General features: G+C 58.2%; 71 protein-coding genes and 1 pseudogene (2 of these 72 running past the window's edge). 41 read left to right on the forward strand and 31 right to left on the reverse strand.

Going from position 1 to position 53831, the window contains the following annotated elements; all coding sequences use genetic code 11:
• The 5 genes from ACM561_RS06820 to cynS form a co-directional block, all read left to right on the forward strand.
• Positions 1-18 carry the 3' portion of a TrmJ/YjtD family RNA methyltransferase gene (locus tag ACM561_RS06820; RefSeq protein ID WP_425908973.1) on the forward strand. 1206 nt of this gene lie to the left of the window's left edge, so the window shows 18 of its 1224 coding nt (coding positions 1207-1224); its start codon lies off the left edge, out of view; the stop codon is at positions 16-18.
• Between the two features lie 198 nt (positions 19-216).
• Positions 217-1119 carry a hypothetical protein gene (locus ACM561_RS06825; protein ID WP_425908975.1) on the forward strand — a complete coding sequence of 301 codons (903 nt, stop codon included), beginning with the start codon at positions 217-219 and terminating at the stop codon, positions 1117-1119.
• A gap of 67 nt (positions 1120-1186) precedes the next feature.
• On the forward strand, positions 1187-1771 hold the full coding sequence (locus tag ACM561_RS06830) for a hypothetical protein (RefSeq protein WP_425908977.1): 585 nt from the start codon (positions 1187-1189) through the stop codon (positions 1769-1771).
• A 134-nt stretch (positions 1772-1905) separates the two neighbouring features.
• The gene (locus ACM561_RS06835; RefSeq protein WP_425908978.1) at positions 1906-2520 is read left to right on the forward strand and encodes a hypothetical protein; all 615 of its coding nucleotides are present in this window, start codon (positions 1906-1908) and stop codon (positions 2518-2520) included.
• Between the two features lie 194 nt (positions 2521-2714).
• Positions 2715-3215, forward strand: a complete 501-nt coding sequence (gene cynS / locus ACM561_RS06840; protein ID WP_425908980.1) for a cyanase — start codon at positions 2715-2717, stop codon at positions 3213-3215.
• A 150-nt stretch (positions 3216-3365) separates the two neighbouring features.
• Here the strand turns inward: cynS and ACM561_RS06845 are convergent, their stop codons facing one another.
• Positions 3366-3689: a DUF1476 domain-containing protein gene (locus ACM561_RS06845; protein ID WP_425908982.1), complete on the reverse strand. Its 324-nt coding sequence runs from the start codon at positions 3687-3689 to the stop codon at positions 3366-3368.
• 332 nt (positions 3690-4021) lie between these two features.
• Between ACM561_RS06845 and purC the strand changes: the two genes are divergently transcribed.
• The 5 genes from purC (at position 4022) to purL (ending at position 9630) form a co-directional block, all read left to right on the forward strand.
• Entirely contained in the window at positions 4022-4789 is a 768-nt protein-coding gene (gene purC / locus ACM561_RS06850) for a phosphoribosylaminoimidazolesuccinocarboxamide synthase (protein WP_173815946.1), read from the forward strand.
• 42 nt (positions 4790-4831) lie between these two features.
• On the forward strand, positions 4832-5071 hold the full coding sequence (gene purS / locus ACM561_RS06855) for a phosphoribosylformylglycinamidine synthase subunit PurS (protein WP_425908984.1): 240 nt from the start codon (positions 4832-4834) through the stop codon (positions 5069-5071).
• 12 nt (positions 5072-5083) lie between these two features.
• Entirely contained in the window at positions 5084-5785 is a 702-nt protein-coding gene (gene purQ, locus ACM561_RS06860) for a phosphoribosylformylglycinamidine synthase subunit PurQ (RefSeq protein WP_425908986.1), read from the forward strand.
• A gap of 242 nt (positions 5786-6027) precedes the next feature.
• On the forward strand, positions 6028-7248 hold the full coding sequence (locus ACM561_RS06865; RefSeq protein WP_425908988.1) for a cytochrome P450 family protein: 1221 nt from the start codon (positions 6028-6030) through the stop codon (positions 7246-7248).
• Between the two features lie 171 nt (positions 7249-7419).
• A complete protein-coding gene (gene purL, locus ACM561_RS06870) occupies positions 7420-9630 on the forward strand; it encodes a phosphoribosylformylglycinamidine synthase subunit PurL (protein ID WP_425908990.1) in 2211 nt (736 codons plus the stop codon).
• A 245-nt stretch (positions 9631-9875) separates the two neighbouring features.
• Here the strand turns inward: purL and ACM561_RS06875 are convergent, their stop codons facing one another.
• Complete coding sequence (locus ACM561_RS06875; RefSeq protein ID WP_425908991.1) at positions 9876-10253, reverse strand: hypothetical protein; 378 nt, start codon at positions 10251-10253, stop codon at positions 9876-9878.
• Between the two features lie 567 nt (positions 10254-10820).
• Here ACM561_RS06875 and ACM561_RS06880 point away from each other — a divergent pair.
• Positions 10821-11054 (forward strand): BolA family protein, encoded by a 234-nt coding sequence (locus ACM561_RS06880; RefSeq protein WP_425908993.1) that lies wholly within the window; start codon positions 10821-10823, stop codon positions 11052-11054.
• A gap of 7 nt (positions 11055-11061) precedes the next feature.
• On the opposite strand, the gene egtD is transcribed toward ACM561_RS06880, so the two are convergent.
• Entirely contained in the window at positions 11062-12027 is a 966-nt protein-coding gene (gene egtD / locus ACM561_RS06885; RefSeq protein ID WP_425908995.1) for an L-histidine N(alpha)-methyltransferase, read from the reverse strand.
• A 43-nt stretch (positions 12028-12070) separates the two neighbouring features.
• Entirely contained in the window at positions 12071-13324 is a 1254-nt protein-coding gene (gene egtB, locus ACM561_RS06890; RefSeq protein WP_425908996.1) for an ergothioneine biosynthesis protein EgtB, read from the reverse strand.
• A gap of 297 nt (positions 13325-13621) precedes the next feature.
• Between egtB and grxD the strand changes: the two genes are divergently transcribed.
• Complete coding sequence (gene grxD / locus ACM561_RS06895; protein ID WP_079446450.1) at positions 13622-13960, forward strand: Grx4 family monothiol glutaredoxin; 339 nt, start codon at positions 13622-13624, stop codon at positions 13958-13960.
• 8 nt (positions 13961-13968) lie between these two features.
• On the opposite strand, the gene ACM561_RS06900 is transcribed toward grxD, so the two are convergent.
• Complete coding sequence (locus tag ACM561_RS06900; RefSeq protein ID WP_425908997.1) at positions 13969-14124, reverse strand: hypothetical protein; 156 nt, start codon at positions 14122-14124, stop codon at positions 13969-13971.
• A gap of 186 nt (positions 14125-14310) precedes the next feature.
• On the opposite strand from ACM561_RS06900, the gene ACM561_RS06905 reads away from it, so the two are divergent.
• Positions 14311-14577, forward strand: a complete 267-nt coding sequence (locus ACM561_RS06905) for a PepSY domain-containing protein (RefSeq protein WP_425908999.1) — start codon at positions 14311-14313, stop codon at positions 14575-14577.
• A gap of 67 nt (positions 14578-14644) precedes the next feature.
• On the opposite strand, the gene rpsD is transcribed toward ACM561_RS06905, so the two are convergent.
• The 17 genes and pseudogenes from rpsD to ACM561_RS06990 all read right to left on the reverse strand — a co-directional run.
• Entirely contained in the window at positions 14645-15262 is a 618-nt protein-coding gene (gene rpsD / locus ACM561_RS06910; protein ID WP_425909000.1) for a 30S ribosomal protein S4, read from the reverse strand.
• Between the two features lie 348 nt (positions 15263-15610).
• The gene (murI, locus tag ACM561_RS06915) at positions 15611-16462 is read right to left on the reverse strand and encodes a glutamate racemase (RefSeq protein ID WP_425909002.1); all 852 of its coding nucleotides are present in this window, start codon (positions 16460-16462) and stop codon (positions 15611-15613) included.
• A 343-nt stretch (positions 16463-16805) separates the two neighbouring features.
• Positions 16806-17363 (reverse strand): PAS domain-containing protein, encoded by a 558-nt coding sequence (locus ACM561_RS06920; RefSeq protein ID WP_425909672.1) that lies wholly within the window; start codon positions 17361-17363, stop codon positions 16806-16808.
• A gap of 373 nt (positions 17364-17736) precedes the next feature.
• Positions 17737-18705, reverse strand: coding sequence for a tyrosine-type recombinase/integrase (locus tag ACM561_RS06925; protein ID WP_425909004.1), 969 nt, complete (start codon positions 18703-18705; stop codon positions 17737-17739).
• Between the two features lie 375 nt (positions 18706-19080).
• A complete protein-coding gene (locus ACM561_RS06930; RefSeq protein WP_425909006.1) occupies positions 19081-19422 on the reverse strand; it encodes a hypothetical protein in 342 nt (113 codons plus the stop codon).
• A gap of 94 nt (positions 19423-19516) precedes the next feature.
• A complete protein-coding gene (locus ACM561_RS06935; RefSeq protein WP_425909008.1) occupies positions 19517-20131 on the reverse strand; it encodes a hypothetical protein in 615 nt (204 codons plus the stop codon).
• Between the two features lie 265 nt (positions 20132-20396).
• Positions 20397-20531 carry a hypothetical protein gene (locus ACM561_RS06940; RefSeq protein ID WP_425909010.1) on the reverse strand — a complete coding sequence of 45 codons (135 nt, stop codon included), beginning with the start codon at positions 20529-20531 and terminating at the stop codon, positions 20397-20399.
• Between the two features lies 1 nt (position 20532).
• Positions 20533-20772 (reverse strand): hypothetical protein, encoded by a 240-nt coding sequence (locus tag ACM561_RS06945; RefSeq protein ID WP_425909012.1) that lies wholly within the window; start codon positions 20770-20772, stop codon positions 20533-20535.
• Positions 20773-20973: a hypothetical protein gene (locus tag ACM561_RS06950; RefSeq protein WP_425909013.1), complete on the reverse strand. Its 201-nt coding sequence runs from the start codon at positions 20971-20973 to the stop codon at positions 20773-20775.
• On the reverse strand, positions 20970-21461 hold the full coding sequence (locus ACM561_RS06955) for a hypothetical protein (protein WP_425909015.1): 492 nt from the start codon (positions 21459-21461) through the stop codon (positions 20970-20972). Before ACM561_RS06955 ends, ACM561_RS06950 begins: the two co-directional genes overlap by 4 nt.
• Entirely contained in the window at positions 21458-21622 is a 165-nt protein-coding gene (locus tag ACM561_RS06960) for a hypothetical protein (RefSeq protein ID WP_425909016.1), read from the reverse strand. Before ACM561_RS06960 ends, ACM561_RS06955 begins: the two co-directional genes overlap by 4 nt.
• The gene (locus ACM561_RS06965; protein WP_425909018.1) at positions 21622-23160 is read right to left on the reverse strand and encodes a hypothetical protein; all 1539 of its coding nucleotides are present in this window, start codon (positions 23158-23160) and stop codon (positions 21622-21624) included. Before ACM561_RS06965 ends, ACM561_RS06960 begins: the two co-directional genes overlap by 1 nt.
• Positions 23161-23346: 186 nt before the next feature.
• Entirely contained in the window at positions 23347-23583 is a 237-nt protein-coding gene (locus ACM561_RS06970) for a hypothetical protein (RefSeq protein WP_425909020.1), read from the reverse strand.
• 85 nt (positions 23584-23668) lie between these two features.
• Positions 23669-23887: a hypothetical protein gene (locus ACM561_RS06975; protein ID WP_425909021.1), complete on the reverse strand. Its 219-nt coding sequence runs from the start codon at positions 23885-23887 to the stop codon at positions 23669-23671.
• The gene (locus ACM561_RS06980) at positions 23887-24174 is read right to left on the reverse strand and encodes a hypothetical protein (protein ID WP_425909022.1); all 288 of its coding nucleotides are present in this window, start codon (positions 24172-24174) and stop codon (positions 23887-23889) included. Before ACM561_RS06980 ends, ACM561_RS06975 begins: the two co-directional genes overlap by 1 nt.
• A 15-nt stretch (positions 24175-24189) precedes the next feature.
• A complete protein-coding gene (locus tag ACM561_RS06985; RefSeq protein ID WP_425909887.1) occupies positions 24190-24333 on the reverse strand; it encodes a hypothetical protein in 144 nt (47 codons plus the stop codon).
• 219 nt (positions 24334-24552) lie between these two features.
• Positions 24553-25047, reverse strand: a pseudogene (locus tag ACM561_RS06990) (pentapeptide repeat-containing protein); the annotation flags it as partial.
• A gap of 548 nt (positions 25048-25595) precedes the next feature.
• Here ACM561_RS06990 and ACM561_RS06995 point away from each other — a divergent pair.
• Complete coding sequence (locus tag ACM561_RS06995; protein WP_425909024.1) at positions 25596-26009, forward strand: type II toxin-antitoxin system HicB family antitoxin; 414 nt, start codon at positions 25596-25598, stop codon at positions 26007-26009.
• 58 nt (positions 26010-26067) lie between these two features.
• Here the strand turns inward: ACM561_RS06995 and ACM561_RS07000 are convergent, their stop codons facing one another.
• Together ACM561_RS07000 and ACM561_RS07005 are read right to left on the reverse strand one after the other, a co-directional pair.
• Positions 26068-26763, reverse strand: a complete 696-nt coding sequence (locus tag ACM561_RS07000; protein ID WP_425909026.1) for an FkbM family methyltransferase — start codon at positions 26761-26763, stop codon at positions 26068-26070.
• Positions 26764-27009: 246 nt separating this feature from the next.
• Complete coding sequence (locus ACM561_RS07005) at positions 27010-27381, reverse strand: helix-turn-helix domain-containing protein (RefSeq protein WP_425909028.1); 372 nt, start codon at positions 27379-27381, stop codon at positions 27010-27012.
• Between the two features lie 63 nt (positions 27382-27444).
• Between ACM561_RS07005 and ACM561_RS07010 the strand changes: the two genes are divergently transcribed.
• From ACM561_RS07010 to ACM561_RS07045, 8 genes are all read left to right on the forward strand, one after another.
• Entirely contained in the window at positions 27445-27660 is a 216-nt protein-coding gene (locus ACM561_RS07010; protein ID WP_425909029.1) for a hypothetical protein, read from the forward strand.
• Positions 27661-27733: 73 nt separating this feature from the next.
• The gene (locus ACM561_RS07015) at positions 27734-28051 is read left to right on the forward strand and encodes a hypothetical protein (protein ID WP_425909031.1); all 318 of its coding nucleotides are present in this window, start codon (positions 27734-27736) and stop codon (positions 28049-28051) included.
• Entirely contained in the window at positions 28051-29463 is a 1413-nt protein-coding gene (locus tag ACM561_RS07020; RefSeq protein WP_425909032.1) for a hypothetical protein, read from the forward strand. The genes ACM561_RS07015 and ACM561_RS07020 overlap by 1 nt, the downstream gene beginning before the upstream one ends.
• A gap of 12 nt (positions 29464-29475) precedes the next feature.
• Positions 29476-29907: a hypothetical protein gene (locus ACM561_RS07025; protein ID WP_425909033.1), complete on the forward strand. Its 432-nt coding sequence runs from the start codon at positions 29476-29478 to the stop codon at positions 29905-29907.
• The gene (locus ACM561_RS07030; protein WP_425909034.1) at positions 29904-30101 is read left to right on the forward strand and encodes a hypothetical protein; all 198 of its coding nucleotides are present in this window, start codon (positions 29904-29906) and stop codon (positions 30099-30101) included. The genes ACM561_RS07025 and ACM561_RS07030 overlap by 4 nt, the downstream gene beginning before the upstream one ends.
• A complete protein-coding gene (locus ACM561_RS07035) occupies positions 30101-30823 on the forward strand; it encodes a hypothetical protein (protein ID WP_425909035.1) in 723 nt (240 codons plus the stop codon). The genes ACM561_RS07030 and ACM561_RS07035 overlap by 1 nt, the downstream gene beginning before the upstream one ends.
• A 7-nt stretch (positions 30824-30830) precedes the next feature.
• Positions 30831-32519 (forward strand): hypothetical protein, encoded by a 1689-nt coding sequence (locus ACM561_RS07040; RefSeq protein ID WP_425909037.1) that lies wholly within the window; start codon positions 30831-30833, stop codon positions 32517-32519.
• A gap of 328 nt (positions 32520-32847) precedes the next feature.
• A complete protein-coding gene (locus ACM561_RS07045) occupies positions 32848-35424 on the forward strand; it encodes a hypothetical protein (protein WP_425909039.1) in 2577 nt (858 codons plus the stop codon).
• Between the two features lie 478 nt (positions 35425-35902).
• Here the strand turns inward: ACM561_RS07045 and ACM561_RS07050 are convergent, their stop codons facing one another.
• From ACM561_RS07050 to ACM561_RS07060, 3 genes are all read right to left on the reverse strand, one after another.
• A complete protein-coding gene (locus ACM561_RS07050; protein ID WP_425909040.1) occupies positions 35903-36178 on the reverse strand; it encodes a hypothetical protein in 276 nt (91 codons plus the stop codon).
• A 91-nt stretch (positions 36179-36269) separates the two neighbouring features.
• Complete coding sequence (locus ACM561_RS07055; RefSeq protein WP_425909042.1) at positions 36270-36446, reverse strand: hypothetical protein; 177 nt, start codon at positions 36444-36446, stop codon at positions 36270-36272.
• 409 nt (positions 36447-36855) lie between these two features.
• Entirely contained in the window at positions 36856-37131 is a 276-nt protein-coding gene (locus tag ACM561_RS07060; RefSeq protein WP_425909044.1) for an Arc family DNA-binding protein, read from the reverse strand.
• A gap of 90 nt (positions 37132-37221) precedes the next feature.
• Between ACM561_RS07060 and ACM561_RS07065 the strand changes: the two genes are divergently transcribed.
• The 11 genes from ACM561_RS07065 (at position 37222) to ACM561_RS07115 (ending at position 43838) form a co-directional block, all read left to right on the forward strand.
• On the forward strand, positions 37222-37458 hold the full coding sequence (locus ACM561_RS07065) for an Arc family DNA-binding protein (RefSeq protein WP_425909045.1): 237 nt from the start codon (positions 37222-37224) through the stop codon (positions 37456-37458).
• 1 nt (position 37459) lies between these two features.
• Positions 37460-38269, forward strand: coding sequence for a KilA-N domain-containing protein (locus tag ACM561_RS07070; RefSeq protein WP_425909046.1), 810 nt, complete (start codon positions 37460-37462; stop codon positions 38267-38269).
• A 15-nt stretch (positions 38270-38284) separates the two neighbouring features.
• Complete coding sequence (locus ACM561_RS07075; protein ID WP_425909048.1) at positions 38285-38479, forward strand: hypothetical protein; 195 nt, start codon at positions 38285-38287, stop codon at positions 38477-38479.
• 86 nt (positions 38480-38565) lie between these two features.
• On the forward strand, positions 38566-39549 hold the full coding sequence (locus ACM561_RS07080; protein ID WP_425909049.1) for a hypothetical protein: 984 nt from the start codon (positions 38566-38568) through the stop codon (positions 39547-39549).
• A 2-nt stretch (positions 39550-39551) separates the two neighbouring features.
• Positions 39552-39893: a hypothetical protein gene (locus tag ACM561_RS07085; protein WP_425909050.1), complete on the forward strand. Its 342-nt coding sequence runs from the start codon at positions 39552-39554 to the stop codon at positions 39891-39893.
• On the forward strand, positions 39890-41188 hold the full coding sequence (locus ACM561_RS07090; protein ID WP_425909052.1) for a hypothetical protein: 1299 nt from the start codon (positions 39890-39892) through the stop codon (positions 41186-41188). The genes ACM561_RS07085 and ACM561_RS07090 overlap by 4 nt, the downstream gene beginning before the upstream one ends.
• Before the next feature lie 429 nt (positions 41189-41617).
• On the forward strand, positions 41618-42148 hold the full coding sequence (locus ACM561_RS07095; RefSeq protein WP_425909054.1) for an HNH endonuclease: 531 nt from the start codon (positions 41618-41620) through the stop codon (positions 42146-42148).
• Positions 42149-42160: 12 nt separating this feature from the next.
• Entirely contained in the window at positions 42161-42835 is a 675-nt protein-coding gene (locus ACM561_RS07100; protein ID WP_425909055.1) for a hypothetical protein, read from the forward strand.
• Positions 42832-43209 carry a hypothetical protein gene (locus ACM561_RS07105; protein WP_425909057.1) on the forward strand — a complete coding sequence of 126 codons (378 nt, stop codon included), beginning with the start codon at positions 42832-42834 and terminating at the stop codon, positions 43207-43209. The genes ACM561_RS07100 and ACM561_RS07105 overlap by 4 nt, the downstream gene beginning before the upstream one ends.
• Positions 43206-43598: a hypothetical protein gene (locus ACM561_RS07110; RefSeq protein ID WP_425909058.1), complete on the forward strand. Its 393-nt coding sequence runs from the start codon at positions 43206-43208 to the stop codon at positions 43596-43598. Before ACM561_RS07105 ends, ACM561_RS07110 begins: the two co-directional genes overlap by 4 nt.
• A gap of 9 nt (positions 43599-43607) precedes the next feature.
• Positions 43608-43838: a hypothetical protein gene (locus ACM561_RS07115; protein WP_425909060.1), complete on the forward strand. Its 231-nt coding sequence runs from the start codon at positions 43608-43610 to the stop codon at positions 43836-43838.
• Positions 43839-44241: 403 nt separating this feature from the next.
• Here the strand turns inward: ACM561_RS07115 and ACM561_RS07120 are convergent, their stop codons facing one another.
• Positions 44242-44784: a hypothetical protein gene (locus ACM561_RS07120; protein WP_425909061.1), complete on the reverse strand. Its 543-nt coding sequence runs from the start codon at positions 44782-44784 to the stop codon at positions 44242-44244.
• 398 nt (positions 44785-45182) lie between these two features.
• On the opposite strand from ACM561_RS07120, the gene ACM561_RS07125 reads away from it, so the two are divergent.
• From ACM561_RS07125 to ACM561_RS07135, 3 genes are all read left to right on the forward strand, one after another.
• Entirely contained in the window at positions 45183-45563 is a 381-nt protein-coding gene (locus tag ACM561_RS07125) for a hypothetical protein (RefSeq protein ID WP_425909063.1), read from the forward strand.
• 171 nt (positions 45564-45734) lie between these two features.
• Positions 45735-46517, forward strand: coding sequence for a rhomboid family intramembrane serine protease (locus tag ACM561_RS07130; RefSeq protein WP_425909064.1), 783 nt, complete (start codon positions 45735-45737; stop codon positions 46515-46517).
• Between the two features lie 195 nt (positions 46518-46712).
• Entirely contained in the window at positions 46713-47141 is a 429-nt protein-coding gene (locus tag ACM561_RS07135; RefSeq protein ID WP_425909066.1) for a CBS domain-containing protein, read from the forward strand.
• A 12-nt stretch (positions 47142-47153) separates the two neighbouring features.
• On the opposite strand, the gene ACM561_RS07140 is transcribed toward ACM561_RS07135, so the two are convergent.
• Positions 47154-48212: a patatin-like phospholipase family protein gene (locus ACM561_RS07140; RefSeq protein WP_425909067.1), complete on the reverse strand. Its 1059-nt coding sequence runs from the start codon at positions 48210-48212 to the stop codon at positions 47154-47156.
• 215 nt (positions 48213-48427) lie between these two features.
• Here ACM561_RS07140 and ACM561_RS07145 point away from each other — a divergent pair, with 215 nt between their 5' ends.
• A complete protein-coding gene (locus ACM561_RS07145; RefSeq protein ID WP_425909069.1) occupies positions 48428-49474 on the forward strand; it encodes a hypothetical protein in 1047 nt (348 codons plus the stop codon).
• A gap of 211 nt (positions 49475-49685) precedes the next feature.
• Here ACM561_RS07145 and yidD read toward each other — a convergent pair whose 3' ends face one another.
• On the reverse strand, positions 49686-50030 hold the full coding sequence (gene yidD / locus ACM561_RS07150) for a membrane protein insertion efficiency factor YidD (protein ID WP_425909071.1): 345 nt from the start codon (positions 50028-50030) through the stop codon (positions 49686-49688).
• 276 nt (positions 50031-50306) lie between these two features.
• On the opposite strand from yidD, the gene ACM561_RS07155 reads away from it, so the two are divergent.
• Entirely contained in the window at positions 50307-51224 is a 918-nt protein-coding gene (locus tag ACM561_RS07155) for a hypothetical protein (protein WP_425909072.1), read from the forward strand.
• A 154-nt stretch (positions 51225-51378) separates the two neighbouring features.
• Here ACM561_RS07155 and ACM561_RS07160 read toward each other — a convergent pair whose 3' ends face one another.
• The gene (locus ACM561_RS07160) at positions 51379-51834 is read right to left on the reverse strand and encodes an iron-sulfur cluster assembly scaffold protein (protein WP_425909674.1); all 456 of its coding nucleotides are present in this window, start codon (positions 51832-51834) and stop codon (positions 51379-51381) included.
• Between the two features lie 248 nt (positions 51835-52082).
• Here ACM561_RS07160 and folE point away from each other — a divergent pair, with 248 nt between their 5' ends.
• The 3 genes from folE to ACM561_RS07175 all read left to right on the forward strand — a co-directional run.
• Positions 52083-52781 carry a GTP cyclohydrolase I FolE gene (folE, locus tag ACM561_RS07165; protein ID WP_425909074.1) on the forward strand — a complete coding sequence of 233 codons (699 nt, stop codon included), beginning with the start codon at positions 52083-52085 and terminating at the stop codon, positions 52779-52781.
• 40 nt (positions 52782-52821) lie between these two features.
• Positions 52822-53259 carry a phosphoribosyl-AMP cyclohydrolase gene (gene hisI, locus ACM561_RS07170; RefSeq protein WP_425909076.1) on the forward strand — a complete coding sequence of 146 codons (438 nt, stop codon included), beginning with the start codon at positions 52822-52824 and terminating at the stop codon, positions 53257-53259.
• A gap of 151 nt (positions 53260-53410) precedes the next feature.
• Positions 53411-53831, forward strand: partial view of a transglycosylase SLT domain-containing protein gene (locus tag ACM561_RS07175; protein ID WP_425909077.1) — the start only. The gene runs 524 nt beyond the window's last position; 421 of the gene's 945 nt are visible here — the first part of the coding sequence; the start codon lies at positions 53411-53413; its stop codon lies off the right edge, out of view.

Here is a 53831-nt window from a genome sequence, read left to right on the forward strand (position 1 = left end):
CTGTCAAATGACCGCTAACAATCTGGAGGTGGGTAAACGTCGATTAGGGACGTATCCCTCGATCCAAATTCTCATCCGCAAATTCGGTTGTTTTCAATCTAACAGCCGCTTACAGTTTCTTCGCGTCGCAGCTCAGGTTGAGCACCGCCTTCAATGGGCTCTAAATGCCCCCTTAAAGCGGACGGGCGCGTTCAATTCGCGCGCGATGCACAGCCTATGTATGAGTTAAAGCGCACACACGCTCGGGCGGCATTCAAAGACCTTTTGGGGCAAGCCAACCATTTTCTGATTACGTTGCTTGTTGGTCTCAGCTCCGTCAGGGACGGTATCGCCACGCTCGATGATGAGTTTCGCACCTCATGGAAGCCGCACGACGTTAAGAGGTCAGCCGAGCGAAGCCGTCAATTCGCCCTCGATCTTTCGCTTGTTCGGGCCATTGACTCGCTGGATGCCTACATGATGCAGGCACGAAAGAGTCCGATAGCGCTTCCGACTCCTGAATTTGCGTCGGCAATGGATGGGGCAGGGCAGAAGGTTTCTAAAAGATTGGAGATCTTTTCGAACTATCTCACACCTCTCGAGAGACGGCAGGAGCTGTTTTTGAAACTGGCGATCGATTGGAGAAATCGCCGCGTTCATTCGCTGGCCAGTGAGACCATCGCCGGAACCGAACTGAAAGAGCTTCTAGGGTATTCCATCAAGCTTGCTGAAGAACATCGCGGGCTAAATATAGACGCGCTAGTGTCTAGATATCGAGCAAATGAAGCTCCGTCGTTTAAAGATGCGGCAAGCGTAATTAGCCTGACACATACAGCAGTTAAGCATTTTGATCAGCAACTGTTGGTCGGACTTGAGATCGAGAGCTACTTGCGCGGCTTGATAATGCAGGCACTCAATTCTCCGTGCTATTCTAGCGCAAAGGATGCTCTGCGACACGCTTGTTCAAAAACATGGGCTGACCCGGAAAAGCGTACCAACAAGTCGATCCGCATTTTGAGAATGGTCGGCGTGCATCCAACAGATAAAATTGAGGGCAGGCAAGTTCCAGACGAATTGGTGACAAAAATCGCGACCATGACGCCTGAAACAGCATTCAAATATTTCTCGCAAACTAGCTAGACCCGTGAGTTGGGTTAGCGCCGATGACGGTGCTTGGCACTTAACCGATCTTAGCTAGCAACATCTGATGTCACTTCCCGACTCAACAGAGACACCTCGTACGCTGGCCCTTCGAAAGATTGTCGAGGAGACGGAGGCTGAACAGATCTTCGATTGGCCGAAATTAGGGGATGGTGACTATGCGCTGTTTGCTAGGATCATTCACATCTACAGTGTCTTTGATTTTATCCTGCATCACGTAATGGAGATAATGGATAAGCAGGGCATGTTAGCTCCGTTGGCTGGAAAGACGCAGAGGCTCACAAGTGCTCGGGTAGCCGAGGTCATTCAGTTATCACCAATCTGGATTGGGTCGAATAAGTTCGCATTAGAGGAAATAGAATCGTATCGTAGAGTGCGTAACTTGTTGGCGCATTTCGTGGCGCGGCGTTTTCCCGACGACAACGCTTATATTTTTATGACGAAAAGCGCGATTGATTACAGAAGGGTCTATGGCAAACTTCCCGAGGGCGTTGATACGATGCTGTATGGCGTCCTTGATGCGCAACAGCTGCGCGACGTCGTTCCAGTTCTTGAGGGTCTTTTGAAGTGGGCGGCGCAACTGCCGCGCGATCTCAGCCGACCATTGGATGGGACTGGAGGACGAGTCTGACGTGCTAGGGAAAAGCGGGCTTTATTCCTTTTCATCACGGTCTTTTCCCCCGCTCCCTTAGCGCCGGGTGATCCTCCTCCACCGGCATATTCGCATCGATCACGAGGTCCAGTGCTTCCTGCGGGGCGCGGTCGATGTCGACGCCGCCGCGGTGCAAGTCCTTGAGCGCGGCGCGGATTGGCTTCGTCGCGCGAAAGCCGGTCACGCCCGGTTTCCGCAAGGCCCAGCGATTTGCGTCGCCGGTATCCGCCGATCACCTCGAGCCGCGCCATCTTCAAGACCTGCAACGCCCGCATCATCTCCTCGACGTCGACGTTCGGCGCGTCTTCCAGTTCGCGCACGGCGCGCTCGGCCAGCGCCCTCAGCCGTTCGGCCAGCTTGCGCAGCTTCAGCCGCCGCCCCGCGCGCGCCGTGGGGATCATGTCCTTGTGGCGCGGCGCATGGGGCGGTCGCTGCCAGCCGTGGTCACGCTTCCAGCCGGTAATATTGCTGTGGGGAATGCCGACCTTCTCGCCGATCTCGCGATAGCTGAGGCCGGTGGTTTCGACGAGCCGGCGCACCTTGGCGACGGTCAAGTCGCTGTGCATTCGCCGCAGGCCCGGCGGCCGGTGGCCGTCGATCGCGGGTGGCCCCTCGGCCGGTTCGTCCGGTTTCACGCGAAGGCGGGTGAGGGCAGGAGGCGTGCGAGGCAGGATCATGATGCGGAATATAATCCTACATCGCTGCGCGAGCAAGAGGGTGAGGGGTAACGTTCCCCTCGTGGAACTGCGCGCTCTATGACGGGTGCCTGCATAAGCGGCATTCGTTGCGCAAATTCCGATCAATCGCTCGCCGTCCGCGCCGATTTCTCAAGTCAAACGCTGTCCGGGCCCGTCTGCGCCTTCGTGGCACGGGCATTGCAATGGATTGTCCCAGGCCCTTTCGAGTCAGATGGGAGATGATGATGAAACGATCCGACCTCACGGAAAAGATTCTCGATGTCAAGCGCGAGAAGGAATGGAGCTGGTCATACATCGCAGGCGAGATCGGCGGGTATTCCGAGATCTTGATCGTCAGCTCGCTGCTCGGCCACATGAGGCTGTCCAAGCCGCAAGCGGCGATCGCCGGAAAGCTGTTCGGCCTTTCCAAGGCGGAAACCGCGATGCTCAGCGAGGTGCCTGTGCGCGGCGCGGGCGTGCCGATGCCACCGACCGATCCCTTGATCTACCGCTTGTACGAACTGGTGATGCTCAACGGACCGGCGCTGAAAGTGCTGATCGAGGAACAGTTTGGCGACGGCATCATGTCGGCGATCGACTTCGACCTGGAGCTTTCGCGCGTCGCCAGCCCGAAGGGCGATCGCGTCAAGATCGGCATGTGCGGCAAATTCCTGCCGTTCAAGTATGCCGCCCCTGCCGGGACTGCCACCGGGGGTAATGTAGAGCACCAGCTCGAGAAGGCGTGAGAAAACGGCTCCGCTCGACCGGCGTGGTCATCACGAAGAAAAGCAGGGGCAACGCGTTGCGAATCGCCCCTGTATGATCCGCGCCTGGCGCAAAGCCGGCGCGGGCAAATTTTGTTGCGAATTCGAGAAAATGAGGGAGGCGGGAGAAGTTTACGTCCCCGCCTTCACTTGAGCTACGGCGTCCGCCAATAGCATATCCATTTGCGTGCGGACCTGCTGTTCCGTGAGTGCGACGCCCTTGGCGGTCAGGTCGCGCATCACTTTTTGAAGCACGTCGTCGTCACCCGGCTGTTCGAAGTCGGCGGTGACGACCTCATTGGCATACGCGCTGGCGGCGTCGCCGGTGATTCCGAGCTTCTCCGCGACCCACAGGCCCAACAATTTGTTTCGGCGGGCAAAGGCCTTGAATTTGTGTTCCTCGTCGAGGGCGAACTTCTTCTCAAAACCCTCTTCACGCTTTTCGAATGAGTTCATGGCCTGGTCCGGTTTCCGTTGTTGCAAGAAACTGCCGACCGGCCGCGTTGCTGCGACCGGTTGGAGTTCCTAAGTTAGATACTAGATAGGAAAGGGCCTATCCGGGAACAACAGGCGCAAGGTCGCAGGCAGCGGGTAAAACTTCGCTTCTGACGGCCTGCATTGATTGTGCGGGGTGACTCAATCGGCTACGTTGCAGACAGGCTGGGGTTCTTGTTCTGTTTCCTGTTCTTGTTCAGGACTCCTGGCTTTCGCGGCAGCTCCGCCACGGTCACATCAAGCGCTCGGAGCACACCAGATTCATGGATTTCAACAACACACGGTACATCCCAATGAGCCGTCGGCGTCGCATTTACGAAGGCAAGGCCAAGGTGCTTTACGAAGGACCGGAGCCGGGCACCCTGATTCAACACTTCAAGGACGACGCGACTGCGTTCAATGCCAAGAAGCATCAGGTGATCGAGGGCAAGGGCGTCCTCAACAACCGGATTTCGGAGTACCTGTTCCAGCACCTCAACGACATCGGGGTGCCGACGCATTTCATTCGCCGTCTCAACATGCGCGAACAGTTGATCCGCGAGGTCGAGATCGTGCCGCTGGAAGTCGTGATCCGCAACGTCGCGGCGGGTTCGCTGTCGCAGCGGCTCGGCATCGAGGAAGGCACTCAGCTGCCGCGCTCCATCATCGAGTTCTATTACAAGAACGACCAGCTCAACGACCCCATGGTGTCGGAGGAGCACGTCACGGCGTTCGGCTGGGCGACGCCGCAGGAGATCGACGACATCATGGCGCTGGCGATCCGCGTCAACGATTTCCTCACCGGGCTGTTTCTCGGCATCGGCATCCGGTTGGTCGATTTCAAGATGGAATGCGGCCGGTTGTTCGAAAACGAGATGATGCGAATCGTCGTCGCCGATGAAATATCCCCCGACTCGTGCCGGCTGTGGGACATCAAGTCGAACGAGAAGCTGGACAAGGACCGCTTCCGTCGCGACCTTGGCGGGCTCCTGGAGGCCTACACCGAAGTTGCGAAACGGCTCGGCATTCTGATGGAGAACGACCGGCCGGTCGGCGCCGGCCCGGTGCTGGTAAAGGGATAGTTTTCGCTGCCTCCTGAAGACGGACAAAGATAGAAGCTGGATATGAAGGCACGCGTCACCGTCACGTTGAAAACCGGAGTTCTCGATCCGCAGGGCAAGGCCATCGAGGGCGCGCTGAAATCGCTGGGCATCGAGGGGATCGCCAGCGTGCGTCAGGGCAAGGTGTTCGACATCGAACTCGCCGGCGACAAGACGAAGGCGGAAGCCACGCTCAAGGCTGCCGCCGACAAGCTGCTGGCGAACACCGTCATCGAGAACTATCGCGTCGAGGTTCTGGGCTAGGCGACGCACGACATGAAATCCGCCGTCCTCGTCTTTCCCGGCATCAATCGCGAGCGCGACATGGCGCGCGCGTTGCAACTCGTATCCGGGCGCGAGCCCGCGATGGTGTGGCACGCGGAAACCTCTCTTCCCGAGGGCACCGATCTCGTCGTGGCGCCGGGCGGTTTCTCCTACGGCGATTATCTTCGCTGCGGCGCCATCGCCGCTCGCTCGCCGGTCATGAACGCGGTGCGCGCCTTCGCGTCGGATGGCGGTCTTGTGCTTGGCGTCTGCAATGGGTTTCAGATTCTCTGCGAGTCCGGGCTTTTGCCGGGAATCCTGATGCGCAATGCGCGGCTGAAGTTCATCTGCCATGACGTGCATGTTCGAGTCGAACGCTCGGATACGCCGTTCACGCGCGGCTACAATGCGGGGCAGGTGATCCGCGTCCCCGTCGCCCATGGCGAAGGCAACTACGCCGCCGACGAGGACACCATTCGTCGCCTCGAGGGTGAGGGTCGCGTTCTCTATCGTTATTGCTCGCCGTCAGGCGAGGTCGGCGATACGCATAATATCAACGGTGCTGCGCAGTCGATCGCCGGCATCATCAACGAGCGCGGCAACGTGCTCGGCATGATGCCGCATCCGGAAAATCACGTCGAAGACATTATGGGCTGCACCGATGGGCGCGGGCTGTTTGCAGGGCTCGTCGCACATCTGGAGCGGGCGGCGTAGCATCGTGGATGCAGTCCGCTGACATGCCGCCCCTTGTGTCTCTCCTGAGAGAGCCATGTGTTTGGTGATTGCGGTGCCATTAGCCAGGCATATTCAGAATGGATCGTACAGAGATCGGCTTGAGCGCTGATCCGCTCGTCCTAAAGCGTTTTCGAAGCGGTGGCAGACTCTAGTGGCCATGTGAGTGGCTGGGCTTCTGCCGACGAACAACGTTCGTCTACTCCGGAGAGGATGATGAAATCATGATCAAGGCGCGTGATTTCGATGTTCTTTCGCCTGAATTTCACGCGAATCCTTTTCCGACGCTTGACCGTATGCGAGCCGAAGGGCCGATTGTTCGTATAAAATTTCCGATCATCGGCGATACATATCTGGCTGTTACGCACGACGCCTGCGCCGCACTGTTGAAGGATCACGAGAACTTCGCGCGCGATTCCACCAATGCGGGGAGCAGAACACAAGCGCGAATACTGAGGTTCCTTCCAAGGACGATCGGCCTTCTTGCACAGAACATGCTTGGTCAGGACGACCCTGAACACCGCCGCCTGCGCGGCCTCGTCGACCAAGCTTTCGCGCGCCGCACGATAGAGGCGATGAGGCCGATGATTTCCGACATCGCTGATCGTCTTCTCGATAGATTAATGGGAAGGACCGAGGTCGATCTCATGTCCGAGTTTTGCCGGGACCTGCCGCTTTCAGTCATCTGCGCGATGCTCGGCCTTCCGGATCAAGATCACGATCGATTCAAGAACTGGTTGAGCGGGTTAAAGAACACCGCCAGTATTGGCGCGGTCATCCGCGCCATTCCCGGTGTGATCAGTGTTGTCCGCTACTTGCGCCGTAGTTCGAGATCGGGAGGTGGCGCGCTGTCCGACGGACTGATCGCAGAGCTTCGCGATGCCGAAATCGCTGGCCAGACCCTCAGCGAGGACGAACTGGTATCAATGATTTTTCTGCTGTTCGGTGCCGGCCAGGAAACCACGACCCATTTGATTTCAGGCGGGCTCTTCGCCTTGTTGTCTCACGAGGATCAACTCAATCAGATCCGCCGTGATGCGGGCCTGATGCCGACTTGCGTCGAAGAGTGCCTGCGCTACGTATCGCCGGTCCAGATGACAAAACCGCGCTTCGTGACTCGCGAACTCGCTTGGCAGGGCCGGCAATTCCGTCGCGGCGATATGGTTGCCGGATTCGTCGCGGCCGCGAACTGCGACCCTGCCAGATTCGAGCACCCTCATCGTTTCGACATCACGCGGCACCCGAACCCACACCTTTCCTTTGGCACGGGCGTACATTTTTGCCTGGGCTTCCAACTTGCTCGGGCGGAGGCGGCCATCGCGTTCGAACGCATTTTCGCGCGCTTTCCGGACATGCACCTGGCTACGCAGGCCAGGAGTATCGAGTGGCACAAGCGTCTCGGCATACGGGGGCTGACGCAACTGCCTGTACGGCTGGTAGCGTAATAATGTCAGCATCGCGCGTTATTCACTGCCGTGTCGCTCGGTGCAGGTTAGCCAGACGGCATTCTCGGCCTCGGCTCCACGCAACCCATGGAAAGCGCGGAATCGGCTGGTAAAAGACCTTTTCCCGCGCATCCGATCTCCTTATTAAGGAGGTAAATCGCGTCAGGACCCATGATCAACAACGAACCCCAGATCACTCCCGAGCTTGTAGCTTCGCACGGCCTCAAGCCGGATGAATACGAGCGCATTTTGAAACTGATCGGCCGAACGCCGACCTTCACCGAGCTCGGCATCTTTTCGGCGATGTGGAACGAGCACTGCTCGTACAAATCCTCGCGTATCCATCTGCGCGGACTGCCGACGAAAGCGCCGTGGGTGATCCAGGGGCCGGGCGAGAACGCCGGCGTCATCGACATCGGCGACGGGCAGGCGGTGGTGTTCAAGATGGAGAGCCACAACCATCCGAGCTACATCGAGCCTTATCAAGGTGCGACCACCGGCGTCGGCGGTATCTTGCGCGACGTCTTCACCATGGGCGCGCGACCCATTGCCTGCCTCAACGCGCTGAGCTTTGGCGATCCGTCGCATCCCAAGACGCGGCATCTGGTATCGGGCGTCGTTGCCGGCGTTGGCGGCTATGGCAACTCGTTTGGTGTTCCCACTGTCGGCGGGCAGGTGCGCTTCCACACCCGCTATGACGGCAACATCCTCGTCAACGCCATGGCGGTCGGTCTCGCCGATGCCGACAAGATCTTCTATGCGGCGGCGTCGGGCGTGAACATGCCGATTGTTTATCTCGGTTCCAAGACCGGCCGCGACGGCATCCACGGCGCCACCATGGCGTCGGCCGAATTCGACGACGACAGCGAGGAGAAGCGTCCAACCGTTCAGGTCGGCGATCCCTTCGCCGAAAAGCTGCTGCTGGAAGCCTGTCTCGAAATCATGGATGCCGGGTGCGTCATCGCGATCCAGGACATGGGCGCGGCGGGGTTGACGTGTTCGGCCGTGGAAATGGGAGCCAAGGGCGATCTCGGCGTCGATCTCGATCTCGATAGCGTGCCGACGCGCGAGCAGGGCATGAGCGCCTACGAGATGATGCTCTCGGAATCGCAAGAGCGCATGCTCATGGTTCTGAAGCCCGAGAAGGAAAAGCAGGCGGAGGCAATCTTCAGAAAGTGGGGACTCGACTTCGCTATCGTCGGCTCCACCACGCCAAGCAAGCGCTTCGTCGTCAAGCACGGCGGCGATGTGATGGCCGACCTCCCGATCAAGGAGCTTGAGTCGGAAGCGCCGCTGTACGACCGGCCGCATGTGCCGTCGCCGCAGTTGCCCGTCATTCAGGCGCGCGACGTTACGCCGCCTTTGCCCGTCGTCGATGCGCTGGAAAAACTGATTGCCTCGCCGGAGTTGTGTTCGAAGCGCTGGGTGTGGGAGCAGTACGATCATGTCATCGGTGGTAACACCGTGCAGCGGCCCGGTGGCGATGCGGCGGTGGTGCGCGTCGAGGAAGGACCGAAGGGGCTTGCGCTTACTGTCGATGTGACCCCGCGCTATTGCGAGGCGGATCCATTTGAAGGCGGCAAGCAGGCGGTCGCGGAAGCCTGGCGCAACATCACAGCGGTCGGCGGCCGACCGCTGGCGATCACCGACAACCTCAACTTCGGTAATCCGGAACGGCCTGAGAATATGGGCCAGTTCGTCGGCTGCCTGAAGGGCATCGCCGATGCCTGTCGTATGCTCGACTTTCCCGTCGTGTCCGGCAACGTCTCGCTTTACAACGTGACAAACGGCCGTGGCATTCTACCGACGCCCTCGATCGGCGGCGTCGGTTTGCTGGATGACTTCACCAAGTCAGCCTCGCTTGCCTTCAAGGCGGAGGGACATCCGATCCTGCTGATCGGTGATACACAAGGCTGGCTCGGTCAGTCGGTTTACTTGCGCGATATCTGTGGACGCGAGGAGGGAGCGCCGCCGCCGGTCGACCTCGCCGCGGAAAAGCGCAATGGCGATGTTGTGCGCGGCATGATTCACGCGGGAACGGCGACGGCCGTTCATGACGTTTCCGATGGCGGACTTCTCGTCGCGCTGGCGGAAATGGCGATGGCGAGTGGCATCGGCGCGGCACTCGACGCGGCGGCGGCCGCGATCGTGCCGCACGCGTGGTGGTTCGGCGAAGATCAGGCGCGCTATATCGTGACCGTTCACGAGCGGGACCTCTTGAGCGTTTTCACCAAGCTCAAGGCGGTGGAGGTGCCTTGCATTCAGATCGGGCTGACCGGCGGTCACGAGATCGCGATTGCCGGCGAGCGCGCCGTCCACATCAAGACCTTGCAGCGCGGTTTTGAAAGCTGGCTGCCGGACTATATGGCGGCGAAAAGCTGACGTCCGGCTAGAGGACACGCCTGTGCCGGAAATTTAGTGCAGCGCGGCCATCGTCACCCAACTCAGCACGAATGTACCGACGGCTGCTGAAGCGGGCGTACGGCAGCTTCTGTACTGAGGACGCAATGCAGCGTACGATCGCAACGATGGTGGGTCTAACCATAGTTTCCGGTTAGCGCACAAGTTATCATCCCGATGACTTCACCATCGTTGTCGAACATCTCAAGCCAGCGGCATCGCGCCGCTCAGTACCCATAATTCGGGCAAACCCAGCTGCCGTAGGCGTTGTAGCCGCAGCCGCTGCGGTAGTAGGCTCCCGTCGCAGCTGCGCCGACCGCCGCCGCGCCCACTGCCGCAGCACCGACACCGTAGCCGCGATAGCCGTATCCACGATAGCCGTACCCACGATAGCCGTAGTGCCCGCCGCGCACAGCCGCGCCGCCCCGGTATCCCCGACCTGCAACCGCGCCGCCGCGATGCACGGCACCGCCGCGGTGCATGCCGCCGCCGTGGAAACCGCCGGCGTGCATACCGCCGCCACGACGGGCGAATGCGTCATTGGGGAAGGTCGTGACCAGCAGCATGGCTACGGCTGCCGAAGCGATGAGAAATTGACGCAACATTTGCGTACTCCTTCTTCGAGAGAGGAAAGCCGCGGGCGCCTGCGCATCGCGCCGAACCACGGATTCTCTCCAAAGCCTCGCGCGCGGGAGCTTCGCGCCCTTGACCTACATCAAACCTCGCGGTCCCATCTGCGTGAACGAACTATTCGATCTCCTCCGACGCCGTACGCTTCCGGCTCTTGACTTGATCCAATCGCCCGCGGACGGCCCGATGCGGCCTGGGTTCGGCGTCATCATGATCGGGTGATCGGGACCGGGTATCTTCCGGTCGCTTTCTTGCGGTTGGAAGGTTCATGCAAATATAAGACTGATCTGCGTGTGACGGGGATCGGGCGACCGCGTTAAGTTGAGCAGACGTCACGGCGATTCCGGTGCATGATCCGGGCTAGTGTCCCGATTCCGAAGTTCGCATGTCTCCATGGCAGCTTCCGATGCGAATTTCGAAATCAAAAAGATACTAGTAACTCTATGATTCTAGTGTGTTTTGGTTCATTCGCTTGACTGACTCGCAGGAAAATAAAGCGAACGTTTGAACCACCATACGGGCCGGATTTAGGAGACACTTTGATGTCGATGGAAGCGCGGGAAATCGAATCGATGATCAAGGAGGCGATTCCGGACGCCCAGGTGACGATCCAGGACCTTGCCGGTGACGGCAACCATTACTCGGCAACCGTCATTTCGGAGTCGTTCCGCGGCAAGTCTCGCGTGCAGCAGCATCAGATCGTCTATCAATCGCTAAAGGGCCAGATGGGTGGCGTGCTGCACGCATTGGCTTTGCAGACCGGCGTGCCGGAGTAGTCCCGCCTCAGCTAATCAGCGCGTGAACCGAAAACATCCGCTCCGGGTCGGTCCATGCCGCTATCGGCGTCCAACCAGCGCCCTTCGCCAAAGCGTTGAAACGGTCGGTGCTATACTTGTAGCTGCTTTCGGTGTGGATGCTTTCGCCGGCGCGAAAGGAGAAGCTGCGGCCCTGCAAGCGGGCCGTCTGCGGCTTCTTGCTAACGAGATACATCTCGATCCGGTGTCGATCCCGATTGTAGATCGCGCGATGGGCGAAGGCGGAGAGGTCGAAATTGCCGCCGAGTTCGCGGTTGACTCGCGCCAGGATGTTCAGGTTGAAGCGCGCGGTGACTCCGGCGGCATCGTTATAGGCATCGTACAGCGTCCGTTCGTTCTTCTCGAGATCGACGCCGATCAGCATGTACGCGCCTTCACCCAGGATATTGCGAGCCCCACGCAGGAAGCGGCTGGCTTCGTGAGGCTCGAAGTTGCCAAGGGTCGAGCCGGGGAAGAATCCGACTTTCGGCATGGCCGCGACTTGATCGGGTAGAATGAATGGCGCGGTAAAATCCGCCGTCACCGGATAGATTTTCAGATGTGGAAAGTCTTTTCGCAAGCCGCGAGCCTGCGCGTTGAGAAAGTCACCCGAAATGTCCACCGGCACATAGGCGGCAAATTCACACGCGGCCAGCAGCAGCCGCGCTTTGGTGGGAGCGCCGGCCCCGAACTCCACCAGCGCCGCATGTGTGGGAATGATCGAAGCAATTTCGGCGGACCGATCACGCAGAATACTGAGCTCGGTGCGTGTCGGATAATATTCGGGAAGCCGTGTGATCTGTTCGAACAGTTCGGAGCCCGTTGCATCGTAAAAATACTTTGGTGGGAGCTGTTTCGGATGGTGAGACAATCCTGTGATCGCATCACTCGCGAATGCCCGCGTGCGTTCGTTGGATCCAGGCGCCCCGGCCAAAGCGGCAGCATGCAGATTCATGGCATTCTCCCTGCGCAACGCAACGCATTTGAGTTGGCAGCGATCAAACGCCGTAGTCCGCCAGGCGCAGACCGGTGAATTGCCAACGGTGGTGCGGATAAAAGAAGTTCCGGTAGCTGACACGGCTGTGCCGCTCCGGGGTCGCCAGCGATGAGCCGCGGAGAACGAGCTGGTTGACCATGAACTTGCCGTTGTATTCTCCGAGCGCGTCTTGGCTGGCGCGATATCCGGGATAGGGCGAGTATGCGCTTCGCGTCCACTGCCAGACCATGCCGAACGCATCGTCGAGCTGTTCGGCTCGGGCCGCGATTTCCCATTCCATCTCGGTTGGCAAATGCTTGCCGCTCCAGCGCGCGAAGGCATCGGCCTCGTAATAGCTGACGTGGCAGACCGGAGCATTGGCATCGATCGGCCGCAAGCCGCCAAGCGTCATGACCTGCCAACCATCGGCCGTCTTCCGCCAGTAGCCCGGGGCTTCCCAAGCCTCGCCGGTCGCCGCAGCGAAGCCGTCCATCAACCACAAACTGGCGGTGCGATAGCCGCCGTCGTCCATGAAAGCGAGCCACTCGGCATTAGTGACGAGACCGCGCGCGAGCTTTACCGGGCCGACCAAAACGCGGTGCGCGGGCTTCTCGTTGTCGAAATGAAAGCTATCGCCCTGATGTCCGATGGTGTGGATGCCCTCGATCAGTCTTGTCCACCCGTTGCCGGCGTGTGGAGCAGCGAATGTCCATAACGCGTCGTAAGCCGGCGTCATCGGATTTTGGGCAAATGCGTGCAGGATATCCGTCAACATCAGCTCCTGATGCTGCTGCTCGTGGTTGAGGCCGGCTTCGATCAGCGGAATCAGTCCAGCCAGCATTTTGTCGCTGGTATCGTGAAAGAACTTGACGACCGCGGCGTCGACCTGCCGGCGATAGGCGGTGATTTCTTCCGCGCCGGGACGGGTCAGATGGCCGCGCTGGGCGCGGGCATGACGCGGACCCACTCCGACGTAATATGAATTGAAGAGGAAGGCGTAGTCCGGATGAAATGGAATGTAGCCGGGCCTGTGCTCCCCGAGCAGGAACTGTTCCCAGAACCAGGTCGTATGGGCACGGTGCCATTTCGTCGGACTGGCGTCCGGCATTGATTGCACCATCTGGTCTTCCGGCGTCAGCGGCTCCGCACGCCGCTCCGTTTCGCTCCGGACGGCGAGAAATGCATCCGTCAGGCGGCCGGCCAATGTCCGTGAACCGGAAAATAGCGACGGGTTCGGGGCGGCCATTGCGGCTGCGGCAGACGCAGAGTTCGTCACGGAAATCTCCGGTTTGGGAAAGAACGTTGCTCCGGACATTGGGTTCCGTGGAACGATCCGTTCGCAAGTTATAGAATGGGGTATTGCCGGGAACGAGATCCGAGGCTCCGACCGGGCCTAAAAGCGCGGTCTTGACGGTCTGTTTCACGGGCACCATTCACAACCCAGAAAGCGCTGTGCGGTAGGCTGATGCTCCCGGCAATTTATTTGTTACCCAACGGTTTCGGACTATATATAGCAGCGAGCTGCGACGGGCTGTTCGCGGCGCCGGTAACTCGCGGCTAAAGGGTGTGATGGATGAGCATTAAGGACACTATTGAGAGCGAATTGAAGTCGAGCGACGTTGTGCTGTTCATGAAGGGCACGCCGCAATTCCCCCAGTGTGGTTTTTCGGGGCAGGTGGTTCAGATTCTCGACCACATTGGCGTGGGCTATAAGGGCCTGAACGTGCTCGAAAATCCCGAACTGCGTGACGGCATCAAGACTTACTCGAACTGGCCGACGATCCCGCAGCTGTACGTCAAAGGCGAATTTGTCGGCGGCTGCGATATTGTCCGTGAAATGTTCCAGGCTGGCGAGTTGCAGAAACTACTCGGCGACAAGGGCATCACGCTCAACACACCGGCGTCGGCCTGACGGCGGCCTCACGCGCCGTCGGTCCAGCGCGACTGGACCTTGTCGTCGCGGACATCGCCACGCTGGGCGTTGATGCATCCGTCAACGCAGCTCAAAGAATCTCCGGTCGCGGCGGCATTGACGGCGCGACTCGTAAGGTCGCGTGACCGCAAAACGGATGGCATCGCGACTGCATCGCAAGCAGTACTAGGACCTCGGAGCCCGTGCGGATAAGGCGCTTTCCCGCCACGTCGCCGTGACCAGTCTAACGGTTGCGTTAGCGTGGGACGGCGCGGACGAGCTTCTATGAGGAACCTTCCCGACCAAGGGCAGTTCTTGGCTCAGCCATGTACCTTGCACGGAGAACAAGAATGAGAACGCGTTTTATCGTCCTAGCGCCGATGATGCTTGTTTTGGCGGCGGTTATCAGCTCCGTCCATGCAGGCCAGCCGGGCGCAGACTGGATGAAGTCCGATCAGGTCATCGAGAAGCTAACCGCCCTGGGATACACAAATTTCAGTAAGGTTGAGGCCGATGATGGCCATTGGGAGTTGGAAGCCGATCTTAAGGGCGTCCGTTACGATTTGAGTGTCGATCCCAAGAGTGGTGAGGTCATCAAAAGCGAACCGGACAACTAATCACTTCGACCTTGGACAAAAAAAGCCCCGGAGCGATCCGGGGCTTTTTTAAATCGAGGTGGTGAAGTTAGCGCGAATAGAACTCGACGATCAGATGGGGTTCCATCTGTACCGCGAAAGGCACGTCCGCAAGCTGCGGAATGCGGGTAAATTTCGCGGTTTGCTTGTTGTGATCGGCGTCGATGAAATCGGGTACATCACGTTCGGCAAGCTGGTTGGCTTCCAGGACCAGTGCGAGCTGTTTCGACGCGTCCTTCACCTCGATGGTATCGCCGACCTTCAGCTTATAGCTCGGAATATTGACTCTGCGGCCGTTCACCTTGACGTGGCCGTGGTTGATGAACTGGCGCGCGGCGAACATGGTCTGCACGAACTTCGCACGATAGACCACGGTGTCGAGGCGGCGCTCGAGCAGGCCGATCAGGTTCTCGCCCGAATCGCCTTTCATGCGGGTCGCTTCGACATAGATCGCATAGAACTGGCGTTCGGAAATGTTGCCGTAATAGCCCTTGAGCTTTTGCTTGGCGCGGAGCTGGGTTCCGAAATCCGAGAGCTTGCCCTTGCGGCGCTGGCCGTGCTGGCCGGGGCCGTATTCGCGCTTGTTGACGGGGCTCTTCGGGCGGCCCCAGATGTTCTGGCCCATACGGCGATCGATTTTGTACTTCGCCTCATTGCGCTTAGTCATCGCGTCCTCTTGTTAAACTCTGTGGATCGAGGAAACGCGCCCTCCTGTGCGGATGATCTGAGCACGATGAAAACCGGAAGACCGCTTTTCGGGATCATGACAAATCCGCCGCCGACAGGTCCGGCCCATAAGCTTGACGGGCAGGACCACGGGTCGCGAAACGCAACGCGGGCCAAAACAGGCCCGCGCGCAGGCGTTTTCTAGGGACAAACCGCTTTCCTGTCAAACTATAGCGGAGTCATTTTCGACCGGAAGAACGCTAAACGCGAACGCCGCGCGGAGCTAGTCTTCGATATATCACTTTGCACCGAAGATTAACGGCTTGATCCCGCGTGAAACCGTGAATCTTCAACGGTTTGCCGCAGGTTCTGGTATCAGCTGATGAGATGCAGGTCGGGCTGGGACGCGGCCGCCGAAGAACGGCGCGAGCGCGCCCGTCAGCGCGTCGAAGCGGCCCGAGGTAAAGATCATTTCGGGCGGGAAATCGCGGCCGCCGGTGGCGCTCGGCGCGAGTGATTTCAGCAGGTCGGCGACGCGGCGGGCGATCGCGGGCGCCGGATCGATCCATGACACCGGCCATGGTGCGAGCCTTAGCAACCGATCGAGCAACAGCGGGTAGTGCGTGCAGGCCAGCACGACGACGTCGGTGCGCAGGTCTCCACCATTGCCCGCCGGAACGAAACATGGGGCGACTTCGCTCAGGATGTCGGCGTCGCTGACGGGCTTGCCGCTCAAGGCGTCCTCCGCCAACGAAGCCAGGCGTGCCGCGCCAACAAGCGTTACGGTGCAGGCTTGCGCGTGATCGCGGATCAGCGCCTGAGTGTATTCGCGCTGCACGGTCGCCCGGGTGCCGAGCACCGAGACGCGCTTGGTTTTCGACGCGGCGCAAGCCGGTTTGATTGCCGGAACCGTGCCCACGAACGGCACCGAATAGGCGGCGCGCAAGGGCCCCAGAACCGAGACGGACATCGTGTTGCACGCGACCACCACGATGTCTGGGGCGTGGGTGCCGATCAACTCTCCAACAAGCGGCACCACGCGGGCGATGATTTCGTCTTCGCTGAGACGGCCATAGGGGAAGAAGGCGTCGTCGGCGACATAGACATATCGTGCAGCGGGGAGGACGCCGACGATCTCCCGCAGCACGGTGAGGCCGCCGAGGCCGGAATCGAGGACAAGAATGGTTGGAGTGTGTGACACGCGAGAATATTAGGGACGGTCGGTTACCGTGGAGTTTTTACGGATTGTGTCGATTTGTCCATCTCGGGACAGTGATACCTTAATGCAAAACGATCCCCAACGCTCGCAACATCATGGTGGGTGCAACGGCTCTGTGCCGTGGAGAGCGATGCGTGGAAAGTCCCGGACCAGCCGTCGGGCATGACCCGGGAAAACGTCTATAATATCATATTTTTCAATATGATGCGGTTTAATACTAACAAAGAAATCAGCCAGATTTCGGCGCTGCTCGAACGAAACGCTTCGTTCGGAGAAAGACTCGTAATACCAAGAACGTGGTGCTCCGGCTTCATTTCGGAAGGCTCTAGCGCAATCCTTCGTAGACCATGAATCCGCGTGCGATCTCGAGCTTTTTCAGTGAGCGCGGGACGAAACGTTGCGGCGGATGATTCAGATAGCGCCACGAAGTGAGCGTGAAGTCCATCACGGGCTGCCGGCTGGGCTGCATCGGCGCCAGCAACCCGGTCAGGCTGGTTGGGGTATGTGTGCGATTGTTGAAGGGGAGCAGCAGCAGTTCGAAGTGTGCGAGCGATCCGTTCCGCTCGGTGGCAGTCAAACCAGCGACCGCGACTAATAGTTCGTCGGACACGATGCCGAGCATATCGGTAATTTGGGCGCGGCTTGCGGCCGCGAACAGTGTTGAAAAATTCTCCCCCTTAAGGTCGCGGTCGAGCAGGGCGCAGATCCGGGTTCCGGCAACGCGGAACGGATAACCGCGCTCCGGCTCGTAGGAGAGCACGAAGATGTCCCCGAGCAGCTGGCGAACTGCACTCGGTTCAATGACGCGGCGGTCCGGTGCACGCTCGCCGTCACGTTTCTCATCCCAGTACGCGAAGAATGTGCGGTTCGATGGGTGTTTCATAATGCAACCGTCCTGACCGAGGTCCAACCGGACAAATCTGTCCTATTTCAAGGCACCTCAGCCGTTTGCTGTTGTGCAGGAGCGGTGTTGCAGCGTCCATGCCGGAGGCGGCTTTTGCGTCAGCGACCCCAGGCAATTGTGCTGTTAACGTTAAATTAACCACCGAGCCAGGTTCGCCGAAAAGCAGGCTATGATCCCGCCGCGTCATGCGTTCTCTTCAGGTTTCCGCGGATGTGTCGAGCAGTTGCAACCGTCACGAAGATCGGAGTCGGATTTCTTTTCATCGAAATCCATCCGGCCCCACACGATCAAGGGAGGGTTTCTCAGACCCTCCCTTACCTATTGAAACCGAAATTAAGATATTGATTATACGTTATTTTCTAACGTCCGTCGTATGCCGTTTTCCTTTCCGGCCTTCCCGTTTTCCAAATCTGTTTTTGTTCTGTCCCGCAAAGGCGCGGATCACGCGCGCCTCTTTCTCAACGTGGCGGGTGTAATGCTCGCCCATGCGCGGCGTCCGATCGCCAAGCGCGGCTGCTACGTCGCTCGCGTCCGCCCCTTCTCGACGAAGCCACGCCGCATACGTCACGCGCAGGCCATGCAGCGTCAGTCCTGATCCGACAAGCCCACTGCGCTCCAATCCCTTAAGCCAATTACTGAAGGCAGTTTGAAGCTGCTTCTCGTGTTTCCACGACATGCCATCAGCTCGCGTGGCGATCTTGACCGATGTCCTTTCTAAGCCGTCGAGAAAATCGCTTAACTCGGACACTGCCGGAATCCAGACTTCCTCCCCATTCTTGCGAACGACCATTCTCAGACACTTTCGGTAAGAAGGGTCTGATTGATAATTCCCCCAGGTCATAACCGAGATCGTTTGACCTCTTAGGCCGGCATAGCGGGCGATCATCATTGGTATGGCGAAGTGCAGCGGCGCTCGCTTACGAACAACTTCCCACTCGTCAGCCCGCCATTCCCGGTTTGATGCGGAATCGCTTTTGTGCATCCGCTCGATGCCGAGGGCAGGGTTACTCTCCATCTTCTTGCGCTTCACGGCTTGCGTAAACATCGAGGACAGAGCGGTCATCATCTTGTCGGCAAAGCGCGGCCACTTGGCCTTAGCGCAACCGTCGCGCGTCTCATAAAGAGCCGCCGTCGTGATGGTGCTAAGGGGGGCGTCGAACTCAGGCTGAAGATAAGCGAACGCGTCGCGATATTGCTTCTGCGTCGCGACCGCTAGTTCTTCAAACCCCGGCCACTCGTTTTCGAACCAGTTGACTAGCCATCCGAGCGTCTGCTCTGGATATGGCCTCACTCTGGCGCGCTGCGAGTTGTAGGCGCTCATTATTTCGGCTGAGCTAAGATGGACTATAAGGTCAGACCGGCTCCCGTCGAAGCCGCGAACAATGGCGTCACCCGAAGCGCGGTGATAGACGTACCACTTCCCCCGCGAGCGGACGATTTTAAGCCCTCTCAGCGGCACCTTGACCACCATTGATCTTCTCCCCGAAACGACGCGGAGAGAAAGATTGCTTGTTCGGGTTGAGCGAGGAAAGCCATTCGTCGAGACTGGCGCGTAACCATCGGTTCCCGCGTGTGGATTGCGTGAACTGTATCGGCTTAACAGGGCAAACAGCTTTGAATGTCTCCGGGCATAGACCAGAGTATTCGGCTGCTTGTGCCAAATTCAGAGCAGCCGGCCAAACGGTCAGCCCCCTCGTCATATCTTCTCCTGGGGAGGGGAATAATCCTTCCCGTCATTTGCGGCGGCGACCATGGCGGACCACACATCCTTCATCGCGTCCAAAGTCGTCGTTTTGCGACCATCTCCCCTAAAGAAGATATCGTCGGCTTTCTTGCCGCCGGCCGCCATCATACCCTCGGTCGGCTCCTTCGGTACCAAGCACAGCCCATCCACGGCGAGCGCGGCGGATAATGCCGCTATTGCAGCGTCGTGATCGAAGTTAGCCGATACGGTGTGATCCCGCCTCGTCCAAATGGCTCCGCGCGTCTCTGCGATCGCCCTTGCCGCAGCCTCTACGGCTCTCTGGGAGAAGTTCATGGATCAGTCCTTCCCGCGTGTGACGATGATGCGTGTGACCTTCACGGCAGCTATCGCCCATACAATCGATGAAATGATCAAGACGCTGGCCCAATCAACACTGTTCATTGTTTAACTCGTTCTCAGGACTGGCCGCGAGACGGCGGACAAGATCGCGGGCGGCTTCGCAAGCGTCCTGCAGTGGGTCGCCTTCCCAATCTTGTGGCAGGCCAGCACGGAAATCATCGTTTGCAGATAGGATGGCGTTCAGCGCCGCTATCGCCTCGTCGCGCTCTTGCTGGAGGCGGGTGGCGCGGTCTTGCCACTGCTCTGCGGCGTGTAATGCTTTGCCGCGAAGATCCTCGGATTCCTTGGCCATATCTGTGAGTTTGGCGAAATCCCCCTCCAACTCCTTCACTCTCGCTTGCAGCGCGTCTCGTTCTTGCTCTGCTTGGGAGGCGCGGTCACGGAATTGTCGCAACTCAACTGAAAGCCCATAGGATAGCTTTTGTTCGGACAAAAGCGTGCGTTGAAGTTGTTCGTTCCTGTCAGTTAGCTCCTCTCGTTCTTTGAGGAGCGAGTCGAGTTGGGTGGCGGGAACATACTTGTGCCCGCCGATCGTGATTCTCGCAGCCGGCTGTTCGCCCCTGGCTACGGCAAGCGCCTCTTTAACACCTTCAAGGATGCGGTTGGGTCTAGCAATGTCATCGGCAGAATCCTTCACAGCCATACGAGCCTCGCCAGTAAGAGTCCGATGATGACGCCGATTGTTATGCAGAAAGCGCCATAGATACGGATTGCGTGGTCAGCAATGGCGTCGCGCGGGGTGGTCATCTGCCAGCCCTTTCATAGGAAAGGCAGTGATACTGCGGCGCAGGAAGTGTGTACGTGGCTCGCATTTGGTCGCCGAGCTTGTGACACGCTTCCTCTGAAGATACGCCAGAGATCGCGAATCCTGCCGTCGTGCCCCAAGCCCATAATAAAACCCAAGCCATCTACTCGCCCCTCTTTCTGCTGGCGTCCTCGGATTGGGCGCGGCGCTTCATTTTCATCAGCCTTATCTCGCGCTGTATCAGCACAAGCGTGACTGCTATCGTCAGCGCAAAAGCTGATGCAATTACGTCGCCCATCTCACTTCTCCACGGATTGCACGAGTGCGGAGCGGATATCGGCCTCCAAGGCGTATTTCTCGCCGCAGAACGGGCAGAAGGTGGCGACGAAGAAGCCCGGCTTCGATCGGCGATTTTCGATGATATGTTTGTCGGTGCGGACAAGCGAAATTAACGGGCGGCGCGGTGCGAACATCGTCGCATTCAGCACTTGCCCTTCTGGTTTACGCTCGGCGTTTATTGTGTCGATGCAGCCGCACATTCACTTCTTCTCCACGGATTGCGCGAGTGCGGCGCGGCCAAGGTCGGTCGGCTCAATCCAGTCTGAGTATTTCCCATAATGCTCGGTGGCGTATCCTAGATCGACGAGCTTGCGACGTGGCCGGTAGTTCTCAGGGCACGTTGCTTTCCCAGCGGCCACTGCATGTGTCAGCAGGTCTAGTTGCGCTCTTGTCAGCCTCATATCTCAGAATCCCCGTCGCGGGCGGAGCGGATGGCGGCGGCTCGCATCGTCTTGTAGAGATCGGCCACGTATTGCGACCAACGGTATTCACCTGACAGCGAGACGCTCAACGCAAACGCAACGCCCGCGTCGATCATGGCAGTGGTGGGTTCGCCCGCTTCGTTCTGCACAAAGCCGGATGCGAGGATGGCGTAGGCATCTCGATAGCAATGAATTATGCTACTCCGATGCTCAGCGCTGGCTGTCTTGTCCGTATGGAACCATTCGAAGTGCATTCGAACTGTTTCGTCATCGAACATGCCTCGTGACTTGTAGAGCAACCGCGCAATCGCTTCCCGCCTTTCGCCGTCTGGCTGCAAGGTGGCGAGGGAGGCCTTAGCAGCGTCTATGCGCTTCAAGAACGCATTCGGTAGGCGGTCTAGATCGATTGATGCTTCGACAGCTTCAACCAGATTAAACAACGCCTCTTGGATGCTCGGTGCTATCATGGGCCGGAAGCCTCAACGATCGACATCGTTTCTTCGCTTTCATCTTCCTCATGCTCGATCGGAGCCTCTATGGATTTCTCCTCGGCCTCCTTTTCGTTCGAGGCTTCGACCCATTGACAACGAATTACGGTTGCTCTGGTCATAACGTAGTATCTTGCCATCACCGCTCCCCCTGCTTGTCGCAAGCAACAATCGCGACGATCTTCTTGATCGTCTTTTCGATAGATTCGTCTTGGTACCCGCCAGCGAACGTGCCGTATCCGAGACCGTAAATCCCATTGATGGCTGAACGGACCTTTGCCGTCACATCGGCAGTGCGTTCTGAGGTAGAGCTCCCAACCGTGATCGGTGTGTATTCTCCGTAACCAGACGGGATAGGCCCGTGGGGGTGTGCGGAGAGGGCAACCTTCACTAACTGTTTGCAGTCCTCACGAAAGGTCTTGCGCCATCTCTTAGCGACCCAATCCTTTGCCATCTCCTCGATAAGCTCGGAAACGGAAAGCCTCAACCGCGCCTCTGCGCTGGCATTGGCAATCTGCCTTTTCATTTCCGATATGGCAGACTGAAACACATCGTGCGGCGATCTAGGCTGCGCTGCATCTGACATACCGAGCGCACGGAGCATTTCGCTTAGATCGTTCTGCAATTCTGCGCTGGCACGGGTCGCTAGTATCGCATTCGCCGCATCAATTACGTTCTGCATCGACACCATGCCGCCACCAACATGGGCGCGAATGTCGGCTTCAGTGATTGCCTCTGCGCTGGCATTGGCAGCCGCAGGAGCGGGCTGACGATCCGCTGCGATTTTAGCGTTGATTGCTTCCAGTAGCCATGCGCGGTCCTTGTCCGTCGCGCGGCGGCGGAAATGCAACTTGATGATGTGGTCGCCTTCTGTATCTCCCGACATCGCCAGTAGATCGGTGCCTCCTACCAGGAAGGTGTCTTGCACAGGAGCGGGCGGATCAGTGAGCTTCTCGCGAAGCACCGTCGCGCAGCGAATAGCTCCGTCGTAAACGCCCTCCAAATACTTAGAACCTGATTTCCCCCCGCCTACGTCACCTTCGGTATCGGCAATATTCTCGCATATGGTTGATGCAGCCATGAAACATCGGCCAGAATCGTTTTCTGCGCGCGGTTCAATCTTCTCCACAGGAGCGGGCTGATGGGAGAGGGTGGCGAGTTGCTGGCAAACCCAGAACACCGGGTAATCTCGCTTGACCTCGTCGTCGGTATAATCCGGGTCTATCGACGGGTCGGTGTCTCCAAGAGCGCAATCGAGCACCGAAATCAATGTAAGCAACACATCTCGGGACACGTTCACCCCAGCGTCAGCACCGCCATGATCGGGCAGTGACAGCGGCCGTTCTCGCCCCACAACATAGGTCTCCAAATCACGAAGATCGGAGCCGTCAGAAGCTAAGCCAAATAGCTTCATGCCATTGATAATTGTCAGCGCGTCGCTAGGCGAGACAGTTGACTTCCCTGCGCCGGTATCTGGCGGCGCGGTGTGGCGGAGGGCAGAAGCTACGGCTTCAATCATATCACAAGACGCAGCTTGCGGATTTGCCCACCCCATTGCGTGAAAACCGCGCGCCAGTACGTGACCAATATCAGGGTGAACGGTATCGTCACCTGGATCGATGGTCACCTTGGCGATGATCTGCTCCAACGCCTCTTTGATGCTCGGTGCCTTGGTCATGGGCGGACGGATTCCAGCGATTTGCGGGCAGTCATGACTGCACCAATACAATAATAAATGGAGCAGCGAGCGCGCAGTTTACTATCGTAATGCCGACGAAAAACATCTTGAGGAGAATGTTAGGCCAACCTGAAGCGCTCCAAATGGATGCGACAAAGCCGAATGCGACTGCGTTGACGGTAAATATCATGACTCCAAAACCTCCCGCAGCACGTCGAGATCGCGTTCAAATTCGTCCTTGTTGTCGTTGCAGACACGCGCGAACCGGCTCGTGACGAGCTGCATTCGGTTCATGATCGAATACAGGCGCTCTGCCTGCGCGAAGAACTGCAATGGGTTCTTGTTCGACTCTTCGAGTAACCAATTCGTGTCAAAGTCGAGCGCGTTCAGGATCGTTTCTGCATCTGACGGGTCATCGCTCATGACAGTGCGGCTCCCCACACTGCCAACATTCCGCAAAAGAGGACGATTGCGACAAGCGCAGCCATCTCTTCGAGATAGACGCGGGTCATGGTGCGCACTCCTCAATCTGAGCAAGTAAATCGTCGATAGCCTCTTGCTCGGTTGCGCCGCGTCCAATCGGGCAGGTGCTGAAAAATCCGTCTTGGTCGCAGTCGCAATCGTAAGTGTCGTCATCGACAGCCGACCAGTCCATGTCGCGGATTGGAATCGGCGGATATTCGTGGCAAGTGCTGATCTTGATGCCGTTGATTAGGTGGATGGCCATCACGCAGCCTCATGCTTGCGATAGTCGCGCTCATGATCCCAAATAGATTCCTGCAAGTTCTGGCCTGTGAGAAGGCGCTCTTCGCACTCACCCTCATCATCACAACCAGCCGCTTCGATCGCCTCGTTCAGATCGGCAATGGCTGACCAACGGGTCACACCACGTCCGCAAGTCTCGGGACGCTTCGGCTCATATGCGACGTAGTACCCGAGGGGGGCTTGGCCGCTGACAACTGGACCTTCGTTGAAGTGGCTTGTCTCAATATTGGTTAGGGCGGGTGCGGTCATGGCTAATGCTCCCGGTCAGGCGGCGGGCTTGGCTTCAAGTTCGGCCAACCGCTTCATGTCGGCTAGAGCTTCATCGTTAGTCGCGTAGAAATTTGGGATACGCTCTATCTTCGGATCACTAGCGAGATAAATCATCGCGGCGGCGGCTGGAGTTCCCATGCAGAACTCCATTGCCTTCCCTGCGTCTCCGGCAAGGGTCACAACCCATCCAGCCCTACAATGCGCGGTCCCGCATGAGTTGTGCCAACTGTCCATATCAAGGGCGTTCGGAGCGCTTGCGGCATTGAAGACGGTCTGATGTATGTTTTCGATCTTCGGTACACCGCTCAGGTCGGCACCGCGCAGGTCGGCATCGCTCAGGACGGCACCGCGCAGGTCGGCATCGCTCAGGTCGGCATCGCGCAGGACGGCACCGCGCAGGACGGCACCGCTCAGGTCGGCATCGCTCAGGTCGGCATCGCGCAGGACGGCACCGCGCAGGACGGCACCGCTCAGGTCGGCACCGCGCAGGACGGCACCGCGCAGGACGGCACCGCTCAGGTCGGCACCGCGCAGGTCGGCATCGCGCAGGACGGCATCGCGCAGGACGGCACCGCGCAGGACGGCACCGCTCAGGTCGGCATCGCGCAGGACGGCATCGCGCAGGACGGCACCGCGCAGGACGGCACCGCTCAGGTCGGCACCGCGCAGGTCGGCATCGCTCAGGACGGCACCGCGCAGGTCGGCATCGCGCAGGACGGCACCGGTCTTGAATGCCCACTTCACTGCCAAGCCCATTTTCAGGCGAGGCGAGGCGGTCTCATCGCAATCCAGTTCTGCAGTGAATTGGATGTTGCTGGTCCAGCGGTTTCTGACCCCAAACTTGATTGCCATCTCGTCTTCCCCTCCAATCGCCTTGCCCGGTAGGGCGTGGTGTGTTCGTCTGTGGGGGAGAGCTTGCCATATAGGCAAAAGACGGTCAATAAAAAAGTTGTCTAATAGGCAAAATAGTTTGTTGTGCGGCGCAACAAGTCGTTTGATACAAACAGGCGGGGAGGGGCGGCTGGGTGAGGTTACCTGCCGAGGTAACGGCTGTGTGAGGCACACAAGACTGGAATGAGATGGGTTGACGCCGCGCTTAGACTCCGTCCAAGTTCCGCCCCGTCTGGGGGGTGAATGGCAAAGAAACAGCCACTTTTAGAGCAGATGCGCCGGAACCCACGGGCCGATTGGACAATTGACCATGTTGGGAAACTATGCGCAGAGCACCATATTGAACTCATGCCACCGACGCGGGGAGACCATTTTAAAGCTGTAAGTTCTCTAATAGATGGGCACTTAACTATTCCCGCGAGACGGCCTATTAAGCCTGTATACATCAGGCATCTTGTATCTATGATCGACGCGCATATCCTTCTGACCGCAAAAAGGAGCAAATGAAGATGGATTATCCCATTGTTATTGTTCCTCTTCCTGAGGATGAGGGGGGTGGCTTTCTAGGCTACGTGCCTGATTTGAAGGGCTGCATGTCGGATGGCTCAACCCGTGAAGAGACTGCCAAGAACACCGAAGACGCTATTGCTGAATGGCTGGATGCCGCCCGCCAGCGCGGAATGGATGTCCCTGCGCCGAATTCGGCAGCCGAGCGTGAGCGCGGCAGGAAAGCACGGCTCGCCAACGAACTGAAGCGGTTGGCAGAGGGGGTCGACCAAATCGAGGGGCGGTTACAAGAGCTTGAACGTGTCGCTCGTGAAATCGAAGAACGCCTTGAACATCATGACGCCTGGGATCGTTTCGTAGATCTGACCGGCGATGGCCCCGTTGCCCCAGGCCGACGAGAAGTGATGCCTTGCTAATCCCAAACCCCGCTTCGGCGGGGTTTTCTATGGGGCAAATCCCCCTGGGCCGTGGCGGTTAGTTGGCTGATCCCACAAGCATGGTGTTACTACGAGTCTTGCCCTCGATCTTGTAGCCAAGGCCCATCATTAGGGTGAGGCAATCGGTCTGCCATTCTCCATGCGAGAGATGCTCTATCACAACAGATCGAGGCCATAGAGACGGGGGGGCGTCTCGAAAGAAGGGGGCGAGCGCCTGATCCTCATACCCCTCAACGTCTATCTTAAGAGCATCTATTGTCGAGACCTTTCGCTCAGCCAAAATGGTTGTTAGCGGTTCTCGGGAAACGGTAACCCCCGAATTCCCGACGCGGCTCGCGCCCAGATTGTTTTCATCAGAAACAATCATCAGCCTGCCGGGAGAGGCGGCGACAGCGACCTGAGCCACCTCCAAATTGGTAAGATTTGATGCGGAACAGTTAAATTTCAGCCTTTCGGAGGCCGTGGGGTGCGGTTCGATAGCGATGACTCGGCCATTAGGGCCGACGTGCTTTGAAATCACTATGGCGTAAAGGCCAATGTTCGCACCAATGTCGATGAATGTGCCGCCTTTTGGGATATTACGCCGCAGGAAGTCTATTTCTTCCTGGTTGTAGGAAGGGTTTAAAAGCGCCCCCAACTCGGTTCCGTTATCAAAATAATGAAACCGGAAATCTCCGCCTTGAAACGTCCCGTCGATCGGCCCGGATCTGACCAAGGACAGAAGCTTAGCCATCGCTGGACGAAAAGCTCCTCGCTTCAGCTTCGACCTGTGGGCCGCCTTCAAAATGGTCAACTGAAGGCGGGTAGGGGTCAATGACCCGTAAGGCTCTTTATTCATTTATGAATACACCCGGTTAACTAATCCGAAACAAATAGACTTTGGCCCCTTTTGAATCCGTCTAAATTATGAATAGAGTGAACGGACAGTGAACGATAGCGCGGGGGCGGAATTGTATCATGGAGAATCAAGACTTGGCGTTCATTTCGGCTTGGAGGAACTCTTCCCCCGAGACAAAGAAGGCCGTTTTGGAGCTTCTTCAGGCTCCATCCCAAGCAGAAGCGCCACAGCAGCCTGTCTCCCAGGGTCAGCCCGAAGAAAAGCTTCGATGAGCTTCTTGTCTCCGTCTCCGACCGACTCGATTAGGTCTGTGGGCGTTACCTTCAAGGCCGTAGCAAAGGCGTTGAAGTGCTTCACTGCCAAGTTCCGGTCGCCATTTTCCAGTCGCTGAACATATGAAGGAGACAGGTCGACAAGGTCGGCCAGTGTCTCAAGGGTCATGCCCTGCGCTTCCCGCAGTTCTTTTATGCGATTAGGTGCCACGCGCACATAATTGCCTGTTAGGCAAACCATCGCCACCGCCTAATAGGCAAAAAATGTCTTGCATTAAGTTGCCAAATAGGCAAAATGCAAAACATGACGCTGACACAATATCTCACCGAGACAAACCAAACCGCCACCGCATTAGCGGCGAAAGTCGGTTGCGAGGTTTCCACGATAACGCGCCTCGCTAAGGGTGAGCGCGCGCCTTCGATTGCCCTTGCACACAGTATTGAGCGAGCGACAAGCGGTCTCGTGACAATTGGCGATCTTGCCCTGGCTGCGCTCTCGACTTCGGGAGAAGCGGCATGACCCCCGCATCGCGCCTCATGGTCGAAGAGTTGAACAAGCTCGCAGCGAATGGCCTCGGTTACAAAGAGGCTGCTTGGGCGATCAATGCCAGGCCGCGATACTCGGCATTTCCGTAGCCGGTGAGGCTTTGGGAAGTGTCGAGTACACGACGATCGACGGCAATATTGATCCTGTCTTGGCTGAGATTGAAGGCATCGCCTACATTGGCGATCGGGACGATATCCCCGATCGCTACTTCCAAACGATCGCTCGGATGGTTGCGGTTCATAGCGCAGCCAAGTTCAGCAATTCGCCGGTCGATCTTGCCGTGGTTCAGCAGCACGAAACGCGGCTGCGCTATCTTGCTGCCAATGCCGTGACGCACGAACCGCTGAAGACCGAATATTTCTGATGACAGCGATCCCGCTTCCGATGATTTCAGCACCTGGGCTTAACTCACAGACATCGGGCGGCCGCATCGTTAACGCGTACATGGAGAAGCTGAGCGCAACGGCGGGGCAGAAATATGCCTATTGGCGCGCACCGGGGCTGAAGCTGTTCAAGGCAATAACGGGGACGAACTTTCGCGGCGATTTAGTCGTCGGCTCGCTGCTCTATGTTGTGGTGGACGATAAAGCATATTCGATCACCAGCGGCGGAACGGTCACGCAGATGACCGGCACGGTAAGCGGGTCGGCCGGCGTGTTCATGGCGCGCAACAACGCTTCAACGCCGGACATTGTGGTCGTCTCGCCTGGTGACGGTGCGAAAGTCATCGCGTCGGGTGCGGTGTCGAGCTATCCCGACGCTGATGTGGGGCAGCCTAATTCGGTTGTGTTTCACAAGGGGTATTTCTGCTTCACGTACGGCGACGGGAAGAGCAGAACGTCCGGCATCAATTCCACTTCCGTCGCGACCACTGACGTTGCGACGGCTGAGAGCAAGCCGGACAGTCTGTTACGTGCGATCCCTCTTGGGAATGGCCAAATTGTGCTCTGCGGTGATGCCTCGATGGAGGTATGGGGCGGGCAGAACGATACGGGTTTTCCGTGGAGTTATATCGCGACTATCCCGCGTGGAATCATCGGACCTTATGCCATCGCCGGTCATGAAGATGGGTTCGGCAAGGGGATATTTTTCTGCGGCGACGACTTCGGTGTTCACACGCTGAATGGTTACGCGACCGTGAAGATATCGCCTCCTGATCTTGACAGGGCCATTGAAGCTGAGACGAACAAGGAAGCGATCCGCGTCTCGGTGTTCATCGCTGGGGGTCGTTCGTTCGTAGTGGTGCAGGGCGAAGCATGGTGCTGGTGCTACGACGTTGGAGAACAGACGTGGCACGAGCGCGAGAGCTATCTGGTCAAGTATTGGCGGGCATGTTTTCCAGTGAAGGCATTTGGCAAGTGGCTGTGCGGCGATCTCAAGACTGGCGATCTTCTTGAAATCAGCATGGCAGAACAGACCGAGGTCGGTGATCCGCTCAGAATGCGGATTGAGACAGGTCCGGCTGGTGCGTTTCCACAAAAGGTTCGGATAAACTCGATTGAGCTGTACCTGACGAAAGGCGTTGGTGAAGCGGAGGGGATCGATCCGGTTGAGACCGATCCTGACATTGAAATTTCGATGTCTCGTGACGGCGGCAATAACTGGCTTGACCCTCGCGTGGTGAAGATCGGACGACAAGCCGTCACAAATAGGCGTGTCAGGGCTTCGATCTGGGGGCAGGCAGACGTGCAGGGTACGCGCTGGCGCTTCGATATGTCGTCAAGTGTTCCGTTTGCGTTGATGGGCGCTGATATGGCCGTGGATGTGTTGAGGTAGGGCCCGATTATTATGGCAGATGATCTTAGTCTTGCCTCTCTTGGCTTGAATCCGAACCTCGCCGGTCGCGTCCCAGGTCAGAGCTATAATACGCCACTTGGTATGCTTGGTGAGATGGCCTTTCGGCAGTGGGTTCAGAGCAATAACGTACCATTCAACCCTGACGCGACCACGCCGCAGGATTACGATATGCGCGGCTTTTATCAGGGGTTGCAGCAACAGAACCCGAAGGCAACAACGGCGGTCAACTCGAACGATGGCCGGCTGCATTTCCCTGACTATTGGAAAACCCCACTCCATCAGAGCTTTTCGAACGAAAGCCAATGGGCTGGGCCGAACGCGCCAAGTTGGAATGAGCAGGATCAATTAGTGAGTCCGAATGGGCGCATTGTCTTTGACGAGCGGCGGCCGAAAACATTGGCTGATCTGGTTGGTATGCGGTGAAGATCAAGCCTCCTGGTCAGGATGTACCGATCCAGCTTGCTGACGGGTCGATGGAGCCGCTTTGGTACGCCTTCCTCACGCAGAAACGGAACGTATTGGAAGCTGACGACGTGGACAACAGCACGCCGATCACGAACGGTCAGGCGCTTATCTACAACAGCACCACCAAGAAGCTGACGCCGGGAGCGAATTGATGGGCCTCTTTGACAGCCTGTTCGGCAATCCGAACAAAGGTGCGGCTGACGCTAACCGCGCGCTTTATGGCAATTTGCAGAGCCTTGGCAGCCAATACCTACAGCAGGGCTATGACACGGGCGTCGAAAACATCAACAAGGCCCGCGAGTCGTTTTCGCCACTCTCCGATCTCGGGAAGAAATACGGCGGTGCGACTGACTTGTATTTGGACGCGTTGGGAACAAACGGTTCAGCAGGCAATGCGCGCGCGACCGGCGCGTTTCAGGCTGGGCCGGGATATGAGTTTGCATTGGATCAGGGTCTTAACGCGCTGAACCGTCGCCGCGCTGCGGGTGGGATGTTGGATAGCGGAAACGCCGATCTGGACGCGATTAAGTTCGGCACAGGCCTTGCCGATCAGACATACGGCGACTGGTTGTCGCGCCTTGGCGGGCTTGTGAATCCTGAACTGTCGGCAACGTCTGGCGCTGCGGTTGGTACCGCTGGCTCTTTCAATGATCTCGCGAGCCTCGCTCAGAATAACGCAATGAACAAGGTTGGTTTAGCTAACCAAGCGACGGCCGGCCAGACGAGCGCGAATTCACTTGAGGCTCAAGGCGAAGCGTCGTCTGCCAAGAACCTGTTGGGGTTGGGGGCTGGATTGCTAAGCCTTGGCACAGGCGGCGGAGCCACCATCGGCGGCACGTTGCTAAGCGGCCTCGGCGGCATGTTCAAGAGGTAGGTGACGCATGGCGCTTTCTCTCACGTCTCTGCCGCAGCTTGGCGCTCCGCAGTATGGCGCACCGGATAATGATCTTACGCCGCAGCTCGCGGGCTTGGTCCAAAACCTCAACGAAGGGCAGGAGAGAGCAACCCTCGCTGATCTGGGACGCGATCTTGCGAGCGGAAAGCTGGATTATAAGCAGGCGGCCGGCAAGGTAGCTTCGCTTGGTGACCTATCGAGCACGATGACATTGCTTAAGCTCGGGCAGGCTCAGGATGCGAGCAAGGCGTTTGGCGACTCATTGACCTCGATGTATGGCGGTGCCCCGCAGCAGGCACCCACGGCGAATGCAGGCGATCCCAGGGGCATCCGCAACAACAATCCGTTGAACCTTGAAGCATCGCCCTTCACACAGAAGCAGCCTGGGTTCAGTGGATCGGACGGCCGGTTCGGTCAGTTCGGGTCGATGGAACAAGGTCTAGAGGCTGCTGGCAATCTCCTACAATCTTATGCTCAGCGCGGGATCAACACGGTATCTGGTATCATTAACCGCTGGGCACCGGCCAATGACGGGAATCCGGTCAACGCATATGCGCAGTTCGTCGCGCGCAAGGCCGGCGTTGATCCGAACACGCCGATTGATCTGAATGACCCTTCGCTGCGCCAGCGTGTTGTCGGGGCGATGGCGGAGTTCGAGAACGGCAGGCCGGTTCAGGTTGCCTCAAATGATCCTGCAGCGTTGCCGGCCAACGTGCAGCCGACGCAGGGCTTCGCCATACCCGGACAGCAACAGCCAGGAGGCATCAGCCCGCGTGCTCTTCAACTCATTAAAATGATGTCCGTCCCCGGAATTTCGGATGCCCAGAAAGATGCGGGCGGCAAGCTGCTCGCAGCCGAATTGGATCAGAGTAAGCTTCCTGATCAGGTGAAACAGTACGTCTTTGCGCGGTCTCAAGATCCGACGATCGGTTCTATGACTGACTGGATCCGTGGCAATAAGGCTGCTGGCAAGCCTGTGGTCAATGTTGACACTCAGGGCCAGAATGCTTTTGCGAAAGCAGGAGGCGAAGCCGTTGCCAAGCGTTTCGAGAAGCTGAGCGAGGAGGGCGACGCTGCAACGCAAGATTTGGCTCTTGTCGGCCAGCTCAGAGATTTGGGCCAGCAGATCACGACCGGAGGGGCGGCGGCTGTTCAAGGTAAGCTGGCAGAGTTTGGCATCAAGGTCGGCAAGAACGTTGGCGAGATCGAAGCTTACGGGGCGATTGTCGACAAGCTAACTCCGCAGCAGCGTGTTCCCGGCTCCGGTGCCAGCTCTGACCTTGACGTGAAGATGTTCAAGGGCAGCCTCCCTTCGCTAATCAAAACTCCGGAGGGTAACGAGATCATTCAGAACACGCTTGCTGGCGTCGCTCAGTATAAGGTTGATCGGGCGAAGATTGCAGAAGCGGCGCTGGCTGGTGACATAGAACCGAAGGAAGCGATCAAACAGCTTCGTGCTTTGCCGAACCCCTACGACACCTTCAAGAAGTTCGCGAAGGGCGGGTTTAAGGCTGATCCGAATGCGTCTGCATCGAAGCAGCGCACTCAGATGGCACCGCAGGACGTTGACGCTTCACTGTCCAATGCGCGGGCGGCTATCGCTCGTAATCCCGCGATCCGCAATTCCGTTATCAAGCGACTGCGGGAAAATGGGCTCGATCCTGGCGGGCTGTGAGGGAACGCGGCGATTTTCAAGTCTCTGGCGCACGTCGGTAACGACGTTTCGCACCATGATCCCGATTAGCCATGGAAGAACCGTCACGAGGAACGCAATTATACCGGCAACTATAGCGATGGATGCGACGGAAATGTCTTTTGGTGCGCTCTTGTCCGTCATGAATAAAAACATTACGCCGCCGAAAATTCCGACCTGCGCGATCTTGACGAGGGTTTGATACATGCCGGCTCTTACTTTTGATGACCTTCTAGACCAAGCCCCGTCAGGTGGTGGCGTCAGGACTATCCCCGCTCAAGATGGTCGCCCAGCTCGTGTCATCATGGACATGAGCCAGAGTGCGCCGAAATCGAGCGGGCCACTGACGTTCGATGACCTTATCCCGGAATCCGGGATGGATAAAGCCGGTCGCTACGCAGAGGATATCGGCAGGAGCGCGGTTTCTGGACTAGACGCTGGGGTGGCGGGGTTGGCTGGGCTGCCAGCGAGCATCACGAAGGGTGTGGCATATGCATTCGACCGAGGGCAATCTTATCTTCAGGGTCGCCCTGTCGAAGAAATCGAGGCTGAAAACGACAAGAACGCGCTGATCTCGCGCGATACCCTCAACTATTATTCCCCCGAGGCCATCCACCAACGCTCCGGCCTCGCCTACACCCCACGAACCACAGCCGGCGAATACGCTCACACGATCGGAGAGTTCGCGCCGAATGCCCTAATTCCAGGCGGAGCAATAGCCCGCGTAGGGCAGGTACTAGCCCCGGCGTTGGCGTCGGAAACAGCAGGTCAGTTGACCAAAGGCGGGGCATTCGAGGGACCGGCGAGGTTCGCAGGTGCGCTGGCAGGCGGTATCGGGGCTGCGATGGCAAGCCGCCCAGCCACGGCGGCGCGCGCGCTTCAAGAGCAACTCCCGAGAGGCGTGACGCCACAGATGGTCGACCAGGCCGAGGCGTTGATGGGGCAGGCGCGCCAACAGGGCATTGACCTGTCTTGGCCTGAAGCCTTGTCACAAGTGGCGCAGCGCCCGGTGCTAACCGATACAATGCGGCATCTGGAGGCCGCTCCGCAGACTTCCGCGCAGATGGGAGAGTTCTTCGGGCACCGGCCGCAGCAAGTAGAGCAAGCCGCTCGCGGGCAGTTCGATCAGATAGCGCCCGTCAATTATGCTCCGGAGAGTGTTGGCCAGAACGTCTCGGCGACCGCGCGCCAGTTTGTGGAAGAATCTCCCGAAGCCGGGATACTGGCGGACAACCTTTTTCGCGCCGGTCCACGGGCGACCCCTGAACAGGCCGGGGTGACGATCCAGAATGAATTGCGCAACGTCTATGATCGCCGTGAAGGAATGCGCGCGGCCTTGGCGGATCAGGACTACACGGCTGCCCGAGGTGCCCCGGCCACAGTCCCTCTCAACGGCGGGCATCGGGTTGCCGATGTCACCACGCACTATCTTGATCGGCCGAACGTCCCGATCATTCTCGATCAAGCCGAGCGAGACGCGGCAAAAGCGCAGTGGCTGAAGGATAACAACCCGACCGCGCGCATGCCTATTCTTGGTGAGCGCCCGACGCAGTTTTCGCAAGTAGACGCCGCGTCTGTCGTCAATCATATTGACGCGGCGCTGGACACCGCCAAAGGTTCGGTTCGTCAGGTGTTGCAGGCTGCCAAGTCCGCATTGATGAAGCCGGGCGGAGAGATCGATGGGAGTGTTGCCGGTCTGCATGATTCCCGCGTCGCGATCACAGATTTGATAGATCAGGCCAAGCGAGCCGGGGCGAACGGCGCGGTTCGTGAGCTGGAAGGCGTTCTCGGTACGCTTGACCGCGCCCTCGAACAAGTTCCTGCTTACCAAGCGGCGCGGAAGAACTTTCAGGCCGCGTCTCGTCCGCTCAATGTCTTTGAAGGCAACCGCGCGCCGGGACGGATCGTTGAGCGCGATCAGTACAACAGTAATTTCGTACTTCCTCCTGATCGTGCGACGGCGGCAATTGAACAGGGTGGCCCGTCTGCGGCGCGTGACTTCAATTCTGTGGCGACGCCAGCGGCGCGAGAAGCGTTCGAACAAAACATTGTCACGCAAGTTCTCGATAAGGCAAGCCGCGAAGGCGCTGATCTGTCGGCAGACGGTATCCGGCAGGCCCTTCGGCAGAACGAGGATTTGCTTCGTCAGTATCCCGGCGTGAGGGACAAGCTGGAAAGCATTGCTATTGCGCGTGAAGGACTGGCGAAGGTCGAGCAGTTGCCGATCGGTAAACTTGCCAAGCGCGACCTGACGACGAAGAAAGCGGTCGATGCATTGTTCCCGGCAAACCCGCTGCCTAACTCTCAACATGAGATTGCTTCGACGGTAGAGGAGCTAGCAAAGCGTAGCCCGTCTGTGGCTAACCAACTGGTTCGCATCCACGTCGAAAGCACGTTCAACAACGCGGCCAAGGATCTGCAGACCGGTGCAAATCAGGCGGCGGGCGCAAAATTCCGCGTCCAGTTGATCGGGAATTCGCAACAGCGCGCCAATCTGCAAGCTGCCGTTGAGGCGCTGCCGCACGGGGCTGATCGGTGGCAGGGATTCAATCGCTTCCTTGATATCCTTGAAGCAACCGGGACGCGCCAAGGTATCGGTAGCCGCACAGCTTACAACGAGCAGTTCTTCAAAGAGGCGGCGAAGGGTGGTGTCGCCGGGGATGTCGTAAAGACCGGCGCAAACCCGCTCAGTATGGGGCAGCGTTTTGTTGACCGTTACCAGCAATGGAAGCTTGGCCGTAACCTCAGTGATCTTGCTGGCATCCTGACGAATCCAGGCTCGGGAAATATGCTGAGAGCTATTGCCAGGGCACCCAATCAAAGCGCGGCCACCGCGATCGCACTGCGGCTCGCCACGTCAGTCAATTCGGCCCGCAACGAGCGATAGGTCGCGCTGCTCAAGAGGATGATTGGAGTAGGACATGTCTAGTTTCGACTTTTCGAGATACTGGACGCCGAGTCAGCCTCTTGAGTCAGAAGTTCAGATAATCCGCGCGCGTGCTCGACTGGGAGGCTGTATTGTATCTCGGTGTCGAGACCACGATCAAGGATCAGAGCGATTGTTCCAGAGTCTGTGGTCCCAGCGTTCCAAGTCTGGACTGGAAGAAGGTGAACTGAAGACCAGACGCCATGAGTTTCAGAGGGCACTTCCATAAGTCGGCGGCGGGCTTCTCCTGCCAATGTCTGCATAGCTCCTGCCGGGATTGCGATTGAGTATCCGCTGGCGTCCTTGACGATCAGACAGAGAACGCCATCAACCTCGCGCCATTCGCTGTTTTTAACTTTTGATGTCATCTACCTGTCCCGATTGCCAAGCAGTTCGTCGTCAGGGATCATGGAGTTAGGTATGCAAACGACTGACCCGTCTATTCTGGTTGAGCTTTCGCCAATCTCCGCAACTGCGAAATCTCGCTTAGTATCCGAGATAGAGCGTCGTGAATCTCAGCGGATAGCATATCGGACTGCTCGGGCGTTGCGCCTTCTACTGTTGCCCAAAGTTCTTTTTCGAGAAGTGTGCGATGAGACTCTTCCACGTCTTGGTCGCTCGCTCCGGCAATCCGGTAGACTATGGCGAAAAGGTTGGCGAGCAGCTGCTCAATCGCGATCAGCCTCGCCTCTTGCTTGAGTTCCGCCTCCGTCATTCTATCCTCCCTCAGCCGGGGAGGATCATGCCGCGCCGAAAGATTCGCGCAAGTTTTGGCTGAAGTCGTCAGGGGTCATAACGGAGGAAACTCACCCTTCGGTCAAATCGAGCCGTCGCTCTATTCTGTCGATGCACGATGCCACGTGCGCCTGCAGACCACGCATATCGTTCTTAACTTCAGACAGGTCTTTGGCCATGTCGTTGAGCTTGGCATGAATGTCCTGCAACGTCTTGAGAAGTAGTTCGTTGGGTACGTTGTCGGTCATTTAGCGGGATGGTGATGCCTACGACGCATCTCATGTCGCGCGTACATGCCGTAGCCGTATGCGCCTGCTGCTAGCAGCACTGGCAGGACATAAAGGTAGAAAATCTGAATGTTGCTCATTGGTCATCCAGTCCATCTAGAATCGATAGCGCCACATGGTGGCATACCCATGCTGCACCCAAATAAAGCGCCGTGGTGAAAAATAACGGCGCTCCGCTGGGAAGAGTGCTCCCATTATATATGGTCGCGACGAATGGAGCCAAGACGCCAACGGTCAGGAATGCCGTAGACGCTCGATCTAGCGCATTTGCTTGCAGCTTGATTTGCTCTTTCTCGCCGTCAGTCACTTACCTAAGTATCCGTTTTTCTTAAGGAAATCGGCGGCGACGCTACTACGGCGATGCAGTTTGTCAACGCTGGTGCTTTTTTGAAAGGGCGTCGATCTTTTTAGAAAGTTCCAGGATGCGGCGGTCCAAGGCTGCCAAGGGAGGGTCATTTCTTTTGGGTCTGTTGGCTCCGCCTAGGCCAGGGGCAGTGTCGAACAGTGATGCCTCAAGCCGAGCGATGATCTCGGCATTAAGGGACCTTTTGTTAGCCGCAGCAGCGTCTTTCAGGCGATCCCTCATCCCGTCTGGGAAGCGTACAATGTACTGGTCGAGCTTCCGGCTTGGCGTGTCTTGAACCACTGCAAAACTCCGCAAACACGGTGGATAGTGAGAGTATCATCGCAATAGGCGATAAAATGCCTTGACGCAATTATATCACTAGGCGATATATTGCGTATCGCAATAGGCGATGATTCGTTGCAGGAGAACATGGCAGAACAGTACATCGTCCGCTTCCCCGAAGGGTTGCGGGACCAAATCAAGGCGCTGGCCAAGGCCAACCGCCGTTCAATGAATGCAGAAATTGTGTTCGCTCTTGAAGAGCGGATGCAGGCAGCGACGGGGGTGGGCCTTCGAAACTCAGCCCCCGCCGCTGCTCCAATCAACCAAGGCATTGGAGGTGCCTAAGATGACAAACAAAGATAACACACCGGCCCTTATCTACAACGGCGAGATCATCCGGGACCGGGCCGAAATGCTCTCCCTGACCGATATGTGGAAGGCGGCGGGAGGTGATAAGTCGCGCCAGCCTTCGGAGTGGCTGTCATCTGCCGACGCCGAACGCTTTGTTGGTGTTCTTTCCGAGGTTCTCAAACCGGACAATTCCCGGTTTGAGATTGTGAAGACGGTTCGCGGTGGCCGTTCGCCGGGGACTTGGGGCCATTGGCAGATCGCCATGGCCTACGCCAAATACCTGTCTCCCGAGTTCCATATGTGGTGCAACACGGTCGTCCGTGGTCATATGGTGGCCAACGGGCTGAAAAGTCAGCCGATTGCCACGCTCCCCGCCGATCTTGTCGAGATCATCCATCGCACTGACGGCATCGCACGATCCTCTATCCACAAAATTACGGTTCTGGAAAAGTCATTCGAGACGATGGTGCAAGCTGTCGCTGCTATCGCAGCCACTATCCAGCCTCCCGGAAGCGGTATCTACGTATCTGGCCGCACGGCGGGAGAAATCTGGAAGGCGAGTGGCTTCCCGCCGATCAAGGTCACGTCATGGTTTTCCAACCGGCTCGTGAAAATGGGCTGTCAGATCGGAGATGAACGCCGGGTACCGGTTGGCCTATCTCGCGCCAAACTGTTTGATCCGGACAAAGCCGAACTCTGGCTCCGCAATGGAGGCAGGACGATGGTTGAAGCCAAGATCAGCGAGCGTCAAGGCCAGCGCAAACTCCGTCTCGTCGGGGGCGAAGCCCCCGCGACAGCCATCTGACGGAGGATCGGGGCAATGACCGTAGCTTTGAAAGCTAGACCGGCTCACGACTACCGAGAAGATTACGAATGGTTCGATAACTGGATGTCCATGACCCCGGCTGAGAGAGAAACAGCCATCAAGCGAATGCGGGAATTGGCACCGGGGGCGGTAGAGTTAGTAGACGCCTTCGAACGCCATCATCGAAAATTACTGGCGCGAGCCGCCTAACAACACGCAACGGCGATCCTCTCGGGTCGCCGTTTTCTTTTGAGGGGTCATCTTCGGATGGCCCCTTTTTTATTAGGGGCCAATAAATGGCAGGGACGATTCCTCTCTCGTTAACGCAGCAGTTCGACGAACACGGAAGCCCGTTGTCTGGAGGATTGCTCTACATCTACCAGGCCGGCACAACTTCAACGCCGCAATCAGGCTATCAAGACTCGGACCTGACAATACCTTTGCCAAATCCGATAACGCTTGATGCGGCGGGCCGCATTCCGGCGTTCTTCCTTGCTGATGGCAGTATAAAAGTACGATTGACTGACTCAGCTGGCCTAACCCAACTAGTCGCTGATGGTCTGATGGTTATCGGCCCATCGTCTGGGGGCGGTGGTGGCGGTTCAGTCGATGCGACCACGGTCTTTGCCACTGGCGACGTTAAGGCCCGATATGGGGTGGGCACACTCAGCGGTTGGGTACGGCTGAACGGCCGAACGATTGGCTCAGCCACATCAGGAGCGACAGAGCGCGCCAACTCCGACGCTCAACAGCTTTTTGAATATGCTTGGGGGGCGGATGCGGGCTTAGCCGTGAGCGGCGGGCGAGGAGCGTCGGCAAATGCGGATTGGCTCGCGAACAAAACGCTGACGCTTCCAGATTTTCGCGGTCGTGTCGTGGCCGGCATGGACGACATGGGGAATACGGCGGCTGGACGGCTGACCTCTGCCGGAGCAGTTACAGGAACGACGCTTGGCTATGGCGGCGGTTCCCAGTTTCACACCATGACTACTGGTCAGATGCCGCAGCACGCGCATACAGCGTCAACAACAAACGCTGCATCGACTTATACGCTCCATATAAATGGCTTCCAAACGACCATCGATCGAACTGCAATATCAAGCATAAATACTGGAGCGTTTGGACCAGCGTTCACCGCAGTCGATGACTCCCAGAATCCGTCTGTGACCATGCCATCGGGCGCTCTTTCTCTCAGCACCACAGTCAATAACGCCGGCAGCAGCGAGCCGTTCAACATCGTGCAGCCGACGATTGTCGTAACCTATTATGTGAAGCTGTAGCCATGACCATCACCCTCAATTCCTCCGTTACGAACAATGCAGACTGGAAAACTCAATTCCAGTTCACGGACGGCGAGACCGGCGATTTGATCGATTTCACCGGGGCAACAATTGAAGTTGAAGTAAGAGATTCGGACGGATGCAAGAAGATCGAAGCATCCACTGGCAACGGCAAGCTAGCGATCATTTCGACCGGCATATTCGAGATGACTATCCCGGCCTCTGAAATGCAGGGCCTTTGTCCTGCAAACTATCAAGCTGGCGGAGTCTATTCGCTGAACGGTGAAACGATTTCGCTGTTCACCGGAACGCTTTCCATCGTGAGTGGAGTTGCGCGGCTGTGACTGTTCCTGTTCTCAAAATAAAGGTTCTTCCCAAGCCAGTCCTCAAGGGCAGAATGGACGTTCGCTTCCCGGCGAATATTCACACTCAGAAGTTCCTGAAAGTCAGCCGCGCGAACGGAACATACACGTTCGATATTGACTATAGCCTTTTGACGACAGGGCCCATTGTTGATCCGGCAACGGCCTACATTGCGATCGAAGACCACTCGGCAGGACTGTATAAAACAGTTACGCTCGCCTCATTGCTGATCAGTGGTCTTGATGCTGACCTTCAGGCCATTGCTGCGTTGACTGGTGCGGGAATTCTTGCTCGCACGGCAGATGATACCTGGGCACTTCGAACCGTTACAGGCACTGCCAACGAAATCACGGTCACGAATGGAGCAGGGACGGCAGGCAATCCGACGCTGTCACTGCCGGCTGCGCTTACTTTTACCGGCAAGGCGATAACAGGAGGAACGTTCACATCTCCGATTTTTGTGACGCCTGCACTCGGAACGCCGGCCTCTGGAACGCTCACCAATGCGACGGGCTTACCGGTCGCAAGCGGGATCAGCGGGCTTGGAACTGGAGTCGCCACGTTTCTCGCAACACCTTCCAGTGCGAACCTTCGTGCTGCGTTGACGGACGAGACCGGCACTGGCGTGGCTTATTTCGTTGGTGGCGCGCTTGGCACTCCAGCGTCAGGCACAGCTACCAATCTGACGGGGTTGCCGCTTTCGACCGGTGTAACGGGCAACCTTCCTGTTGGTAACTTGAATAGCGGGTCGGCCGCATCAAGCTCTACGTTTTGGCGCGGCGATGGGACGTGGGCAACCCCGGCAGGTGGTGGCAACGTCTCGAATACGGGAACGCCTACATCTGGCCAATTCGCGCTCTGGACAAGCTCGACGGTCGTGCAAGGTGTGTCGCCCGCCAGTAAATCGGACCAGCAAACCGGCACGTCTACAACTAATGCCGTCACGCCATCGCAGCAGCAGAGCCATGATAGCGCGGTAAAGGCTTTCGCTGTGGTGACGCAGTCTGGCGGGACATATACGCTGGAGGCTAGTAGCTACGGCATAGCCTCTATATCAAAGAACTCTGCCGGGTCCGTCACGTTGACACTGTCAACAGCCATGTCGTCGGTAAATTATGCTGTCGTGGGTTTTTTATCTCAAACACCTGTGGGGACGATCCAAGAGGCCGGGTCCAATCGAACGACGACGACGTTCGAGGTCAGGATGTCGACAACTGGTTCATCGCCCGTCGCGCTGGATAGCGGCTTTAATTGCATGGTCTTGGGTCGTCAGTGACCGTGCGGCGCGATCTGCGCGACGAAAATCATCAGCGTGAGCAAGACCGCTCCAAGTATGGCGGCCGCAATCATCGCGTCTCTTGTTGGAATATCCATGACAGCCCTCTGCGCTGCCCGGCTGGTGCCGGGTGGTTAGTAATCAGCAGCAGAGGTTGCTGACCCCCATTATTACCGCCACGCACGGGAGCGACCCGGCGCTGCTACTAACGGCTATTCGTGGGGCCACCCGGCCTAAGCGGGAAACCTCTGCTGCGTTCGCGGGCCGGGTACTAAGCCGTCACCGCTGACCCCTCCTACCACAGGACCAACCCAATGCCCAACCTCGATTCCGGGGGCGCTAGGGCATTGACCGTTCACCGCGGCGCGTAGCCCGCCGCAATCCACAAAAACCTGAACCGACCAACCCATCTTCCGGGAGCGTGAACCTATGAGCGAACGAGAACCAGCATCTATCCAATACAAAAATGACCTGACACTTGATCGGCTGAAAGAGGTTCTTTCATACGATCCCGAGACAGGATTTTTTGTGTGGCTTGTCCAGCTTGGTTGGAAGGGCCCGGTCGGTAAGCGGGCAGGAACTCGGCATAGCCGGGGCTATGTCCACATCATGATCGATCAGAAGCTATATTTGGTGCACCGGCTAGCTTGGTTTTACGTGGCTGGCCAATGGCCTTCTAATCAGATCGATCACTTGGACTGCGATAGGTCCAATAATCGCTTTGCCAACCTGCGCCAAGCTACCACCAGCCAGAACAACCAAAACCGACAGAAGCGACCGGGTGGCGCGTCCAAGTTCAAGGGCGTGTCGTGGCACGTCCAAAATCGCATGTGGGAAGCGCGCATCAAGCGCGATCGCCAACAAATCCGGCTCGGTCTCTACAGAACCGAGGAGGAGGCACATGCCGCGTACTGCAAGGCGGCCAATGAGATGTTTGGCAGCTTCGCGCGTGCAGCTTAGGGGAGGCTAAAAATGGAACCAGCTTCGATAAGAACGAAAAACCCCGGCGCGATGTGGGGCAGTCCCCTCGCAATCAAGTGGGGTGCCGCTCGCAAGGCTGTCACGCTCAATGATGGTAAGGGGCAGGGCAACAATATCGCGGTCTTCCCGACCTATGTTCAGGGCATCTGCGCGCAGCTCGACCTGTGGCGCTCCTCGAAAAACTACAAGAATAAGCGTTTTGCCGACGCCATCGCCATCTGGTCAGGCGGCAATTACGTCGAAAGTTACATCAAGTTCGTGCTGGTCCGCGTGCCGGGCATGACCCGCAACACAATCATGAATGATGCCTTCTGGCAGTCGCCATCGGGCATCGCCTTCCTCAAAGCTCAAGCGTGGCACGAGGCCGGTAAACAGTATCCCGCGCCCGATGCAGACTGGATCGAAGCGCAGCGCCGGGTGTTTTCCGGCGTCCCGACGCCGAACACGGTCAGGAAGGCGGTTGTCTCGATCGGCTCCGGAGCGGCATCCGGCACCGTCGCGGGAACGCAGGCCGGTCTTAGCCTGCCTGCGGCTCTCGCAATCGGCCTCGGCATCGCGCTCGTCGTCTTTCTGGTCTGGAAGTTCAAGCTCAAGAATGCTGAGCAGGACACGCCTCATCCTACCCTCGTGGCTCCGGCTAATATCGTCGAGGGGGCATCGACATGAACTGGCTGGTCTTTCTCGTTCTCGTCGTACCCGGCTTGATCGTCGGCTACGCTATTTTCCTCCGCCCGATGCTGCGCGCCATGCCGGCGTTCAAGCAGTTTTATGCCGAGGCAGACGGCTTCTGGCAGAAGGCCTGGGCGCTGTGCGGGCGGTCCGCCACCTTGGCATTCGCCTATTTTATTCAGGCTGTGAGTTGGGTTTTGCAGTGGATTGATCCTATCGCAAATTTTCTTGGCGATCCCGAACTCCGGCAGCAGATCACGGAGACGCTCGGCTCGAACCCGAAGCTTTTGGGCTACGTGCTGATGGGTATTTCCTTCATCACCATCGCGGCGCGCGTGCGGTCGATCGTGAAGCAGGACGTAGCGCAATGACCGCAATCCTCTCGTGGCTCGCGTCGCTCCTGACTGGCCCGCTGCTCAACAAGGCGCTGGATGCCTATAAGGCCAAGCTGTCGGCCGGCAATGACCATGACCGCATAGCGGCTGATCTGGCGACGCGAGAACTGGCCGTACAGCAGCGCGAGGCCGAGCTGCAAACGCAATACCGAATTGCCTCTCTCGGCAAGTGGTACGAGCCTGACAAGCTGATGGGCTACGCCGTGGCCGTCTACGTCGGCAAACTCCTGATCTACGACAAGGTGCTTGGGCTCGGCGCGACCGATCCACTTGTCGGGTGGATCGAGACGACGGCGAACCTGATCGTCGGGTTCTATTTCGCAAAGCGCGGGTTCGAAAATGTCGCGCGGATCATCAAAAAGTAGGGGTGGGGCGTGAGCGAAGCGAAGAGATTCGACGATCTCCCGGCTCGCACGAAGGACTTTCTGTCCAATCTGCGCGACGAGGAGATCGATACCCTGAGCGACGGAATCCGGCTGGTCAACGCGATCAGGACCGTCGGCACGTTCATGAAGTGGGTGATCGTCGGTCTGCTCGGCATCCTTGCCGGCTTTGTGATGGTCGGGGAGTCGATCGCCAAAATCGCCGCCTGGATGCGCGGCTGAAATCAGTTGGAGAACACTATGCGACCAACCGTCATTCTGGCGGCGCTTTGCGCTGTTCTGTTGCTGGCCGGCTGCGGCCCATCCGGACCAACTGAGGCTGACATGGCCGGCTGCGCTGTTCGCAGTGGCGGCCCTCCTATATCAACTCGTGAGGTTGCCGACTGTGCTGTTGACCGGGCGGAGAGAGAGCAGCGGCTCGATCGCTGAGGTTTGAGCCCACCTAAGCTGGGACGCGGCTGGAGGTGCTGACGTAATCGGGTTGAATCAGCCGAGCAAATAAATGAGCGCTATAACGATAACTGCGGCGGCGATCAGTATATTTCTATTGAGAGGCGTCATGACAAACCGTTCCTCCGTAAGTTAACCCCTCATCTCTCCATCCTAGTCCGAACCGGAGGGGGTGTCAGGGGCGCTTGGCGGTCTCTTCCAGAGCTCGTCGTTTGGCTTCGGCCAAAGAGAACCTACATCGAGCAATAAAGTCGTCATCTCGGCACGATGGCCTAGGCTCCCATTCCCATTCGCCGTCAGTATTCAAAACCGACGAGCCGTTCGAGATTGCCCATCGATCGTCGCCACGATCCTCAATGGAGATGGCATCACGTCCCGTTCCGACACGGAATTTTACGGCAACAATCTCGCCCATCTCACCGCTCTCCTTCACGGGGAGGGGGGGGGGGGGGGGACTGCTCATGGCCTTGGCCGTCGCAATCATCTTGGCGAGTGGCGCGCGTTCGGAGGCTGCCTCGTAGACGTAGGCGGTAATACCTTCGAGGAGGTGCGCAATCTTGTCAGGCTTGCCAGCAGCGGCCAGTGCGGCTGAAAACCCCAGTGCTGATGCCAGCGCTTCGAGAATGTTTGACATGGCCGCTGGGTCGCGAATTGTGCCACGCGACATTTCAAGGGACACGAGCGCATTCAGCTTGTCGGCAAAGGTCTGATCGCTCATGCCGCCTCTCCCTGTGAGGCGTTTTCCAAATCACGTTTTGTTCCGCCGTTTCGCATAGATTCCAGACCTCTCGTTTTCCTAAAATATTCAACGATTTCAACGAGAGGAAGGAATTCTCAGACCCTCCCTTAACTTTTACGGTTGGCGTCGAGGCGCATCCCGTGCGGCCTGAGAGATTCGTTCGAAAAATCCGTCCCTTCGATCTGGTAAGTTGCTGCCGTCAACATCGACAGCGAGAGCCGGACTGAGTATGAGTCGGGCATGATCCGGCCCGGACGGCCGGTCAAAATGGTGGTGGTATGAGACCGGATAGAGCACGGTTCGCCGACTATCCTGTACTCGATAATGGCAGAGGCAAGCGCTGAATGAGACAGGCGGGGAGAGTCTTGCGGTTTTGGATGCCCATTCTTGGTCTTGCGATCGGCCTTCAATCGGCCTGTATTCCGGCCAAATCTGATGATCTCGGGAGTAGCGGAACGTCCGTTGCAGAAGTCCAGTCCCCACCGGTTCTCCTGATCAAGGATGTGGCCGATCATCCTCGCGCCGGATCCGTGGTTCAGGTGAGCGAGGTCTCAGCTGAAAAAGGTGAGGTCTCAGCGGAAAAGGAGCTCTCAGCAGAAAAAGAAGAGGTTCCAGCGGAAAGGGAAAGAGATCACGGCGCTCGAAGTCCTCTGGAGATGCTGGCGTGGTTTCTGAAGGGCGCAGCGTCGCTGACTGCAATGGTGTTATTCTACAAAGGACTAAAATGGTGGGTGTTCCGCAATCGGCAGAGCGAGTAACGTATCCACTTCATGCGCTTCTCGCGCGACTGTTTTGACGTTTATTTGAAAGCGTCGTGTTGTCGAGAATGTCCCGCGATAGGCGGACCAGGGAAGGGCCGTCTGGACCGCCGCCATATGCCGGATTGTCATGAGCCGGATTCGCCCGCTTAAGCCACCAGGTCGCCACCCTTGGATTTTCCCTCAGACCCTTCGTCAGAACCTCGGCGTGAACCGATCCTGACCCTGCCGGGGCCGTTGACCGCCTATATCGGCCTTCTCGCGATTATTCATGTCGTGTGGTCGGCGATGCCGCCAAATCTGGAATACTGGATCATTGAGGCGTTCGGCTTCATTCCGAAGCGTTACGATCCGAATCTTCTGGCGACAGCGTTTCCCGGAGGAAGCGGCGCCAAGGTCTGGACATTCGTGACCTATTCGCTGCTGCACGCCAACCTTAGTCACATCGGCTTCAATATCTTGTGGCTGCTGCCCTTTGGCAGCGCGCTGGCGCGCCGTTTCGGCGCCTTCAGATTTTTTCTTTTCATGGCCGTAGCCGCCGTTGCCGGCGCGATCGCGCATCTAGTGACCCATGAGCACAATATTGCGCCGATGATCGGTGCGTCAGCCTCGGTGTCGGGCGCAATGGCCGCGGCAATCCGCTTCGCCTTCGCGCAGGGAAGTTTTCTGTCCTTGGGCCGCGGCGATGCCGCCGCCGCCGCGCAGGTGCCCGCGCTGTCGTTGACGCGCGCCCTGCAAAATCCCCGAGTGTTGGCGTTTCTCGCAATCTGGTTCGGTATCAATATCATTTTCGGCATGGGATCAGTTGCAATCGGCGCCGAGCCAGGCAGCGTTGCGTGGCAGGCTCACATGGGCGGCTTTATGGCGGGCCTTCTATTGTTTTCATTGTTCGATCCGGTGCCTCGTCCTCCGCGCGACTCCGAGAATGCGTCTTCCGACGCGGATCATGTCTAACGATTGCTTGCGATGCAGGCTGATTTCATTCATCATCCCCTGGTCAGGCGAGTTTAAATTCGTTCGCGTGCTGGAAACGATGACCCCGTTGGTGCGTTCTACTCGCGAACAAAACTGGATGTTGGTTGTCGCCTGAACGCTAGAGGCAAGGATCGCGCAAAGTGATCCCGCGCGATCCCTCCAAGGGAAGCGACAATGACAGTATGTGCCATTCTCAGCGCCAAGGGTTCTCAAGTCGCAAGCGTCGCGCCCGACGTAAAGCTTTCGGCGGCGCTCAAGATTTTGTCGGAAAAGCAGATCGGTTCCGTGCTCGTCGTGAGCGGTACGCGCATTGATGGCATTCTGTCCGAACGGGACGTCGTCCATGCACTGGATAAACGCGGCGCAGTTGCGCTTGATGAGCCAGTCAGCCTCGCCATGACCCGCAAGGTCGTCAGTTGCCGTCTGTCGGATACGGTCGCTCACCTCATGGAAGTCATGACGGCGGAAAAGTTCAGGCATCTGCCGGTGGTGGAGGAGGGCAAGCTGGTAGGCATGGTCTCGATCGGGGATGTCGTCAAGCTGCGCGTCCAGGAATATGAAGCCGAGCAGGAGGCGCTGCGCGAGTACATCAACACGGCCTGAGCACGTGCTGCATTAAGGATCGGTTCCGCTTTCAGGGTCCGCGATGCCAGCAACGTCCGGTGCCGGTGCCGGTGCCGACGCTGGCGCGAGAACTTCGATCGCTTCTACAATCGCGTCCATCGCTCGATCCGCAGCACGTGCACCGTGCGCGATCAGATCGCCGGCGCGGTGGAAGTCGAACCAGCCGATCTGGCCGACCCGCGGCGAGATCAAAAGGTCCGGCGGGTCGCCAGCGAGCCGCGCGCGCGTGATTCGATCCTGCATGATGTTAAACGCGTCGGTCATAACTGACACAACACCCGGGCGACTGCCGCCGGCGAAGAATTCGCGCTTGACCGTTCGCTCGAGTGAAAAGAACTTGCCGAAGCCAAGTTTGCGTGGCGGGGGCTCGACGACCTCCTCCTGCACGTCGTTCTGCGCACCATGAGAGAATATCGTGGTGCTGCGGCCGAACACGTCATTAGACAGGTTGGCCGCGATCACAACTTCGGCGCCCAGCGCGCGGGCGGTGGAAACAGGCACCGGGTTGACAAGCGCGCCATCGACCAGCCAGCGGTCGCCAACCAGTATCGGCGCAAAGATACCCGGAAGGGCATAGGACGCACGCATAGCATTGACCAGTCGCCCGTGCGTAAGCCAGATTTCGTGGCCGGTGCGGACTTCCGTTGCGACGCTTGCGAACTTGAGTGGCAGTTCTTCAATCTGGATTTGACCGAGCGACGCCTCGAGTTGGGCGGTGAGCTTGGCGCCGCCGATCAGTCCGGAGCCGTTCAACCGGATATCCAGATAACTGAAGAGACTGCGAGGCTGCAGGCTGCGCGCCCACTCCTCCAGAATATCAAGACGACCGGCGGCATAGGCGCCCCCAACCACCGCTCCAATCGACGTGCCCACCACGACATCGGGCTCGATGCCGTGCGCGATCAGGGAGCGGAGAATGCCGATATGAGCGAAACCGCGCGCGGCCCCGCCACCCAGGGCCAGCCCGATCACTGGCCGCCTGACGCTACCCAATCCTACTTTTTGGCCGTTCGACCCGTTCTGGTCGCGACCTTTCAAACCCTCCAGCACGATAGGATTCTCCGACTGCCGGCATCGGTTACCATGCTGCCGGCGGACACGGTGAGCAAAAGACAGGATGACTTATTGCTTGCTTGGCAGAAATTATCACTGGATAGCGGCGTTTCAACCCGATGGGCCGGTTTTTAAGTCTTCCACAGCGGGATGCAATTCTGAGCAAGTCCCGAGGCTTGAATTCGCCGTGTTTTCCGGGAAGAACCGGCGCCATGATCTTCGGGGGAAATCATCGATGTAATTTGAGCCGACGCTCATGGCCGTTCCTTGTTTCGGTCGTCACGCTTCTCGCGACCTTTCCATACGCCGCGTCAGCACAATTGTTTGGCGAACGTCCGCCGCCGGTCCCGCCAGCATCCATTCCGGAAGCACCGCCGGAACCTGCGATCAGCCTTGCGCCATCCTCCGGTCCGGCATCCACGCCAAATCTGCCAGCGCCATTGACTCAGGTGCCGGCCGCCGCCGTGCCGCTGACGGCGCCGCCCAGCATCGCGGCTCCTGCGCAGGGGGTTCTGTCGTTGACCGCGCGCTACGGTAAGGATCTGCCGGTCATCAACAGCGGGCTGATCTGGCGAGTTTATTCCGAACGACCCGACGAGACCGGTGCCTTCAAGCTGGTGCGCGAAAACCATGATGCAACTCCCAGCCTCGTGCTCCCGCCGGGGGGCTATGTCGTGCACGTTTCGCTGGGGCTGGTCAGCGCCGCGCGGCCCGTGACACTCAAGCCTGACACCGACCGCGAGTCGTTCGTGTTGCCGGCGGGCGGCCTGCAGATTGAGGGTCGAGTCGGCGCATCGATGATCCCGCCCAACCAGATTTCCTTCAGCATCTACAAGGGTAGTCAGTTCGAGGGTACCGAGCGCGCGCCGCTGGTGCCTAATGTCGCTGGGGGCGACGTTATGCTCTTGCCGGAAGGCACTTACTACATCGTCTCCACCTATGGCGACGCGAACTCGGTCGTACGCTCGGACATCCGTGTGCAAGCAGGAAAGTTGACCGACGTAACGATCTCTCACCGTGCCGCGCTCATCACCCTGAAACTCGTCAGCGACAAGGGCGGCGAAGCGCTGGCCAATACTGCGTGGTCAGTTCTGACGCCTGGGGGTGATGTCATCAAGGAATCGATCGGAGCATTTCCCAGCGTGATATTGGCCGAGGGTGAGTATCGCGTCATCGCCAAGAACGAAGGCAAGGTCTTCGAGAGGGGCTTCGAGGTCGTCAACGGCGTCGACGGCGAAATCGAGGTTCTCGCGCATTAAAGCTCCCGGATCCGATGTATCAATATCGGGTTGAACCTTTTTGTTTTAGCGTCTTTTTCTTTGAACAAACCGCACCTCAGTTCTCGACATACTTCATTCGAGCCTTTCCGCTTCTGATGAGATCAGAAGCGGCGCTTCTATGATTTTGATTTGCCGCGTTTTCTTCACGCAAACCGATACCCCTTCGCTCGAAAACGCTATGGAAATCCTCTCACGGGGCATTCACGCCGCGCCAGCGGCCGTAACGCCACGGCCGGTACCAGGTAGCGCCGGATGGTTTCGCTATGGGAACATTATCGATGCCGGAGGTTCCCCAAGGATGGCAGCGTAAGATCCGTGCTAACGTCATCCAGCCGCCACCCCAAAGCCCGAAACGCTCGACTGCTTCATCGCCGTAGGCTGAGCATGTCGGCAGGTGCCGGCAGTTGAAACCCACCAGCGGCGATAGGGTATGGCGATAGATCCAGATCAACGCTCGGCCGACATTGCGGGGCAGCCGCAAAGCGGCACTTGCGCAAACCGGGCAGAACCTGGAACTTTGCGGCGTCGGCTTCATGAACGCGGAGCTTTCCTCTCAGGTGCGAGAGATGCATGCCGGAGGTTCCTCCGGGGAACCAGATCAAGCTGCAATATCGCCACAGGTGGCAGAATATCGCACACTCCCAGGAACAATCGCAGCAAAGGTTTATGGACGCTGATAAGTCTCACGGCTAGTTTTCTACTAACAGGATCATCGTGTTGAACGTAGGGTTATGCGTTCGGGTTACTGCATCGGATTGGAACATCGAGCTGCGTTAGATCAGGCAACATCGGCTGTGGGAAAGGGACCGAATTGAGGTTCGCGAAATCATCCGGCTTCTACGGACGGACGCTTCTGTGCGCGGCAGCTTTTTGTTTTGCCTTTTCAGGTTTCGCATCTTCGTTTGAGCAGGGTTCGACGAAAGAAAACCTCGAGGCACGCAAGCATCCGATGCGTTTCTCCTGGATTGCTTGTGAGCCGCACTGTGGGAGCTGGATCAGCGCCGTTGGCCTCGTAACGGGCGAAACTCCGAAAGCCTTCAACGACTTCGCTGCCGGGCGCGATCTTACCGGTGCGACGGTCGTGCTCGACTCCGGTGGCGGCTCGGTCAACGATGCCATTGCGCTCGGGCGGCGGTGGCGAGAACTCGGCGTGCGCACCACGGTTGGGGCCAGCGTCGTCGTCAAGACGGTGGCGGGTGATCGCGCAGCTGTGTTGCCCGAAGCCTATTGCGAGTCCATGTGCGTGTTCGTGTTGCTGTCGGGAAAAACCCGCTATGTGCCTGAGCGTGCGCATGTTCGCGTACATCAGATCTGGATGGGTGACCGCGCGGACGATGCCAGGGCTGCGAGCTACACTGCCGAGGATTTGATGATTGTAGAGCGCGACATTGGTCGGCTCGCCAAGTACACCTTCGAGATGGGCGGGTCCGGCGATCTGCTGCACCTCGCGCTTAGTGTTCCTCCCTGGGAGGCCCTTCACGAATTGTCGCCAGCGGAATTGCGCTCCGCTAATCTCATGACGACAGACCGAGCCGCCGATGTGTTGCCGGGTGGGGAGGTCGCCGACGCGCCAGTTGCCGATCTTGTCACAAAGCCGGTGCAGGACCGCTTTCCTGGCATAATGAATGCACCCACTGCGGTAACGATGGCCGGCCAGCCGACCAAGACAGCCGAAGCGGAATCCGCCGGGCACGCGGCGGCGAGCGCTGTTTCGGACCGGCCTCAATAACGACACGAGAGCCTTTCCGCTCCTGACGGGATCAGAGCGTGTCTCTATGATTTTGATCTGACAGGTTTCTTCGCGCGAGCGGGTATCCGTCCTCGGGTCAAGCCCGAGGACATGCTTCGCTCGAAAACGTTCTAAGGCGGAAAACCCGGCAACTTTAGCTTTGGGCGGTGGTCAGCGCGGCTGATTTTGTCTCGATCTGACCGATGGCATCGACGACCGCATCGAACGTCAGCATGGTGGATGCGTGGCGCGCCTTGTAATCACGCACCGGTTCGAGCAGCGCGATATCGGCCCACTTTCCTTCGGGCGGCGCGCCGTTTTCCTTCAGCATCCTGCGAACGATCTCGCGCAACTCGCGGAGTTCGCTGGCGGTCGAGCCGACCACATGGCGCGCCATGATCGAGGAGGACGCTTGACCAAGCGCGCAGGCCTTCACGTCGTGCGCGAAGTCCGTGATAATGGAGCCATCCATCTTGAGGTCGATTTTGACGGTGGACCCGCACAGTTTCGAATGAGCGGTGGCGCTGGCGTCTGGCGCCGCAAGACGGCCTAGGCGCGGAATATTGCCGGCCAGTTCGATAATGCGAGTGTTGTAAACGTCGTTCAGCATAGGTTTCGACATTGAATTCGCTGAAAGAGGCGGAGCGACGCTCTTGGCGGCGGGAACCTCGAAGCCTATATATGTATCTATTGCCGGGAAACGCAATCCGGCGATTTTCCGTCGCACCCGGATTGAAGTTCGATTCGGGCGTTGCAATGTTGAATATCAAGGGACTCAGGCGTCCGGTGGCGTGCAATGCTGCCCCGTCTGCCCGGTGACACTCCGGTCTCACGCGAGGCCGGTCGAACGGAGTGAAGATGGACGCTTTGATCAAGCCGATACGCGGCAGCAAACCTTCTGACGTCAAGTCCAATAACGTCAAACCTGCCGGGTTCTCTCCCGCCCAGCTGGACCCGTCGGAGTTTTTGGCGGCGGTTCAGCCGAATCGGCAGCGCCCGTCGCGGCATGAAGCCGAAGGCGCTATCAGAACGTTGTTGTCCTATATCGGGGAGAATCCGGACCGCGAGGGGCTCCTCGATACTCCACGCCGGGTGATCGAGTCGTATGACGAGATCTATCAGGGTTATCATCAGTGTCCGGCCGAGGTGTTGAACCGGACCTTCGGTGAAACTGCAGGCTATGATGATTTCGTGCTGGTGCGTGACATCCAGTTCACCTCGCAGTGCGAGCACCACATGATGCCGTTCTATGGCAAGGCACATATCGCCTATACGCCGGTGGAGCGGGTGGTCGGGCTGTCCAAGCTGGCGCGCTTGACTGACATCTTCGCCCGGCGGCTCCAGACCCAGGAGCACATGACCGCGCAGATCGCCGCGGCCGTGGACGAGGTGCTTAAACCGCTGGGCGTCGCCGTGATGATCGAGGCGGAACATACCTGCATGTCGGTGCGCGGCGTCGCCAAGCATGGCGCGATGACGTTCACAAGCCGGTACACGGGCACATTCCGCGACAATCCCACGGAGCAGGCGCGCTTCCTGTCCATGGTACGAGGGTAGCCGCGTTAAATCCCTCCACGATATTCCGAAGGGATTTCTTGTGTCTGGATCAAAACCTTCATCCGAGGTCGAGGAGGGGCTGGTGTTCCAGCCCCGTTTTGACGTGTCCGGGCTCGTGACCTGTGTCGCGACGGATGCCAAAACCGGCGACGTTCTGATGGTCGCGCACATGAACGAAGAGGCGCTGCGGCGGACCGTTGAGACCGGCGATGCCTGGTATTACAGCCGCTCACGCAACGCTTTATGGCGGAAAGGTGAGAGTTCGGGTCAGATCCAGCGAGTGATCGAGATGCGAACGGACTGCGATCAGGACGCGGTTTGGATCAAGGTTGAGCAGCAAGGCGCCGCCTGCCATACGGGGCGGCGCTCGTGTTTCTACCGGGCGGTGACAAAAGGCGAGGGCGACAAAATCCGCCTTTCGTTTGTGGATGCCGACCGACTCTTCGATCCGGCCGATGTTTACGGCGCGAAAGCCTGATGGCTTCGGATCGTGCAGGCCTCCGTTAAGGCCCTGTTAACCATAATCTTCCACCTTGCGATCCGAACGAATAGCCATCCGGAAACGTCGGAATAGACGACGGATTTTCCGGTGCTGTGCAGGCGGGCGGTCGCGGGGAGCGGAGATCAAGATGAGCGTCGATGCCGCTAACGCCACTTCAGGACTGAGCGGAATTTTCGGCGGAATCACCACCGCCATCAAGCGGGCAGCCGAAGCCACGGGAGCGAGCTTCGAATATCTGCTCGCGACCGCCAAGATGGAATCCAATTTCAATCCTCATGCCGCTGCCGGCACGTCCTCCGCCAAGGGCCTCTATCAGTTCATCGAGCAGACGTGGCTCGGCACGGTAAAGGAGGCGGGGCCGGCGCTCGGCTTTAACGGCTATGCTGACGCTATCGTCAAATCGCCAGCCGGCAGCTATTCCGTCGCAGATCCGGCGACCCGCGCCGCCATTCTCAAGCTGCGTGATGACCCGGCTATCGCGTCGGCCATGGCCGGTGTGCTGACGCAATCCAACAGTTTCAAGCTGACTGGCCTGATAGGCCGTCGTC

Source organism: Nitrobacter sp. TKz-YC02, from assembly GCF_049852135.1.
GTDB classification, from domain to species: Bacteria; Pseudomonadota; Alphaproteobacteria; order Rhizobiales; family Xanthobacteraceae; genus Nitrobacter; species Nitrobacter vulgaris.

Excerpts from the sequence above, each read along its gene's own strand:
- ACM561_RS06825 (WP_425908975.1), top strand. The coding sequence starts at position 217 with ATGTATGAGTTAAAGCGCACACACGCTCGGGCGGCATTCAAAGACCTT.
- ACM561_RS06830 (WP_425908977.1), top strand. The coding sequence starts at position 1,187 with ATGTCACTTCCCGACTCAACAGAGACACCTCGTACGCTGGCCCTTCGA.
- ACM561_RS06835 (WP_425908978.1), top strand. The coding sequence starts at position 1,906 with ATGTCGACGCCGCCGCGGTGCAAGTCCTTGAGCGCGGCGCGGATTGGC.
- cynS (WP_425908980.1), top strand. The coding sequence starts at position 2,715 with ATGAAACGATCCGACCTCACGGAAAAGATTCTCGATGTCAAGCGCGAG.
- ACM561_RS06845 (WP_425908982.1), bottom strand. The coding sequence starts at position 3,689 with ATGAACTCATTCGAAAAGCGTGAAGAGGGTTTTGAGAAGAAGTTCGCC.
- purC (WP_173815946.1), top strand. The coding sequence starts at position 4,022 with ATGAGCCGTCGGCGTCGCATTTACGAAGGCAAGGCCAAGGTGCTTTAC.
- purS (WP_425908984.1), top strand. The coding sequence starts at position 4,832 with ATGAAGGCACGCGTCACCGTCACGTTGAAAACCGGAGTTCTCGATCCG.
- purQ (WP_425908986.1), top strand. The coding sequence starts at position 5,084 with ATGAAATCCGCCGTCCTCGTCTTTCCCGGCATCAATCGCGAGCGCGAC.
- ACM561_RS06865 (WP_425908988.1), top strand. The coding sequence starts at position 6,028 with ATGATCAAGGCGCGTGATTTCGATGTTCTTTCGCCTGAATTTCACGCG.
- purL (WP_425908990.1), top strand. The coding sequence starts at position 7,420 with ATGATCAACAACGAACCCCAGATCACTCCCGAGCTTGTAGCTTCGCAC.
- ACM561_RS06875 (WP_425908991.1), bottom strand. The coding sequence starts at position 10,253 with ATGTTGCGTCAATTTCTCATCGCTTCGGCAGCCGTAGCCATGCTGCTG.
- ACM561_RS06880 (WP_425908993.1), top strand. The coding sequence starts at position 10,821 with ATGTCGATGGAAGCGCGGGAAATCGAATCGATGATCAAGGAGGCGATT.
- egtD (WP_425908995.1), bottom strand. The coding sequence starts at position 12,027 with ATGAATCTGCATGCTGCCGCTTTGGCCGGGGCGCCTGGATCCAACGAA.
- grxD (WP_079446450.1), top strand. The coding sequence starts at position 13,622 with ATGAGCATTAAGGACACTATTGAGAGCGAATTGAAGTCGAGCGACGTT.
- ACM561_RS06900 (WP_425908997.1), bottom strand. The coding sequence starts at position 14,124 with ATGCCATCCGTTTTGCGGTCACGCGACCTTACGAGTCGCGCCGTCAAT.
- ACM561_RS06905 (WP_425908999.1), top strand. The coding sequence starts at position 14,311 with ATGAGAACGCGTTTTATCGTCCTAGCGCCGATGATGCTTGTTTTGGCG.
- rpsD (WP_425909000.1), bottom strand. The coding sequence starts at position 15,262 with ATGACTAAGCGCAATGAGGCGAAGTACAAAATCGATCGCCGTATGGGC.
- ACM561_RS06920 (WP_425909672.1), bottom strand. The coding sequence starts at position 17,363 with ATGAAACACCCATCGAACCGCACATTCTTCGCGTACTGGGATGAGAAA.
- ACM561_RS06925 (WP_425909004.1), bottom strand. The coding sequence starts at position 18,705 with ATGAGCGCCTACAACTCGCAGCGCGCCAGAGTGAGGCCATATCCAGAG.
- ACM561_RS06930 (WP_425909006.1), bottom strand. The coding sequence starts at position 19,422 with ATGAACTTCTCCCAGAGAGCCGTAGAGGCTGCGGCAAGGGCGATCGCA.
- ACM561_RS06935 (WP_425909008.1), bottom strand. The coding sequence starts at position 20,131 with ATGGCTGTGAAGGATTCTGCCGATGACATTGCTAGACCCAACCGCATC.
- ACM561_RS06940 (WP_425909010.1), bottom strand. The coding sequence starts at position 20,531 with ATGGGCGACGTAATTGCATCAGCTTTTGCGCTGACGATAGCAGTCACG.
- ACM561_RS06945 (WP_425909012.1), bottom strand. The coding sequence starts at position 20,772 with ATGTGCGGCTGCATCGACACAATAAACGCCGAGCGTAAACCAGAAGGG.
- ACM561_RS06950 (WP_425909013.1), bottom strand. The coding sequence starts at position 20,973 with ATGAGGCTGACAAGAGCGCAACTAGACCTGCTGACACATGCAGTGGCC.
- ACM561_RS06955 (WP_425909015.1), bottom strand. The coding sequence starts at position 21,461 with ATGATAGCACCGAGCATCCAAGAGGCGTTGTTTAATCTGGTTGAAGCT.
- ACM561_RS06960 (WP_425909016.1), bottom strand. The coding sequence starts at position 21,622 with ATGGCAAGATACTACGTTATGACCAGAGCAACCGTAATTCGTTGTCAA.
- ACM561_RS06965 (WP_425909018.1), bottom strand. The coding sequence starts at position 23,160 with ATGACCAAGGCACCGAGCATCAAAGAGGCGTTGGAGCAGATCATCGCC.
- ACM561_RS06970 (WP_425909020.1), bottom strand. The coding sequence starts at position 23,583 with ATGAGCGATGACCCGTCAGATGCAGAAACGATCCTGAACGCGCTCGAC.
- ACM561_RS06975 (WP_425909021.1), bottom strand. The coding sequence starts at position 23,887 with ATGGCCATCCACCTAATCAACGGCATCAAGATCAGCACTTGCCACGAA.
- ACM561_RS06980 (WP_425909022.1), bottom strand. The coding sequence starts at position 24,174 with ATGACCGCACCCGCCCTAACCAATATTGAGACAAGCCACTTCAACGAA.
- ACM561_RS06985 (WP_425909887.1), bottom strand. The coding sequence starts at position 24,333 with ATGGGAACTCCAGCCGCCGCCGCGATGATTTATCTCGCTAGTGATCCG.
- ACM561_RS06995 (WP_425909024.1), top strand. The coding sequence starts at position 25,596 with ATGGATTATCCCATTGTTATTGTTCCTCTTCCTGAGGATGAGGGGGGT.
- ACM561_RS07000 (WP_425909026.1), bottom strand. The coding sequence starts at position 26,763 with ATGGCTAAGCTTCTGTCCTTGGTCAGATCCGGGCCGATCGACGGGACG.
- ACM561_RS07005 (WP_425909028.1), bottom strand. The coding sequence starts at position 27,381 with ATGGTTTGCCTAACAGGCAATTATGTGCGCGTGGCACCTAATCGCATA.
- ACM561_RS07010 (WP_425909029.1), top strand. The coding sequence starts at position 27,445 with ATGACGCTGACACAATATCTCACCGAGACAAACCAAACCGCCACCGCA.
- ACM561_RS07020 (WP_425909032.1), top strand. The coding sequence starts at position 28,051 with ATGACAGCGATCCCGCTTCCGATGATTTCAGCACCTGGGCTTAACTCA.
- ACM561_RS07025 (WP_425909033.1), top strand. The coding sequence starts at position 29,476 with ATGGCAGATGATCTTAGTCTTGCCTCTCTTGGCTTGAATCCGAACCTC.
- ACM561_RS07035 (WP_425909035.1), top strand. The coding sequence starts at position 30,101 with ATGGGCCTCTTTGACAGCCTGTTCGGCAATCCGAACAAAGGTGCGGCT.
- ACM561_RS07040 (WP_425909037.1), top strand. The coding sequence starts at position 30,831 with ATGGCGCTTTCTCTCACGTCTCTGCCGCAGCTTGGCGCTCCGCAGTAT.
- ACM561_RS07045 (WP_425909039.1), top strand. The coding sequence starts at position 32,848 with ATGAGCCAGAGTGCGCCGAAATCGAGCGGGCCACTGACGTTCGATGAC.
- ACM561_RS07050 (WP_425909040.1), bottom strand. The coding sequence starts at position 36,178 with ATGACGGAGGCGGAACTCAAGCAAGAGGCGAGGCTGATCGCGATTGAG.
- ACM561_RS07055 (WP_425909042.1), bottom strand. The coding sequence starts at position 36,446 with ATGACCGACAACGTACCCAACGAACTACTTCTCAAGACGTTGCAGGAC.
- ACM561_RS07070 (WP_425909046.1), top strand. The coding sequence starts at position 37,460 with ATGACAAACAAAGATAACACACCGGCCCTTATCTACAACGGCGAGATC.
- ACM561_RS07075 (WP_425909048.1), top strand. The coding sequence starts at position 38,285 with ATGACCGTAGCTTTGAAAGCTAGACCGGCTCACGACTACCGAGAAGAT.
- ACM561_RS07080 (WP_425909049.1), top strand. The coding sequence starts at position 38,566 with ATGGCAGGGACGATTCCTCTCTCGTTAACGCAGCAGTTCGACGAACAC.
- ACM561_RS07085 (WP_425909050.1), top strand. The coding sequence starts at position 39,552 with ATGACCATCACCCTCAATTCCTCCGTTACGAACAATGCAGACTGGAAA.
- ACM561_RS07095 (WP_425909054.1), top strand. The coding sequence starts at position 41,618 with ATGAGCGAACGAGAACCAGCATCTATCCAATACAAAAATGACCTGACA.
- ACM561_RS07100 (WP_425909055.1), top strand. The coding sequence starts at position 42,161 with ATGGAACCAGCTTCGATAAGAACGAAAAACCCCGGCGCGATGTGGGGC.
- ACM561_RS07105 (WP_425909057.1), top strand. The coding sequence starts at position 42,832 with ATGAACTGGCTGGTCTTTCTCGTTCTCGTCGTACCCGGCTTGATCGTC.
- ACM561_RS07110 (WP_425909058.1), top strand. The coding sequence starts at position 43,206 with ATGACCGCAATCCTCTCGTGGCTCGCGTCGCTCCTGACTGGCCCGCTG.
- ACM561_RS07120 (WP_425909061.1), bottom strand. The coding sequence starts at position 44,784 with ATGAGCGATCAGACCTTTGCCGACAAGCTGAATGCGCTCGTGTCCCTT.
- ACM561_RS07125 (WP_425909063.1), top strand. The coding sequence starts at position 45,183 with ATGCCCATTCTTGGTCTTGCGATCGGCCTTCAATCGGCCTGTATTCCG.
- ACM561_RS07135 (WP_425909066.1), top strand. The coding sequence starts at position 46,713 with ATGACAGTATGTGCCATTCTCAGCGCCAAGGGTTCTCAAGTCGCAAGC.
- ACM561_RS07145 (WP_425909069.1), top strand. The coding sequence starts at position 48,428 with ATGATCTTCGGGGGAAATCATCGATGTAATTTGAGCCGACGCTCATGG.
- yidD (WP_425909071.1), bottom strand. The coding sequence starts at position 50,030 with ATGAAGCCGACGCCGCAAAGTTCCAGGTTCTGCCCGGTTTGCGCAAGT.
- ACM561_RS07160 (WP_425909674.1), bottom strand. The coding sequence starts at position 51,834 with ATGCTGAACGACGTTTACAACACTCGCATTATCGAACTGGCCGGCAAT.
- folE (WP_425909074.1), top strand. The coding sequence starts at position 52,083 with ATGGACGCTTTGATCAAGCCGATACGCGGCAGCAAACCTTCTGACGTC.